We start from the raw sequence: 57,671 nt of genomic DNA on the forward strand, positions 1-57,671 counted from the left end.
CCCGCATCGACGCCCACCTCACCGACACGCCCCGGGCCCGCACCCGAACCAGCCACTTCGCAGCACTTCGCCCCGCCGACCAAGTCGGCGGGGCGAAGCAACAGGGCCCGAATTAACCAACAGCGTCCGCTCTCGGTACGGGCCCCTTCCTGCTGCCGGGGGGGCGGTGTGGGAATGGCCGGAGCCTTGCGGGATGTTCACCATTCAACTAAATTGGTCCAGAACAGTCCCCCGGAGGTGGCTTCCATGCCCGCAGTGACCGTCGAGAACCCGCTGACCCTGCCCAAGGTGGCCGCTTCGGGCGACGCCGCGGCCCGTCCCGTGCTCGCCGTGACCACGGCGCCGAGCGGGTTCGAGGGCGAGGGCTTCCCGGTCCGCCGCGCCTTCGCGGGGATCAACTACAAGCACCTGGACCCGTTCATCATGATGGACCAGATGGGTGAGGTGGAGTACGAGGCGGGGGAGCCGAAGGGCACCCCCTGGCACCCGCACCGCGGCTTCGAGACCGTGACGTACCTGATCGACGGCACCTTCGTCCACCAGGACTCCAACGGGGGCGGCGGCACCATCGGCAACGGCGACACCCAGTGGATGACCGCCGGTTCCGGGCTGCTGCACATCGAGGCGCCGCCGGAGTCCCTCGTCATGTCGGGCGGCCTCTTCCACGGCCTCCAGCTCTGGGTGAACCTGCCCAAGGCCGACAAGATGATGGCCCCGCGCTACCAGGACATCCGCGGCGGCCAGGTCCAGCTGCTCGCCTCCCCGGACGGCGGCGCGCTGCTCCGGGTGATCGCCGGTGAGCTCGACGGCCACGAGGGCCCCGGCATCACCCACACCCCGATCACGATGATCCACGCCACCGTGCGCCCCGGCGCCGAGGTGACGCTGCCCTGGCGCGAGGACTTCAACGGCCTCGCGTACGTGCTCGCCGGGCGCGGCACCGCCGGCGCCGAGCGCCGGCCCGTCCACCTGGGCCAGACCGCCGTCTTCGGCGCCGGCTCCTCGCTGACCGTCCGCGCGGACGAGAAGCAGGACGGGAACACCCCCGACCTGGAGGTCGTCCTGCTCGGCGGGCGTCCCATCCGCGAGCCGATGGCCCACTACGGGCCGTTCGTGATGAACAGCCAGGCCGAACTGAAGCAGGCCTTCGAGGACTTCCAGGCCGGGCGCCTCGGCACCGTGCCCGCGGTCCACGGCATGTGACCGGGGACCGCCCCGCCGCCGTCGTGTGACGCCCCGTCACCCGTACGGCGGCACGGGCGGGACACCGCTGCCCGGGCGTGATCGGCTGAGAGGGTGCAGACCCAGAAGCCCCTCCTGCCCGACGGCGCCCGGCGGACGGCCGCCTGGTGCGGTGTCCTCCTGCTGGTCGCCGGTGTCGCCGCCGTCGCCGTCTGGCTGTGCATCGCCCTCAAGACCGCGGTCACACCGGTGCTCCTCGCGCTGCTCGGTACGGCGCTGCTCGGCCCGGTCCACCGCCGGATGACCGCCCACGGCGTGAACCGCTCGCTGGCCGCCTTCGTCACCTGCGCGCTGCTCGTCGCCGTCGTCGGCGGGGCGGGCTACATCGTCGTGTCCTCGCTCGTGGAGACCGGCGACCAGATCGTCCGGTCGCTGAAGGACGCCGGGCAGTGGGTCATCGACCACTTCGACGTCGCGGACGGCACGAACGTGGACGACCTGGAGGCCAACGCCCGCAAGCTGGCCGAGAAGTTCGGCGCGAGCGCCGCGGGCGGGCTCCTCACCGGCATCAGCCTGGTCGGCTCCCTCGTCGCCACCAGCATCCTCGCCCTGCTGCTGACCTTCTTCTTCCTGCGCGACTCCGACCGGGCCGCGCGCCTCGCCCACACCGTCGCCCCGCGCGGCACCGGCGACATGGTCGAGGCGATGGGCCGGCGCGCCTTCGAGGCCGTCGAGGGCTTCATGCGCGGGACGACGGTCATCGCCCTGATCGACGCCGTCTGCATCACGGTCGGGCTGCTGATCCTGCGGGTGCCCGGCGCGGTGGGGCTCGGCGCGCTGGTGCTCGTCGGCGCCTACATCCCGTACCTCGGCGCATTCATCTCCGGTGCCGTCTCGGTCCTGGTGGCACTCGCGGACCGGGGGTTGGTGATCGCGCTGTGGGCGCTCGGCGTCGTCCTCGCCGTGCAGGTGCTGGAGGGCCACATCCTGCAGCCGGTGATCCAGAGCCGTACGGTCCAGATGCACCCCGCGATGATCCTGATCGCGCTGACGGCGGGGGCGAGCGTGGCGGGCATCCTCGGCATGCTGCTCGCGGTCCCGCTGTGCGCGGCGGTCTTCGGCATCCTCGGAGAACTGCGCAAGGGCGGCCACCCCGACGCCCCCGAGGAGCCCGCCCAGGGCACGTTTCCAAGCACTTCCTAGTCCAGGTCCGGCAGCGCCGGTTCCTCGTCCTCGTTCAGCTCGAACCAGATCGACTTGCCCGCCCCGCGCGGATCGACCCCCCAGCGGTGGGCGAGCATCTCCATCAGCACCAGGCCACGGCCGCTGGAGGCCATCTCCCCCGGGCGCCGCTTGTGCGGCAGCTCGTCGCTGCCGTCGGACATCTCCACGCGCAGACACCGCTCCCCCGGCACCCCGGCGGCCTCAGCGACCAACAGCGCGTCCCCGTCCGTGTGCACCAGGACGTTCGTGGCCATCTCGGAGAGCAGCAGCACGGCCGCGTCGACCTGGTCCGGGTCGGCCCAGTCGTGCAGCAGCTCCCGCAGCTGCTGCCGGGCCACCGAGATCCGCTCCGGCTCGGCCTGGGCGATGGTCAGCGCGGTCCGCCGGGGCGCGGGCTGGTGCGTGACGGAGCCCTCGCGGCGCAGCAGCAGCACCGCGACGTCGTCCTCGCGCCGGTCGGGGAGCGGCCCGGTCGTGTAGTGCGAGCCGGGCCCGTGCACGGCCTGCACCAGCGCGTCCGCGAGCTTCTCCAGATCGCCGGTGTGCTGTTCCAGGATGGGCCGCAGCCGGACCCAGCCGGTGGCGAGGTCATGGCCGCCGGTCTCGATCAGCCCGTCCGTGCAGAGCATGATCGTCTGCCCGGCCTCCAGGACGACCCTGGTCGTCGGATAGTCCGCGTCCGCCTCGATGCCGAGCGGCAGCCCGCCCTCGGTCCGACGGATGACGGCGGTCCCGTCGGCGGTCGTCACCACCGGGTCGGGGTGGCCGGCCCGCGCGATGTCCAGGACGCCGGTCTCCGGGTCGGCCTCCGCGTACAGGCAGGTCGCGAAGCGGGCGTTCGCGCCCTCGTCGTCCTCGTGGGGGTCGGTGAGCCCGGAGAGGAAGCGCGAGGCGCGGGCGAGCACCGCGTCGGGGCGGTGCCCCTCGGAGGCGTACGCGCGCAGGGCGATCCGCAGCTGGCCCATGATCCCCGCCGCCCGTACGTCGTGGCCCTGTACGTCGCCGATGACGAGGGCGATGCGGCCGCTGGGAAGCGGGATCAGGTCGTACCAGTCGCCGCCGACCTGGAGGCCGCCCCCGGTCGGCACGTAGCGCGCGGCCACGGTCATCCCCGGGATGTCGGGGCCGAGCGAGGGCATCATCGAGCGCTGGAGGCCGAGCGAGAGTTCCCGCTCGGTGTCGGCGGCGCCGGCCCGGTCCAGCGCCTGGGCGAGCATGCGGGCCACGGTCGTCAGCACGGACCGCTCGTCCGGCGAGAACGACACCTGATGCCGGAAGCCGGCCATCCAGGTGCCCATCGTGCGCCCGGACACGATCAGCGGCAGGAACGCCCAGGAGCGGTGTCCGAACCGCCGGACCAGCGGCCAGGTGGCGGGGTAGCGGCCGCGGTAGTCGTCCGGGCTGGGCAGGTAGATCGCCCGGCCCGTCCGTACGACCTCGGTGGCCGGGTAGTCCGTCTCCAGCGGCATGTCGGTGAACGGGCTCTCGTCGCCCAGGGTGTGCCCGTGCTGGCCGACGATGGTCAGCCGCTCGCCCTCGAGGCCGAAGACCGCGAGCCCGTCCGGCGAGAACCCGGGCATGGAGAGCGAGTAGGCGACCCGCAGCACCTCCGTGGTCGACCCGGCCTCGGCCAGGGCCCGGCCCGCGTCCAGCAGGAACGCCTCGCGGGACCGCCGCCAGTCACCGGTGATCGCGGCGCGCGCCCCGGCGGTGCCCGGCGGGGGCTCGACGACCCCCTGGAGGGTGCCGATGAGCACGTAGTCCTTGCGGCCCTCGCCGGCCGGGAACGGCTTGGAGCGGCTGCGCACGGTACGCAGCACCCGGCCGCTTCCGTCCACGATCCGCAGCCGCGCCTCGGCAAGGGTGCCCTCGGCGACGGCGAGACCGACCACCCCGTGGATCTCGTTCCAGTCGACGGGGTGGAAGCGGGAGCGGACCTCCGACTCGCGGAAGACACCGGGCTCGGCGGGCAACTCCAGCAGACGGGCAGCCTCCGCGTCGAGCGTGACCGTTCCGGCTCCGTTGTCCCAGCGCCACAGCCCGGTCGCGATCGCGGCCAGCACATCCTCGGTGCGCATTGCCCCACTTTAAACCGGCATGTACGCGGAGGGCAGCGGTGCGGGCCCGCGGACGATCTCGGTGCGGACAATGACAATGAAACGCGCCGGTCGCGGGCGGTAGCCTGGGAGGGCTGATTCCTCCCCAACCGCGAAGACTGGATGAACGACGATGCATCGGTACAGGTCCCACACCTGCGGCGAGCTCCGCGCCTCTGACGTCGGCACCGACGTCCGGCTGAGCGGCTGGCTGCACAATCGCCGAGACCTGGGCGGCATCCTCTTCATCGATCTGCGCGACCACTACGGTCTGGTGCAGCTCGTCGCCCGTCCCGGCACCCCCGGCAACGACGCCCTGGCGAAGCTCACCAAGGAGACCGTCGTACGGATCGACGGCAAGGTCTCCGCACGTGGCGCGGACAACGTGAACCCGGACCTGCCGACCGGTGAGATCGAGATCGAGGTCTCCGAGGTCGAGGTGCTGGGCGAGGCCGGCCCGCTGCCCTTCACGATCAACGCCGAGGACGGGGTCAACGAGGAGCGGCGCCTGGAGTACCGCTTCCTGGACCTGCGCCGCGAGCGCATGCACCGCAACATCATGCTGCGCTCCGCCGTGATCGCCTCGATCCGGTCCAAGATGGTGGCCCTCGGCTTCAACGAGATGGCGACGCCGATCCTCACCGCGACGTCCCCCGAGGGCGCCCGTGACTTCGTCGTCCCGTCCCGGCTGAACCCCGGCAAGTTCTACGCACTGCCGCAGGCCCCGCAGCAGTTCAAGCAGCTGCTGATGATCTCCGGCTTCGACCGCTACTTCCAGATCGCGCCGTGCTTCCGCGACGAGGACGCCCGCGCCGACCGCTCGCCGGGCGAGTTCTACCAGCTCGACGTCGAGATGTCCTTCGTGGAGCAGGAGGACGTCTTCCAGCCGATCGAGAAGCTGATGACCGAGCTCTTCGAGGAGTTCGGCAACGGCCGCCACGTCACCTCGCCGTTCCCGCGCATCCCGTTCCGCGAGTCGATGCTGAAGTACGGCAACGACAAGCCGGACCTGCGCGCCAAGCTGGAGCTGGTCGACATCTCCGACGTCTTCGCGGACTCGGGGTTCAAGGCGTTCGCCGGTAAGCACGTCCGCGCCCTTCCGGTGCCGGACACCGCGGGCCAGTCCCGCAAGTTCTTCGACGGCCTCGGCGAGTACGCCGTGGAGCACGGCGCCAAGGGCCTGGCCTGGGTCCGCGTCGGCGAGGACGGCACGCTGGCCGGCCCGATCGCCAAGTTCCTCACCGAGACCGACGTCAAGACGCTCACCGACCGGCTCTCCCTCGTCCCGGGCCACGCCGTCTTCTTCGGCGCCGGCGAGTTCGACGAGGTCTCCAAGATCATGTCCGCCGTCCGTGTCGAGGCCGCCAAGCGGGCCGGCCACTTCGAGGAGGGCGTCTTCCGGTTCTGCTGGGTCGTCGACTTCCCGATGTACGAGAAGGACGAGGACACCGGCAAGATCGACTTCTCGCACAACCCCTTCTCGACGCCCCAGGGCGGCCTGAAGGACCTGGAGGAGAAGGACCCGCTGGACATCCTCGCCTGGCAGTACGACATCGTCTGCAACGGCATCGAGCTGTCCTCCGGCGCCATCCGGAACCACGAGCCCGAGCTGATGATCAAGGCCTTCGAGATCGCCGGCTACGACCGCGAGACCGTGGAGCACGAGTTCGCGGGCATGCTCAAGGCGTTCCGTCTCGGTGCCCCGCCGCACGGCGGTATCGCCCCGGGCGTCGACCGCATCGTGATGCTGCTGGCCGACGAGCCGAACATCCGCGAGACGATCGCCTTCCCGCTGAACGGCAACGCCCAGGACCTGATGATGGGCGCGCCCACGGTGCTGGATGAGACCCGGCTGCGTGAGCTGAACATCCAGCTCCGCAAGCCGGCCGCGCCGGCGAAGGACGCGCAGAAGTAGCGTCGTCCGATCCGCGCGCCCCGCACGGGGTTTCACGTGAAACAGCCCCCGGCCCTCACCCGGCGGGGGCTGTTCCACGTCCCACAGGAACCCACAGCCCGCTCCCATGCCCCTGCCAGCTCGGCTCCCTGGCGTTCCCCGCATGACAGAGACTCAGGGACCAGCACACAAGAAGGACCTGAGACGCACGACGGGACGGACCTCTGACCGCGCGCACCTGACGCGGTCGCGCCGGCCGCCCCGCAGAGCCTCCTCAGGCCTCCGTCCCCCGTGGAGTCGAAGGGCCCGGAACCCGTACACGGCAGAGTTCCGGGCCTTCGTGCCGTTCCGCGCGGCGGCCGGCGCGGACGGCGATGACGCCCGGCCGGCTGCATGCGAGTACACGAATCACCTGAACGGGTACGGCCGGATGGCCTCCGGTCCGGATTGGCCGGTGCCCCGGGCGGCAATGACTGGCTGGGCCGACACCGGCGCACCGACCGCTGAGGAGCCCTCCGTGCCCGCGCCCCCTTCGCACGCACCCCTGCGCCTGCCCCACGTCGCCTGCGCCCTCGCCCTCCTCGTGCTGCTCGCCGGGTGCGGGGCGGGCGGCATCGCCGGTACGGACCTGGGCGCCGCCGCCACGCAGCACGCGCACGTCAACGGCGTACCGGGGCCGCCCGGCGCGTCGGTCTCCCCCTCCGCACCACCGCCGTCGCCGGCGCCGCAGGAGATCCCGGGGCTGGGGCCGAAGACCCGGGCGGCGATCCCGGCCGGGGCGCGGCAGGCGTTCGTCGTCACCGGTGAGTCCCCGGACTCCAACGAGTCGACCGCCGTCCTCTACACCCGCGACGGCCCCGCGGGCCCCGGCTGGCGGGCCGCACTGCCGCCCTGGCCCGCGCACAACGCGCTGGACGGCTGGACGGACGAGCACCGGGAGGGCGATCTGCGCTCACCCGTCGGCGTCTTCACCCTGACCGCGGCGGGCGGCCGCCTCGCACCCCCGGACACCGCGTTCCCGTACGACATGAGCCCCGACTTCGCCGTGACGGGCGAGGGGTTCCACGGGGAGCCGCTGGAGGGCTCCTTCGACTACGTCGTCGCCATCGACTACAACCGCGTCCCGGGCACCTCCCCGCTCGACCACACCCGGCCCCTCGGCGAGGAACGTGGCGGCGGCATCTGGATTCACGTCGACCACGGCGGCCCCACACAGGGCTGCGTCTCGGTCACCGAGGACCGGATGAGACAACTCCTCGGCGTGCTCGACCCGGCCCTCGAACCCGTCATCGTGATGGGGGACGCGCAGTCGCTGGGCCGCTGAGCCGTCGGCGGCGCGGGCCCGTACTCGAGCGGAGAGCTTTGCGAAACGTCCCTTCCCGTATCAAGGACGCATCCTGGGAGGGAGTGGACACGCATGCACGAGGCAAGGGACATCACGATGCGGGTACTGGTCGCCGAGGACGAGGAAATCCTTGCGGAGCTGGTCGCCACCGGACTGCGGCGGGCCGGCTTCGCCGTCGACACGGTGTACAGCGGTGATGCCGCCCAGGCCTACCTGGGGCTGCACGACTACGACGTCGTCGTCCTGGACCGCGACCTGCCCCGGGTGCACGGCGACGACGTGGCGCGCGGACTCGTCGCCTCGGGCTCCCGGACCAGGATTCTGATGCTGACGGCCGCCGGGACCATGGAGGACCGGGTCGCCGGGCTCGACCTGGGCGCCGACGACTACCTCGGCAAACCGTTCGAATTCCCCGAACTCGTCTCGCGGGTCCGTGCCCTGCGGCGGCGCAGCGCCCGCCCCGTACCGCCGCAGCTGGAGCGGTACGGCATCCGGCTCGACACCGTGCGCCGGGCCGCGACCCGGGACGGCCGGGACCTGGACCTGTCGCCGAAGGAGTTCACCGTGCTCCAGCTGCTGCTGGAGGCGGACGGCGGGACGGTCAGCGCCGAGGAACTGCTGGAGCGGGCCTGGGACGCCAACGCCGACCCCTTCACGGGCGCCGTCCGCGTCTGCATGAGCAAGCTGCGCGGCAAGCTCGGTGAACCGGCCCTGATCCGTACCGTGCAGGGCGTGGGGTACGCCCTGTGAAGCGTTCGGCTCTGCTGCCGCACTCCACGATCAGGACCCGGATCGCCCTCGTCTACGGCGGCGTGTTCCTGGTGCTCGGCACGGCCCTGCTCGCCACCGTCAACCTGGCCTCCCGCGCCGGCACGGACTCGCAGGCCCGCGCCATCGCCGAGACGGCCGTCGTGGTCCAGCCCGGCTACGCGGTCAACGGGCCGCTCGTCAGCCGCCACCGCCTCGGTCCGCCGACCGTCTACGACCTCACCGACCACGTCAGCGACGCGGCCGGCCATCAGCTGCTCATCTGGTCGGCGGCCGCGCTGCTCGTGATGACGGCCTGCGCGGTGGGCGTCGGCTGGTGGACGGCCGGGCGGGTCTTGCGGCCCGTCCACGCCATGACGGCCAAGGCGCGCCGACTCTCCGAGCACACGCTCCACGAGCGGATCGCCTCCAGCGGTCCCGACGACGAGCTCAAGGAGCTCGGCGACACGCTCGACGCGCTGCTCGCCCGGCTGGAGAAGGCCTTCGACAGCCAGCGGCGGTTCATCGCCAACGCCTCGCACGAGCTGCGGACCCCGCTGGCCACCCAGCGCGCCGCGATCCAGGTCGGTCTGGACGACCCGACCCCCGACGACCTCGTACGGACCCGGCAGACGCTCCTGGACAACAACCGGCGCAGCGAACGGCTCATCGAGGGCCTGCTCGTGCTGGCGCGCAGCGAACGCGGTCTGGAGAAGAACGAACGGGAGCCGGTGGACCTGGCCCAGGTGGTCGCGGAGGAGACGTCCCGGCACCCGGGCGTACGGCTCGACGCCCGGCCCTGCCCGGTGCGCGGCAACCGGCTGCTGCTGGCCCAGCTGGTGGCGAACCTGCTGGCCAACGCGGTGACGTACAACGTGCCCGGCGGGCGCGTGGAGGTGGCGGTGGTGCCGGCCGGGGGCGGGGTGCTGCTGGAGGTCCGCAACACCGGCCCGGTGGTGGCGGCGACGGACATCCCCGGCCTGTTCGAGCCGTTCCGCCGGGGCGAGGGCAGGGACCGGATGGGGCCGGGCTCGGGCCTCGGCCTGTCGATCGTGCGGTCCATCGCGATGGCCCACGACGGTACGGTCACGGCGGTGCCGGGCCCGGAGGGCGGGCTCGCCGTGACCGTACGCCTGCCGGCGTCTCAGGCGCCCGCGGCCGTCTCGCGCCCGGCGACCCACGCGGGGAGCGCGGCGAGCAGTTCGCGGTAGAACGCGGTGTCCGCGACCTCGCGGGGGGCGGGCCCGGCGTGGAAGAAGCCGGCGTTCGGGGCGTCCAGCTTCCGCAGGAAGTCGAAGCCCTTCGCGTCCTTGTCGCCGAACGCCACGAACTGGAAGAACAGCGGCAGCCGTGCCGCCGCGTCCAGCGCCTGGCGGGCGGCCTGGCGGACGTCCGGCGGCCCGTCCGTCTGGAAGACCACCAGCGCCGGTCCGGTCGCCCCGGACTCCTCGTAGTGCGAGACGACCTCCTCGACCGCGCGGTGGTAGTTCGTCCGGCCGAGCCGGCCGAGGCCCGCGTTCAGCTCGTCGATGCGGCCCTCGTGGCCGTCCAGCCCCACCGTGCCGGTGCCGTCGATCTCGGTCGAGAAGAACACGACCCGCACGGTGGCGCTCTCGTCGAGGTGCGCGGCGAGCGCGAGCGTGCGGTCGCCCAGGTGCTGGGCGCTGCCGTCCTTGTAGAACGGCCGCATCGAGCCGGAGCGGTCCAGGACCAGGTAGACGGTGGCCCGCAGCCCGGTCAGCCCGTGCGCCTTCAGCCCGGCCTGCGCCGCCTTGTACGCCCCGACGAGCTCGGGCGCCCGCGCCTTGACCTTGGCGAGGGAGAGGGCGGGCTTGCCGGCGGGCGAGGCCGGGGCCGGCGCGGCGGCCTGGAGGGGTTCCGGTTCCGGCTCCGGGTCCGGGTCCATGTCGATGGTGATCAGCGCCGGCTCGGACTCGGGCTCCGCGACGGGCTCGGGGTCCGGGGCGGGTGCGGGCTCCGCGACGGGCGCGGCGACGGGTGCGGGCTCAGGGGTCTCGGTCGTCGCGGCGATCGGCTCCGCTTCGGGGGTCTCGGTCGCGGCGGCCGGTTCGGGCGCGGTGACGGGCTCCGGGGCGACGACGGGCTCGGGCTCGGCGACGGGTGCGGGCTCGGGGGTCTCGGTCGTCGCGGCGATCGGCTCCGGCTCGGGGGTCTCGGTCGCGATGACCGGCTCCGGCTCGGTGACGGCAGCGGTCGGTTCGGGGGCCTCGGCTTCCGGTTCGGGCTCGGTGGGGGGAGCGGTCGGTTCGGGGGCCTCGGCTTCCGGTTCGGGCTCGGTGGGGGGAGCGGTCGGTTCGGGGGCCTCGGCTTCCGGTTCGGGCTCGGCGGCGGGAGCGATCGGTTCGGGGGCCTCGGCTTCCGGTTCGGGCTCGGCGGCGGGAGCGATCGGTTCGGGGGCCTCGGCTTCCGGCTCCGGCTCGGTGGGGGGAGCGACCGGATCGGCGCGGGGGCGGGTGCTCTGGGACGGGACCGTGGGCGCCGCGGGCTTGTCGAAGGCGGCTGCCACCAGGTCCGCCGCCTTCTCGCCGTCGTCCGTCGCGGCCGAGGCCGTGGACCGGGGCGCGTCCGACGAGGCGGGGGCCGGCACCGAAATCCTGACGGGCGGGGCGGGTTCGGACGCCGTCCCCTCCTCCGCGACCGGCCCGTCCACCGCCACCGACTCCGACTCCGCGGCCCGGGAGCGCTCGCCCTGGGGCGGGACCGTGGCCGTCGTCGGCTCGTCCTGTTCCGTGCGGTCACGGCCGAACACCTTGCGCAGCAAGCTCCGAATGCCCATGGGCGAGGCCTTTCGCGTGAGTTGGGTGCGATGAATGTCCGTACTGCGGGAATTGATCCCTGGCCAGGGCGGATACGTAAGGTTAGCGGCCGGAACAGGCCCTTCGGCGGCACGGCCCACCTGTGGGACAACTGAGCCGCAACCGAGCCCGGACCGAGTCCTGGGCGCCCGCGCGGACGGCACCGCACCCGCTGTTCACCTGCGTGGCAGAGGCGGCGAGTTGACGTGGGGGCGTGCCATCCGGCCCCACGCTCTACAGTCGGACCCATGGTTTCCGGTGAGGCTCCGCAGACGGCGGGCAGCGTTCGGGTCGATGTCTGGATCTGGTCGGTCCGGCTGACGAAGACCCGGGCGCAGGCCGCTGCCGCCTGCCGTGCGGGTCATGTGAAGGTCGCCGGCGAACGCGCCAAGCCCGCCCAGGCGGTGCGCGTCGGTGACGAGGTGCGGCTCCGGCACGCGGGCCGGGACCGGGTCGTCGTCGTGTCGAAGATCGTGAAGAAGCGGGTCGGCGCGCCCGTCGCCGCCGAGTGCTTCGTAGACAACAGCCCGCCCCCGCCGCCGCGTGAGGCCGCGATCCAGGTTCCGGTACGGGACAGGGGCGCGGGTCGGCCGACGAAGCGGGACCGGCGCGAGATGGACCGGCTGCGCGGGATGGGGCCCGGCCCGGCGGAGTGACCGCGGGCGGCTCAGCGGCGCCCGGGGTGGCGCAGGGCGATGACGGTCTTGCCGCGTGCCCCGCCGGCCCGGTTGCGCTCCAGGGCCCGGGGGGCCTCCTCCAGGGGGAGTTCGACGTCGATGGGCACGCGCAGGACACCGTCCGCCGCGCCCGCCGCCAGCACGTCCAGCAGGACCGGGCTCGGGTCGAGACGGAAGTCGACGCCCCGTACGCCCTCGGGGAGTTGGGCACCGGACGCGGCGCCGCGCGTCGAGAGCGCGATGCCGCCCGGGCGTACCGCGGCGGCGTGGCCGGCGAATGCCTCCGGTGTCGCGGAGGCCAGGTCGGCCAGCGCGTCGATGCCGTCCGGGCAGGCCTCCCGCAGCGCGTCGGCTGGCACGCCGTCCGTGAGGTCGATCGTGGCGGCCGCGCCCAACGACCCCATCCTGGACCGCTCGTCACCGCGCACCGCCGCGATCACGCGGACGTCCCGGGCCCGGGCGAGCTGGGTCAGGCAGCAGCCGACGCCGCCCGCAGCGCCGACGACGAGCAGGGTCTCGTGGCCGCGCAGCGCCACCGCCTCCAGGATCTGGGCGGCGGCCATCCCGGCGGACGGCAGCGCGGCGGCGGTCCGGTAGTCGAGGCCGCGCGGCACGAGCGTGATGGCGGAGTCCTGCGGCACGCACACGTACTCCCCGTACGCCCCGCACGCACCCGTCGTACCGGCCGTGCCCGTCGTACCGGTCGTGATCACGTCGCCCGTGCCCGTCGTACCGGCCGTGCCCGTCGTACCGGCGCGGCCGAGGACCGGATCGCCGACGCGGAAGCGGTTGTCCCCGCCGCCGATCATGTCGACCCGCCCCGCGTAGTCCACACCGACGACGAACGGGAAGGGCGCCGGGGCCGGGGTGGAACCGTCCGCGGCCTGCCAGTCCTGCGGGTTGAGCGAGGCGTACTCGATCCGCACCCGGACCTCACCTGGCCGGGGGTCCGGCTTGGGCAGTTCGACCAGCACCGGGTCGGCCCGCAACGCGCTGACGGCGATGGCTCGCATACGCAGACCTCCCAGTCGCCCGGCAGTCACGCCCCCACTCTTCCCCGGCCCGCGTGCCCCCGCACGTCGGCACCCGCCCCCGGCGGGCGCCGGGCCGTCACTCCCCGGCCGGCACCGGCAGCACCCGCTGGGCCCAGATCCGCGCCGCCGCCGCGCACACCGCGACGGCCAGGCCCAGGCCGAAGACGATCCACACCGTGGTCCGCAGCGAGTGCGTCAGCGCGTCGTAGACCGCCGCCGCTGCGCCGGTGTCGCTGTCCGGCACCTCGGCCAGCACCCGGTCACGGGCCAGGGCGATCACCCCGCGCAGCACCAGCGCCCCGAGCGCGAAACCGGCGCCGGTCACGGCGGTGGCGGCCAGCGCGGCCAGGGCCTGGCTCCGGCGGCCGGGTCCGCCGCGCACCCAGGCCAGGGCGATGGCGAGCAGCGCGAAGGCGAGGGTGCCGACGGCGGGCCACACACTGGCGGCCCGCAGCCACCGGAAGCTCTGCCGCAGCTGGTCCGCGCGGTCGGCGGAGACCAGCTGGATGTCGGTGTGCTGGACGGGGACCTGGTCGGCGAACGGCACCCCGTTGTCCACCAGGTTCCGCTTCACCTTCTCCGTGACGGGCGCCAGGTCGATGGTGACGCTCTCGCCGCTCTTCCCGTCCAGCGCGGCGGTGACCGTCTCGTGCGCCGTCCGGTTGGCGGCGGTCCAGGCGTCCCGGAAGGCGTCGGTGGTGGTGAACGACCGGACGGCCTGGTGCAGGAAGTCGCGGACGGTGTTCTGGAGCGGGCCGACGTCGATCTGCTTCATCGCGCTGTCGGTGATCAGGTCGGCGACGGTGCCCCGCACGTCGGAGTCGCCGGCGAGCGGCACGACGGCGGCCACGTAACGGTCCGTGTCGTCGATCTCCAGATCGACCCAGGCGGACAGCGCGCTCAACGGCACCAGGACGGCCAGCAGCACCAGCGCTACCACCGAGAGGGCCACCGAGAAGTACGTCCGCACCCCCCAAGGGAATCGCGGATGGCGGCGGGGTGCCCCGGGCCGTAGCCCATCCGAGTTGCCGGGACGCGCGACCGGGTGTGCCCTGGAGGGAAAGCGGGGGCGACGGAAGGAGCTCTCTGCCATGGCCGCACACGCTTCGGTGCAGGCGCGCGGGAGGCGGCGCGCGCCTGTCCGGCACCGCCCCGTCCTCAGCTGGGCCGTCCCCGTCACGCTCGGCGTGATCCTCGGCTGCTACGCGACGGCCATCGTCCGCGGCGGCGGGGTGCTCACCGGCCCCCGGCTCGCCCTCGGACTGGTCTCCGGCGCCGTGCTCGCGGCGCTCTGCTTTGGCCTGGGCCGGATACAGAACCGGCTGCCGCGCGAACTCAGGGCGGCCGCGTACGGGGTACTGGCCGGCGGTTCGATCGGCTTCCTCTACAGCCTGTCCGGCGCGAGCATCCTGGCGGCGTCGGGAATCGGTCTGGTCATCGGCCTGAGCACGCTGCTCGCCGCGTTCTACTACTTCTACACCCGGGAGTGACTGCCGCTCCCCGCGTCCGGGCGGCCATCATCGGTCCTTGACCTTCTCCACGGGGGAAGGCCAAGGATCGAGTGTGCCGGGGCGGGAAGGCCGCCCGGTATGAGGAGGCGTGCGGTGACGACGGACGACGGGCAGGGGCGGGGCCCCGGCGCGGCACTGGTGACGATCGGGGCGTTCGCCCGGCTGTCCCGGCTGTCCGCCAAGGCGCTGCGCCGCTACGACGAGCTCGGTCTGCTCCCGCCGGCCCTGGTCGACCCGGTGAACGGCTACCGGTACTACGACCCGGCGCAGGTGCGGGCGGCCCGGCTGGTGGCCTGGCTCCGCCGGATCGGGATGCCGCTCGCCCGGATCAGGGAGGTGATCGCGCTGGACTCCGGCGCGGCCGCCGCGGCGATCCGGGCGTACTGGGCGCAGATCGAGGCGGAGACGGCGGCCCGCCGTGACCTCGCGGTCTTCCTCATCGACCAGCTGTCGACGGAGGACGTCATGACATCGGTAGGCACGCTCGGAATCCGCTACGCGGCCCGCACCGACACGGGTGCGGTGCGGGAGACCAACCAGGACGCGGTATACGCCGGTGCCCGGCTGCTCGCGGTCGCCGACGGGTTCGGCGAGGGCGGGGCGGGTGCGAGCACCGCGGCGATCGAGGCGCTGAAGCCGGTCGCGCCGGGTGCGGTGCCGGCCGCGGAGCTGCTGAACAGCCTGCACGACGCGGCGGAACGGGTGGCGCTCGCGGTGCGGGACGCGGTCGCGGGGAGCGGTGGGAGCGGGGCGCCGGAGGAGTCCGGGACGACGCTGACCGCGATGGTGTGGACGGGCTCGCGGCTGGGCCTGGTGCACATCGGGGACTCGCGGGCGTACCTGCTGCGCGGGGGCGAGCTGTTCCGGATCACGCACGACCACAGCCTGGTCCAGTCGATGATCGACGACGGTTCGCTGACGGAGGAGGAGGCGTTCTCGCACCCGCAGCGGGCGATGCTGCTCAAGGCACTCTCCGGGAACGGCCCGCACGGCTCGGGGCCCGATCTGGACGTCCGGGACGCCCGGCCCGGCGACCGCTATCTGCTCTGCTCGGACGGGCTCTCGGCCGTGGTCGACGGCGCGGAGCTGGCCCGGGTGCTGGCCGCGGCGGACGGGCCCGGCACAGCCGTGCGCGAACTGATGGAGCTGGCGGGGGCGGCGGGCGCGCCCGACAACGTGTCCTGCGCGGTGGCGGACGTCGTGGAGCTGTGACGTACGGGAGGGGGCCCGCACCACGCGTGGTGCGGGCCCCCTCCCTGCTGTCCCGGCGCTCAGTTGCGGACGACGGTCACCGGGCACGACGCGTGCTGGGTGACGTGCAGGCTGACCGAACCGAGCAGGGTCGCCTTGAAGCCGCTGTATCCGCGTGCGCCGACGACCAGCAGGTTCGCGCCCTCGGCCCGGTCGAGCAGGGCCTGCGCCGGGTTGCCGATCACCACGACCTTGCTGACGGCGGCGGCACCCTCGGCGCCGAGCGCCTCCTCCAGCGTCTCGGTGAGCGACACGGCGGTCAGGGCCTGCGGGTCGAAGTCCTCCGGCAGGCCCGGCATCATCGAGGCCCAGCTGGTCGCGGGGTACTCCCAGCTGTTCACGGCCTCCACCGTGTCACCGGTCAGCTGTGCCTGGCGTACGGCCCAGTGCAGTGCCTTGACCGACGACTCGGAGCCGTCGACGCCCACCACGATCCTGCCCATCTCTGCCTCCAGCTGAGTTCTGCTGTTCCGTTCGGGCCGTTCGGTGCCGTTCGGTGCCGTTCGGTGCCGTTCGGGACACGTCTTCCCGTACGACTCTAGTCAAAACGGGCGAAAGGGCGATCTCCGCGGGCCGGTCAGGCCGGGCGGAGCGCGGCGAGCTGCTGCTCGAAGGGGACCACCTCGTCATCCGGCCCGGGCGCCCTGGACGCACCGGAGACCGCGCGCCCGCCCGCGACGGCGTGGGCCAGCTCGCCACCCGCGCGCCGGATACGGGCCGGCAGGCCGTCGGCGTACGCGTCGCCCGACGCGCCCCAGTCCTCCGACGCCGCGTACACCGAGGTCGGCAGCGTGACGGCCCGCAGATAGGCGAAGAGCGGGCGCATCGCGTGCTCCAGCACCAGCGAGTGCCGGGCGGTGCCGCCGGTCGCCGCGACGAGCACGGGCTTGCCGGTCAGGGCGGTGTTCTCGACCAGGTCGAAGAACGACTTGAACAGGCCGCTGTAGGAGGCGGTGAAGACCGGTGTGACGGCGATCAGCCCGTCCGCGCCCGTCACCGCGGAGAGCGCGTCCTCCAGGGCGGCCGACGGGAAGCCGGACACCAGGTGGCCCGCGATGTCCACGGCCAGGTCCCGCAGCTCGATCACCCGGACCTCGACCGGGCGGTCCTGCCCGGCCTCCAGCTGCTCCCGGGCGGCGGCGGCCAGCCGGTCGGCCAGCAGCCGGGTGGACGAGGGGGTGCTGAGCCCGGCCGACACGGCGACGATCCTCAGCGGTGCGGTGGCGAACACGGTCAGCTCTCCTTCGTGAGGGTGGCGGCGACGGCGGGGTGCGGCGGCGCGGTCTCGGGAACACCGGCCGGCCGCAGGGCGGCGAACTCCTTGCGCAGCACCGGGACGACCTCCTCGCCGAGGATGTCGAGCTGCTCCAGGACCGTCTTCAGCGGCAGCCCGGCGTGGTCCATCAGGAACAGCTGGCGCTGGTAGTCGCCCACGGCGTCCCGGAAGGTCAGCGTCCGCTCGATGACCTCCTGCGGGGAGCCGACGGTCAGCGGCGTCTGCTGGGTGAAGTCCTCCATGGACGGCCCGTGCCCGTAGACCGGGGCGTTGTCGAAGTACGGACGGAACTCGCGTACCGCGTCCTGCGAGTTCTTCCGCATGAACACCTGGCCGCCGAGGCCGACGATCGCCTGCTCGGCGGTGCCGTGGCCGTAGTGCGCGTACCGCTGCCGGTACAGGTTCACCATCTTCTTCGTGTGCTCGATGGGCCAGAAGATGTTGTTGTGGAAGAAGCCGTCGCCGTAGTACGCGGCCTGTTCGGCGATCTCCGGGGAACGGATCGAGCCGTGCCAGACGAACGGCGGTACGCCGTCCAGCGGGCGCGGGGTCGCCGTGAACGACTGCAACGGCGTCCGGAACCTGCCCTCCCAGTCGACGACGTCCTCCCGCCACAGCTTGTGCAGCAGGGCGTAGTTCTCGACCGCGAGCGGGATGCCCTGGCGGATGTCCTTGCCGAACCACGGGTACACCGGGCCGGTGTTGCCGCGCCCCATCATCAGGTCCACGCGGCCGTCCGCGAGGTGCTGGAGCGTCGCGTAGTCCTCGGCGATCTTCACCGGGTCGTTGGTGGTGATCAGCGTGGTGGACGTCGACAGGATGATGCGGTTCGTCTGCGCGGCGATGAAGCCGAGCGTGGTGGTCGGTGAGGAGGGGACGAACGGCGGGTTGTGGTGCTCGCCGGTCGCGAACACGTCCAGGCCGACCTCCTCGGCCTTCCGCGCGATGGCGACCGTGGCCTTGATCCGCTCGTGCTCGCTCGGCGTCGTGCCGGTGGTCGGGTCGGTGGTGACGTCCCCGACGGTGAAGATCCCGAACTGCATGACGTCCGCCTCCTGGCCGATTGGTAGTGGTTGAACATTGAACTATGTGTTCACACCGTACAACGGGGGGCCGGGGGGGCGGTATTCCTCGGTGCGCCTTTCCGGGGTGCGGGGGTCCGTCCTCAAGCGCCGGACGGGCGGGGCCCGGCCCTTGGGCGGGCGGCATCTTGGGCCTGCGCCCCGGTCCGGGGCGGGGGGTTCCGTCCTCAGGCGCCGGACGGGCTGGGTTTGTGCGGGTCGCTCTGCGGGGTGCGGGTCGCCTCCACCTGGTGGGTGGGGGTGGGGGCCCTCCGGGCAGACTCCTCAAAAATGGCGTGTTCACCCGGGTACGTGGAGGACCCGGGTCGTACGCCATTTTCTGCGGGGACTGCCCTGCACGCCCCCACCCGGCCGCCTTGCGTCTGCGGCCTTCGTGCCAACCGGTGTGCAGGCGCGCGACGGGTGGTCCGGGGGCGTGCAGGGGAGTCCCCGCAGGGCGAGGAACGGATACCCGGGTGCCGCTGCGTACCGGCGGAACGTTCGTCGTCCGAGGAGACGCCCCGGAGGGCCCCCGGACCCCACCCACAAGGCCGGGGCGCGCCTTTGAGCCCGTCCGGCGATTGAGGACGGAACCCTCCGCCCCGGACCGGGGAGGCGTCGAGGATGCCGCCCGCCCAAGGGCCCCGCCCGCCCAAGCGCTCCTCAGCGCCGCGTCAGCGCACGGCGGCCCAGGAGCTCCGCCAGGCCGCGGCGGGTCGCGGCGACTACCACGCGGTCCGTCGGGCGCAGGACGTAGCCGGGGTGGAGGTTCCAGACGAGGCTGCCCTGTTCCGCCGCGCCGCCGGGCGCGCCCGGTGCGTGGGGCGGGGCGACGTCCAGGGCCAGCACGCGCCACGCGCCCGCGCGGAACGCCTGCTCCACCGTGCGGCCCTCCAGTTGCGGATGGCCGGCGACCTCGATCGCGGCGAACAGCATCACCTTGCGTTCGACCGGGATCGCGCCCAGGATCTGCCGGCCCATCATGGCGACCGCGAAGGACGGGCCGGCCAGGTGGGAGACCGAGCGGGAGCGGGTCAGGGCCTGCGGGTGGGCCGTGCGCAGGGTGCGGTAGACGGCGGTGGCGAACTCGTCGTCGAACAGGCGCAGCGTCACCCGCAGGTTCGGCTTGAGCGAGCGGGCGTAGAGCGCGGCCTCCAGGTTCGTGGTGTCGACGCTGGTCAGGGCGAGGAGGCCGCGGGAGCGGGTGATCTTCGCGGCTTCCAGCACCCCTTCGTGGGTGACGTCACCGAGGACGACGGGGACGTGCAGCCGGCGGGCGACCGCGATGCCGCGCGCGTCCGGGTCGTCCTCCACGCAGACGACGGGGATGCCCAGCTCCCGCAGGTGCACCAGGACGCGGGTGCCGATCTTGCCGAGGCCGAGCAGCACCACATGGCCGGACAGGCCGCGCGGCGGACGGCGCAGGGAGGAGGCCGTACGGAGGGAGCCGAAGGCTTCCAGGACGCCGGCCACGAGGAGGGGGAGGAGCATCAGGCCGGCGATGCCGGAGAGGATCTGGATGATCTGGCGGGGGGTGGGGTCGCCGATCGCCGGGTCGCCCATGGCGAAGAGGTCGAGGAGGGTGAGGTAGGCGGCGTGCAGCGGGTGGTCGCCCGTGGTGAGCGAGGACGCCACCGCGAGGCCGAGGACGGCCAGCCCGACGCCCAGCGCGGACCACCGCAGCCGGCGGGAGAAGAACTGGCTCAGCGGGGCGCTCCGGCCGCTCATCCGGGGCTTGGAGGCGGCCGGGCCGGACTGGGTGACGGCCTCCAGGACCACCGTGCCCCGGCCGGTCGCGGCGGCCACCTGGGCCTGGTCGGGGAGGAGTTGGGGGCCCTCGGCGCCGCTGCTGTCGGAGCCCTCCGCGCCGGCCGGGTCGTGGGTGGTGGAGGAGAGCAGGGCCAGGGTGCACAGGCCGGGGTCGGCGACCTGGCCGTTCCTGGGCGGGGTGCGTTCGGCCGCCCGCAGGAACAGGCCCTCCGCGCGGATCACCCGCGTCGATCCGGCGAGCGCGGTGGCCGCGAGGGCGGGGGCGGCGGTGTCGGCGTCGGACAGGACCGTGGTGGAGGCGTCGAGCGCGGCCGGGTCGAGCCCGGGGGACGCGAGGGCGGCCGCCTGGTCGAGCAGGGTCTCCAGGTGCTGGCCGAGCTTGCGGTTGTAGAGCCGGATCACCAGCCGGACCCGGGGGTTGAGCCGGCGGGCGGTCAGCGCGGCGCGGATGTTGCGCTCGTCGTCGTCGTAGACGAGGGCCACCGCGGAGGCCGTGTCGATGCCCGCCTCCTCCAGCGTCTCGTCGGAGGGCTCCGCCGCCTGGAGGATGCGCACCGCCTCGACCCCGGCGTTGGTGTCCCCGTCCGAACCGCGGGGGAGGCCGCCCCCGTTGCGGTTCATCGCGGACGCCATCCGGCCGAACAGCGCGGTGGCCCGGCCGCGCCCGCTCAGCGGCAGCTCGGACCTGGCCGTGCCCGGGTCCGGGGGGACGACGAGGGTGACCCGCTCCCCGTAGACGTAACGCAGCTCCACGGCGAGCCGCTGGGCGAGCGCGTCGTCGCCGCAGACCACCATGTGGCCGAAGAACGGGGAGGGTTGGGGTTGCTGGGGGAATGAGGACACGGAGCCCAGCATGCCTTGCTCCCTTCCGGGGATCAGCGGGGTCAGCCGTTGTCGTCGCCCCCGGCCGGGTGCCGGGACAGGAGGTGTCGGGGGTCCGCCGCGCGGCCGATCGCCGCCTCGACCGCCGCGATCCGGTCCGCGAGCAGGCCGAGCGCGGCCACCGCGCGGGTCATCGGGTCGCCCTCGGGCCCACCGAGCGCCTGGGTGCGGACGTACGAGGAGCAGAGCGCGGCCCAGCGTTCGGCCTGTGGGGGTGTGAGCGTGGAGCGCAGGGCGGCCAGCTTCAGCAGGGCGGCCTCGGCGCCGTTGGTCAGGGTCTGCGCCTCGCCCGCGTAGTGGTCGTCCACGACGGCGGACAGTTCGGCGTCGTTCATCACGGGCGAGATCCGCTCCGCGATCCGGTTCATGTTGCGGTACGAGCCCTGGAGCCGGAACGGCGGTTCGGTGCGGGTGGCGTCGGTCTGCGCGGCCGACGCGATGTATGCGGCGTTGACCGCGAGCACCGTGTCGCGGGCCCGCACCAGATGGCGCAGCACGGCGGTGATCCGGCCCACCTCGGCCGGGGCGTAGGGGTGTTCGAGCCGTTCGGGCCGGGCCGTGGGGTCGCCGGCGGCGAGCCGCAGCAGCAGCGTCAGGTCGTCCCGGGAGCGCCCGGCGAGCGGGGCGAGGACCGGGTTGGCGGTCAGCGCGTTCTCGATGAAGCTCAGCGCGAAGACGTCCTCGCGGCCGCTCAGCACCTCGCCCAGGTTCCACACGTCCGCCCGGTTGGCGAGCATGTCGGGGACCTGGAAGCGCTCGCCGGACTCGGTGTACGGGTTGCCCGCCATGCACACGGCGAACCGCTTGCCCCGCAGGTCGTAGCTGCGCGGCTCGCCGTCCCGTACGCCCTCGATCCGGCGGGTGGCGTCGCACAGCGGGATGAACTTCTGGAGGAGTTCCGGCGAGGTGTGCTGGATGTCGTCCAGGTAGAGCAGGGTGTTGTTGCCCGCCTCCAGCGCGAAGTTGACCTTCTCGATCTCCTGGCGCGCGGTGGCGCTGCCCGCCTGCGCCGGGTCGAGCGAGGTCACGTCGTGGCCGAGGTTGGGCCCGCTGATCTTGACGAGGACCAGGCCGAGCCGGTCGGCGACGTACTCCATCAGCGTCGTCTTGCCGTAGCCGGGCGGGGAGACGAGCAGCAGCAGGCCCTGCGAGTCGGTGCGGCGGTCGGCGTCTGCGGTGCCCAGCTGCTTGGCGAGGCTGTCGCCGATCAGCGGCAGGTACACCTCGTCCAGCAGCCGGTTGCGTACGAACGCGGACATCACACGGGGGCGGTGGTCCTCCAGCCGCAGCCGGGTCCGTTCGGCGGCGACCAGGGCGGTCCGCCGGCGCTGGTAGGCGCGGAAGCCCGGGACGGTGGTGGTGCGGAACTCCTCGGTGCGGGAGAGGAGTTCGTCGACGCGTACGGTGAGCCGGCCGCGGTCGATGCGCGGGTGGACGCCGAGGAGCCCGTCCACGGTCTCGGTGAGCGGCGCGTCGGCCTCGTACCGGGCGAGCAGCGGCTCGGGGCAGAGCTCCACGGCGACGGCCTCCGCGAGGTCGCCCGGGTCGATGTCCGTGCCGCACGCCTCGGCGTACGAGGTGAGCCAGCCCTCCACGAGCTGGCGGCGGGCCGGCAGGTCGTCCGCGAGGGCGGTGAGGTCGTCGTCGTACGCCGAAGTGCCGGTGGCGCGGCGGAACTTGTCCAGGAAGGTGCGGACGGCGGCGCCCGTCACGAAGCCCTCGGGCCCGCCGGTCAGCTCCTCGAAGAGGTACGCGGCGACGGCCCGGGAGCCCTCGCCGGGGATCACCGACGCCCACTCCTCCTGGAGCGCGGCGACGGCCGGGGCCAGCCCGAAGGTCTCCCGGGCGCGGGCCAGCGAGCGGGCCCGGCGCGTCCAGGAGGTGCGGCGGGCCTCGTCCGCCCCATGGGTCCAGAAGAGCTGGGCGGAGGCCCGGACGGCGGGCGTGAAGCGGAGCAGGCCCGCGCCCGCGTGCAGCCGCAGCAGCGCGGCCAGGATCGCGGTCGCGTCCTCGTCGTGGACGCCGCGCTGGTACCCCTCGTCGTACGCGGCTGCCGCCGACTCCCGCACCAGCGCCGCGAGTTCGGCGTCGCCCAGGGCGGCGAGCCGGTCCGCTCCCTGCTCGGCGAGGAGGCGGGCGGCCAGGTGCTCGCCCCGGTAGACGGACGGCGACTCGGAGGGCAGCGACTGCTCCCAGTACGGGCGGGTCGCGGCGAACTCCGGGTCGGCGACCGGCATCCGGTAGTCGGTCCCGGTGACGGCGAACGCGAGCCCGTCGTCCTGGGGCACCAGCGTCAGCTCGAACGGCTGGGTGTTCACCGCGAACCGGTGCCGGCCCAGCCGGATCACGGCCCCGCCGTCCGCGTACAGCTCGCTGCGGTCGCGCAGGGCGCGGCCCGCCTCCTGGCGGGCGGCGAGCAGCTGCCCGTCCAGCTCCTCGGCCCGCACGGAGTCGCCGAGTTCTCGCAGCTCGTCGGCGGTGCGGCGGATCTTGGCGACCATCGGGTCGGACGCGAAGTAGGTGTGGACGGCGTCCGTGTCGGGCAGGGCGGCGCTGCGGCGGGCGACCGTCTCCAGGACGCGCGCGGCGGAATCCGCGAGGCGTTCGGTGCGGCGGGCCAGAGCGTCCTGAAGGCTCTGCCTGCGGGCCGAGAACGCCTCGTACACCTCCGTCCGGCGCTCGCCCAGCTCCGCCAGGAAGTCGTCGAACTCCGCGAACCGCGCCTCCAGATTCTCCAGCTGGAGCAGCAGCCGGGCCAGCTGCTCGTCGCAGGATTCCGGGGTGACGGCGGCGGCCAGCCCGGCCGTGACGGCCTGCCCGAGCAGCGCGGACTCGGCGGCGAACTCGGCCCGGCCCTCGTGGTCCAGCAGGGTGCGGCGGCGGGCGTCGAGCGTGGCACGGGCCCGGTTGACACCGCCGAGCACCTCCGCGATCCGCTCCAGGATCGACGTACGGACCACACCGTCGCCGATGTCGAGCCCGGCGACGACGTCCGTGACCGTGCTCAGGCCGTCGGTCATACCGGCCAGCCGGTCCCCGAGCGCGGAGGCGTCGGTGACCGAGGCCAGTTCGCCGGCCTCCTCGGTGAGCCGGGCGATGTCCTCGTGGTAGCCGGCGAACGCGTCGTCCCTGGCCAGGAACGCGACCGCGCGCCGGCCGGCCGCTTCGAGGTCGTCGGCGGTGGCCGCGGTGAGTTCCGCGATGCGCTCGGTGTCCGCGTACCGCATCTCGGTGAGCGTCGCCAAGCGGCCGTGCGCGCCGCGCAGTTCGGTCAGCCGGTCGACCCACTCGGCGGCCGTGCGCGGGGCCTCGCCGCGCACCCGGCGGACCAGGGTGGTGATGCGGTCGGCCGTCTCGGTGAGCGCGTCGGCGGCCTGCCGGGTCAGCTCCTGGACGGCCTCGAACTCCGCCACGACCTGGCGCGCGGTCTCCCGCAGCTCGTCCAACGGGCCGGCCAGGTCACCGAGTTCGGTGTCGCCCAGCCAGTGGTAGCGGTCGCCCGCCCGGACGCAGTCGGTGACCAGCCGGTCGTACACGGCGGCCGTCGGCGTCGTCTCGGACGCGGAGTGCGCGAGGGCCAGGCAGTCCGAGATGCCACGCACCAGATCCGCGTTGCCGACCCGGGCGAGCGGGCCGTCCCCGACGGGGCGGGAGGCGGCGTAGGTGTCGGAGACGTACGGGGTCTGCCAGCGCTGCAACGGGTGAACCCGGGCCGCGCCGCCGTCGCCGCCCTCCACCGGGTCGCGCAGGACGACGAGCGTGCCGTCGTCCAGCAGGGCGTGGCCCCGGCCCTGGAGCGGGGTCGCGACCTCCTGGCGGATCACGTTGTACGGCAGCAGCAGGCTCCGCCCGTCCTGGCGGGACCGGAAGACGTAGAGCACGTCCTCGCCGTTGGGGGAGCGGACGGCGTCCTCGAAGACGGGGTCGGTGAGCGGCTGCGCGATGTCGAAGGTCCTGGCCTCGCCGGTGGTCAGGTAGAAACCGCCGGGGAAGATGATCCCCTGGTCCTCCGGGAGCCGCCGGCAGGCCGGGCCGATCCCGTCCAGCCGGGTGACGGTGCCGAGCAGCGCGTTGAAGACGAGGTAGCGCCTCGCCTCCTCCTTGTACGGGCGGACGCGGAGCAGGACCAGCGGACCGAGTTCCGCGTACTCGACCTCGGCGTCGGCGAGCGACTGGAGCGGTTCGGTGACCGGCTCGTCGTAGATCCCGTCCGGGGTGTCCGTGTCGTCGACGGTCTTGACGGTGAGGCTGCCGCCGAGCGTGTCGACGTACAGCTCCGCCTCGCAGCCGATCGCGATGTGCGGGTGGCGGCCCGTGACGTGGGACTCGCGCCCGGCGGTGGTCCAGGTGAAGTCGTGCGACGGCGGGAACACGTGGTCGCGCTCGCCGCGCGCGTCGAGGAACGCGCCGGGCGAGCCGTCGGCGTTCAGCGCCCAGCGCAGGACGCGGATGTCGTCGGCGGTCTCGCCGGTACGGAACACCGCGAGCAGCCGGCCCTCGGTCCGGCGCAGCCGCAGCAGGCGGGCGTCCCGGAAGTAGCGGTGCAGCCCGTCGAACTCGCGGACGAAGGCGGTCTCGGAGAGCAGGTCGCCGGTGCCGGGCGCGAGGTCGGAGCCGTACAGCGCGAGTACGTCGTCCACGGCCGGCTCCCCGCGGTGGCCCGGGCCGCGCTCGAAGCCGAACAGGAGCTGTCCGCCGACCGCGACGAGGTCGCGGGGGACGGAGGGGCGCTGGGTGCGGATCTGCTCGCTGCCCAGCAGCCGCAGGCCCGTGGAGCCGAACTCCTCGGTGCGGCGGGCGTTCAGTGCCTCGGCCCTGCGGGCGAGTTCGGCGGCGTGGGTGCCGAGGCGGCGCCGCAGGACGTCGTAGTCCCCGGCGGTGGGTGGGGTCACGGTGTCCATGGGGGGCTCCCTTGCGGTGATGTCCTCGATCGCCGGACCGGCTTGGACTTGCCGTCCGGGCGTCCTCGATCGCCGGACGGGCTTGAGGGGGCGGGCGGGTTTCAGCTTGCCGTCCGGGCGTCCTCGACCGCCGGACGGGCTCGGGTGGCTGCCGGGCGGGCTCGGGGTGGCCGTTGACCGAGGGCGGGTGGGGCCCACTCCAGCCCGTCCGGCGATCGAGGACGGACGGGGCTGGAGCGGGCGGTCGGCTCGCGGTGTCGGTTACGCGACCGGCGTGCCGTTGTGGGGCGCGCCCGCGACCCCGTTCGCGACCTCGGCCACCGGGACATCCGCGAGCCCCAGCGAGCGCGCGTGCTCCAGCAGCTGGCGGACCTGGTCCGCGCCCACCCCGGCGGCCCCCGGCGCGGCCATCAGCCGCATCAGGAGCGCCGACACCGTCAGGTTCTGCACGTCACCCGTGGACACCGACGACAGCACCCGAGTCAGGTCCTGGGTGAACGAGGACTCGCCGCTCAGCCACGGACCGGCCAGCGCCTTCGCCGTGTCGGAGCTGCCGACGAAACCGTCCAGGCTCTTGCCCATCGAGATGGACGAGACGAGGCGGTCGAAGAAGACCGACTCGCCGCCGACGATGTCGATGTCGGCGTTCTCCAGTCCGGTGGCCAGCACCGTCGCCTGCGCCTCGGCCACCTGCCGCTGCACGTCGAGTCCGGCGAGCCGGATCTCCTTCTCGGCGGCCAGCCGCAGCCGGTACTCCTCGTGGCCGCGCGAGGCGTCGTCCAGCGCCGCCATCGCGGCCGCCTTCTCCGTGAGGCCCGCCGCCTCCGCCTTCAGCTTCTCGCCGATCATCGCCGCGTCGGCCACGGCCTGGGCCTGCGTGCCCTCCGCCTCCGCGAGGGCCTTGAGGCGCGCACCCTCCGCCTCGGCCCTGAGCCGTGCGGACGTCGCCTCGGCCTCGGCGAGACCGGTCTTCTCGATGACCTCCGCCGCCGCGTCCCGCACCTGCACGTCCGCCAGGCCGGCCGCCGCCGACTCCGCCTGCACACCCTCGGCGAGCCGCAGCTTCGCCTGGGCGTCCAGGTCCGCGGTCTTGAGCCGGGCCTCGGCGAGCGTCAGCTGCTCGGCGGCGCGGTGGGTGGCGGCGGCCTCGGCCGCCTCCGCGGCCTTGATGTCCTTGACCAGCTGCTCCTGCGCCTCCGCCTCGGCGGCGATGATGACCGACTTGCGGGTGCGCTCGGACTCCTCGACCGACCGCAGCGTCTTGATGGACTCCTCCTGCTCGGCGACCGTACGGTCCACCGCGATGCGCTCGCGGATGACGTCGGCGACATCGCGGCGCTCGGCCTCGACCTCCTTCGTCGCGGCGATCCGGTTCAGCTCGGTCTCGCGCTCGCGCCCGATGACCTCCAGCATCCGGTCCTTCTCGATGCGCTCGTTCTCCACGGCGATGACCCGCTCGCGGTTCTTCTGCGCGACGGCGATCTCACGCGCCTGGTTCTCCCGCTGGATGCCGAGCTGCTCCTCGGTCCTGATGAACGCGGCCTGGGCGCCCAGGCGCTCCTCCTCCTGGACCCGGGCGGTCACGGACTCCTCGCGGGCCCGCAGCGTCTCGACCTCGCGGCGCTGCTTGATCTCGGCCTCGGCCTGCCGGCGCTCCAGCTCCAGGATGGTCTCCCGGGCGTCGACGTCCTGCCGGGTGATCTCCTTCTGCTCGGTGCGCTGGAACTCGTTGGTCCGCACGTGCTCGATCGCGGTCAGCTCGGTGATCTTGCGGATGCCCTGCGCGTCCAGGATGTTGGCGCCGTCGAGCTGCGCCATCGGCGTCTGCTCCAGGAAGTCGATCGCCGCGTCGTCCAGGTGGTAGCCGTTGAGGTCGGTGCCGATGACCCGGATGATCCGGTCCCGGAACTCCTCGCGCTTGGTGTAGAGGTCGACGAAGTCGAGCTGCTTGCCGACGGTCTTCAGCGCCTCGGAGAACTTCGCCGCGAAGAACTCCTGGATGGCGGCCTTGTCGCTGGCCCGCTCGGTGCCGATCGCCTGGGCGACCTTGATGACGTCCTCGACGGTCTTGTTGACCCGGACGAAGAACGTGATGTGGATGTCGGCGCGGATGTTGTCCTGGCAGATCAGGCCCTCGCGCCCGGTGCGGCGGATCTCGATGGTCTTCACCGAGATGTCCATGGACTCGGCCTTGTGCAGCACCGGCAGGACGACGGCCCCGGTGAAGGTCACGTCGACCTTCTTGGTCTTGGAGATGATCAGTGCCTTGCCCTGCTCCACCTTGCGGAAGAGCCGGGTGACGATCAGAAGCACGGCTACGGCGATGAGCAGGACCACGGCGATGAGGAGGCCGAGGCCCAAGGAGATGGCGTCCATGACAGTCCTTGGCGGCTGGTGGTACGGAAAATGAGCGGTTTCGGGGGTGTGGTGGCGCGGTGGCGCACGGCCCGGGTACGCCGGGCGGGCACATCGCGCCGGTGAGAAGGACGGCTCAGGCGGTGGGGCCGGGAGCCGTACGGCCGTGACGGGGCAGCTCGGCGGGGGGTGGACCCGGGTCGAGCGCCTTGTCGTAGGACGAGACCCAGAAGAACTCCCCGGCCTCGTCGTACGCGTACAGCAGGCCCGCGCTTCCGGCGGTGAGCTCCGCGTCGGCGGGCGGCAGCTGCCGCACCTGGACGATGGCGGTCGACCCGTCGGCCGCGGCGACCTCGGCCTGGCCGAAGTCGGGACCGACCGAGCCGGTGCGGACCGTGCAGACCCGGCCCAGGAAGTCCTGGCGCGATGGCGGGGGCTGGTCCGGGAAGAAGCGGCGGAAGTGGTGGACGAGGAGCCGCACCGCACCCCAGGCGAGCAGCAGCGCCCCGGCGAGCACCCCGAAGGCGAGCACGGCCCGGACGGTGCCGGTGGCTCCCGAGCGGTGGATGAGGACGGAGCCGGTCAGGGCGGTGAACCAGCCGACGGCGACCATCAGGGACACCGAGACGGTGACCGGTACGCCGCCGACGCCCGCGAGATCGGTGTCGACGTCCGCGTCGAAGGAGTGGTGGTCGGCCGCGCCGACCAGGACGAGCAACCAGAAGGCGATGACGACGACCAGCGCCGCGGCGAAGAGTACGGCCGGGAAGGACAGTGTCGCGTCCAGGAATTCCCGCATCGGTTTCCCACCCCCTGCCGTCCCGCCGGCAGCACTGCCGGCGCTTGCGCGGGGCGGGCGGTGACCCCGGTGCCGCAGCGCCGCCATGGGCGCCGCCGCGGCGACCGGGTCCTTCCCCCGTCCCCCGTGCACCCCCGTGTTTCCCCCGTGGTCCCCCGGTTGGTGCTGACAGGATCGTGTCATCCCGGGACGCCCGGTCGCATTGCCGGATCACGGCAATGTTTTCCGTTCTCCGGTGCCGGGCACCGGCACCGCTTCCCGTGCGTTGGGCAGATGTCGATGGCACAGCAGAACGGAGGCGGATGCGTGGCGGAACCTGAGATTCCCGACGGCTTTCTGGAGGGTTACGCCCAGATACTGGGTGAGGCGGCCGCTTCGGGGCGACGGCCCACCCGCGAGGAGCTGGACGCCCGCCGGGATCTCGGCCGGCAGGCCGCCGAGGCCGGGCACCAGCTCCGCGCCCTGGTCCGCATGCACCTCGCCGAGACCCGGGCCGCCTGGCCGGACGCCGCCCACGGCGCCACCCCGGCCTCCGTAGCCGCGTCCACCGACAGCGTGCTGGCCGCGGTCGAGCAGGCGGTCGATGCCTTCGCCGACGGCTTCGAGCGGGCGCAGCGCCTCACCGTGCGCCGGGAGGAGGCCGCCCGGCGGGAGTTCATCGACGACCTCCTGTACGGGCGCAGCAACCTGGGCCGGCTCGCCGAGCGGGCCACGCGGTTCGGGCTGCGGCTCTCGCGCGCCCACGCCGTCGCGGTGGCGGCGGGCCCGGAGGCGTACACCGAGACGGACGCCGTGCCGCGGCAGGTGGAGGCGGCGCTGCTGGCCCGGTTCGGCGGGCGCAAGATCCTGCTCACGACGAAGGACGGGCGGATGGTCTGCATCGCGCCCGGCAGCCAGCCCGACGTCCTGCGGTACTTCGCGAAGCAGGCGCACGCGGCGACGGACGGCGGCCGGGTGGCGGTCGGCCGCGCCCACCGGGGCCCCGGCGGGGTGGTCCAGTCGTACGACGAGGCGCTGGACGCCCTGGACCTGGCGGACCGGATGGATCTGGACGACCCCGTGCTGTACGCCGGCGACCTGCTGGTCTACCCGGTGCTGACCCGGGACCGGCAGGCGATGGCCGATCTCGTACGCAGTGAGCTGGGCCCGCTCCAGAAGGCCAGGGGAGGCGCCGAGCCGCTGCTCAGGACGCTCTCGGTGTACTTCGACGCGGGCTGTGTCGCCGCCGAGACGGCCCGCCGGCTGTCGCTGAGCGTGCGCGCCCTCACCTACCGGCTCGAACGCATCCACCAGCTGACCGGCTCCGACCCGACCGACCCCATGCACCGCTACACCCTCCAGACCGCGGTGATCGGGGCCCGGCTGCTCGACTGGCCGGCCAAGGAGGTCTGAGCGGGTTCCGCCCGGCCGTCCCCGCCCGCTCTCCACATGCGGGGAAGGTGGCCTCCGCCTAGCGTGATCAGCCGGGGGCCGAGGCGATGTGCGCAGCGAGGGAGATCCGCCCCATGGCCCGTGAAGCAGGTCCGTCCCACCGGTGGTGGGTGCTCGGGGTGATCGGTCTGGCCCAGCTGATGGTGGTGCTCGACGCGACGATCGTGAACATCGCCCTTCCCTCCGCCCAGCAGGACCTCGGCTTCAGCGACGGCAACCGGCAGTGGATCGTGACGGCGTACGCCCTCGCCTTCGGCTCGCTGCTGCTGCTCGGCGGCCGTGTCGCGGACCTGGTGGGCCGGCGGGTGGTGTTCCTGACCGGTCTGGTCGGCTTCGCGGTCGCCTCCGCGATCGGCGGTGCCGCCCCCAGCTTCGAGGTCCTGGTGCTGGCCCGGGCGTTGCAGGGGCTGTTCGGCGCGCTGCTGGCCCCGGCGGCGCTCTCCCTGCTGACCACCACGTTCACCGTGCCGAAGGAGCGGGCCAAGGCCTTCGGGATCTACGGCGCCATCGCCGGGGCTGGCGGCGCGGTGGGGCTGCTGCTCGGCGGGGTGCTCACCGAGTACCTGGACTGGCGCTGGTGCCTCTACGTCAACCTGATCTTCGCGTTCGTGGCGTTCACCGGGGGCTGGCGGCTGCTGACCGCCGGTGCGCCGACCGACCGGCCGAGGCTCGACATCCCGGGGACCGTGCTCGTCTCGTCCGGACTCTTCTGCATCGTGTACGGCTTCTCCAACGCCGAGTCGCACGCCTGGGGTTCGCCGCTGACCTGGGGGTTCCTGGCGGCGGGCGGGCTGCTCCTGGCGGCCTTCGCGTGGTGGCAGACCAGGGCGCCGCACCCGCTGCTGCCGATGCGGGTGGTGCTGGACCGCAACCGGGCGGCGTCGTACCTCGCGATGTTCATCTCCGGCGGCGGCATGTTCGGCGTCTTCCTGTTCCTCACGTACTACCTGCAGAAGAGCCTGTTCTACTCGCCGGTCTCCACGGGTCTGGCCTTCCTGCCGATGGTCGCCGTCATGATCGTGTCGTCCGTGACGACGACGAACGTGCTCGTGCCGCGGCTCGGCGCCAAACCGGTGGTGCCGCTCGGCATGGGCATCGCGGCGGCGTCCATGGTGTGGCTGACCGCCCTGGACCTGACCAGCAGCTACGCCGCGCACGTGCTGCCGCCGACGCTCTGCCTGGGCCTCGGCCTCGGCATGGTCTTCGCCACCGCGATGAACCTGGCCACGGCGGGCGTGGGGGCGCGGGACGCCGGGGTGGCCTCGGCGATGGTCAACACCAGCCAGCAGGTCGGCGGTTCCATCGGTACGGCGCTGCTGAACACCCTCGCCACCAGCGCGGCCACCAACTACCTGGTGGGCCGCAGGCCGACCCGGCCGGTCGTCGCCCAGGCGCAGCTGGAGAGCTACGCCACCGCGTACTGGTGGTCGGCGGGCTTCTTCGCCCTCGGCCTGCTCGTCACGTTGATCCTCTACCGGCGCGGGGTGCCCCGCCCGCACCTCACGGAGGAGCCCGAACCGGCGCGGGCATGAGTGGCGGCCGTCAGCGGCCGGGCCGGGAAGTGGGCGCGGGGCCTTCGGCCAGCCGGACGAACGGGATGGACTCGCCCACCCGCCGGTAGTCCTCCGCGCTGCCGTCCACCGTGAACCCCAGGTACGCGCAGAGCCTGCGGGCGGCCCCGGGGTGGCGGGGCGCGTACCGCGTCATCAGCTCGCCGCCCTCCTCGGCGGTCAGGAACTGCGCGGTCACCGCGTGGAACCGGCGCCCGGCCTGCACGGTGGCGTGCGGGGTCCGTTCCAGGTTGCGGTACCAGTCGGCGCCGGGGCCGAAGCCGGAGGCGACGGTCCAGCTCGGCCGGCCCTCGTGCGGGGCGGCCTCGACGACCTCGACGGCGGTCCGGTGGGAGAGGCCCGAGACGCGGCCGGTGTGGACGAGCAGCAGCAGCCGTCCCCCGAAGAGCGGCCCGAGCCCCATGCGGAACATGTGGACGGGAAGCCGGAAGGCGGTGCGCCGCCAGCCGGTCGGCGGGGCCGGGCGCCGGGGAGCGGGCGAAGCCGCGGGTTCGTGCGTCACTATGCAAACGTTGCACGATCCAAAGGTCGGTGCCACCGTTGCGGGCCGTCGGTCCGATACCGGTTGGGCACCGTTTCGGCATCGACCTGCCGCGGGTTCGAGTAAGCAGCCCGCGCGCGGTAAAAAGGGGCATGGCCGCGCACGGACAGGCACCCGATGACCCACCGACCGCCCCGGACCGGGACGACGTCGACGCGGTGACCCGCGCGGTGCTGACCGCGTCGAGACTGCTGGTGGCCGTCTCGGCCCGGTCCCTCGCGGCGGTCGAGGACCGGGTGACGCTGCCCCAGTTCCGGCTGCTCGTGGTGCTCTCCACACACGGGGACGCCAAGCTTGTCTCGCTCGCCGAGCGGCTCGGCGTCAACCCGTCGACCGCGATGCGCATGCTGGACCGGCTGATCGCGGCGGGCCTCGCGGAGCGCCAGGTCAACCAGGCCAACCGCCGCGAGACGGTGCTGCGGCTGACCCCCGACGGGCACCGGCTCGTCGAGGAGGTCACGGCCGGCCGCCGCCGGGAGGTCGCCTCGATCGTCCAGCGCCTCGCCCCCGGGCAGCGCGCCGCGCTGATCGACGCGCTGCGGGCGTTCACGGAGGCGGGCGGCGAGGCGGCGGCCCCCGCCGAGGGCACCGACATCTACCCACTGGGCTGGGCCCCCGACCTCCCGGCCCCGCACGGCACCTGAGCCGGAGCACGGCGGCCGGTCACTCCGCAGAAACGTTCCCTCAGAAGAGGCCGCCACTCGGGGAAGGCCGTCACTCGGGGAAGCCGTCACGCCGGGGAAGCTGTCGCTCCGGGGAAGCCGTCACGCCGGGGAAGCCGACACGCAGGGAATCCCGTCACACCGAGGCCGCCGGCCCGCCGGGGAAGGGGAAGCCGTCACTCCGAGGAGGCCGAGACTTCCTCGTGCTCGGACGCGGACGGCACCCGCGTCGCGAGAACCGCGGCACCGCTTCCGGCGGCCGGTTGCTCCTCCTTGCCGCGCCACTTCTGGACGCGTGCGACGACCGGCTGCGTCCAGCGCGCGGTGAGCGGGCCGACGATGACCAGGATCATGACGTACGCGGTGGCGAGGGGCCCGATCCGGGGCTCGGTCGCCACGGCCAGCCCGGCGATGACGATGGAGAACTCGCCGCGCGCCACGAGCGTGCCGCCCGCCCGCCAGCGGCCACGCTCACCGATGCCGGCGCGCCGGGCCGCGTACCAGCCGGTGCCGATCTTGGTGAAGACGGTGACGACGGCCAGCAGCGCGGCCGGAAGCAGCACCGGCGGGATGTCCGAGGGAATCGTGGAGAGCCCGAAGAACACGAAGAAGACGGCGGCGAACAGGTCCCGCAGCGGGGACAGCAGCTTGCGCGCGCCCTCCGCGACCTCACCCGAGAGCGCGATGCCGACGAGGAAGGCACCGACGGCGGCCGACACCTGGAGCTGCTGGGCCACCCCGGCGACCAGGACGGTCAGCCCGAGCACGACGAGCAGCAGCATCTCCGGATTGTCGGAGGACACCGCGCGGCTGATCAGCCGGCCGTGCCGCAGCGCGAGGTAGAGCACCAGACCGACCGTGCCGAGCGCGATCAGCAGCGCGATGCTGCCGCCGGCGAGGCCGACGCCCGCGAGCATCGCGGTGAGCAGCGGCAGGTAGACGGCCATCGACAGGTCCTCGATGACCAGCACCCCGAGGATGACGGGGGTTTCGCGGTTGCCGAGGCGTCCCAGGTCCGCGAGGACTTTGGCGATCACGCCGGACGAGGAGATCCAGGTGACGCCGGCCAGGGCGACGGCCCCGACCGGGCCCCAGCCGAGCAGCAGGGCCGCGACGGCGCCGGGGGTCGCGTTGAGCACGAAGTCCACGGCGCCGGACGGGTACTGCGTCTTGAGGCTGGTGACGAGTTCGGACGCGCTGTATTCGAGCCCGAGCAGGAGCAGCAGCAGGATGACGCCGATCTCGGCGCCGACGGCGGTGAACTCCTCACTGGCCCCGAGCGGCAGCAGCCCGCCCTTGCCGAAGGCCAGCCCGGCCAGCAGGTACAGGGGGATCGGCGAGAGTCCTATCCGGCCGGCGAACCGTCCGATGATGCCGAGCCCCAGGATGACGGAGCCCAGCTCCACCAGTAGTGCGGTCATGTCGTGCACTGTCAGCCCTCCGCGATGATCTCGGAGAGCGTGTCGACGCCCTCGCGTGTTCCGACGACGACGAGCGTGTCGCCGATGGCCAGCCGGAAGTCCGGCCCGGGTGACGGATGCGCGCTGTGGGTACGCAGCACCGCCACGATCGAGGCGCCGGTCCGGGTCCGGGCCTTGGTGTCGCCGAGCAGCCGGCCGCCGTAGGGCGAGCGGCTGCCGAGCGGGATGTGCTCGGTGACCAGATCGATGCCCTCGGTCCGTACGGCGTCGATCGGCGCCGAGTCGATGAGGTGCGCGAGCCCGGTGGCCTCCTGTGGTGTCAGGGGGACGGAGAGCCGGCACGAATCAGGGTCGTCCTGGTCGTAGAAGCCGATGAACCGGCGCCCGTCGTGGTGGACGACCACGGAGATGTGCTGTCCCGACTCGGTCGTGTAGTCGTACTGGACGCCGACTCCGGGCAGCGTGGTGCGGTGGGTTCCCATGGCTTCCTCCCGAGGGGCGCGGTGCGCGCGACACACTTGGTGATTTCTTTAGACTTGCATTACCTTATCCGGAGCCGTCGGCCGACCGGGAGCGAAGACTTTCGGCCACCCCTCCCGGGCTGTTCCGGCCCCGGACACAAGCGTGCCCGGCCGGTTGCGCAACCGGCCGGGCACGCGGGGTCTCGCTGGAGATCAGTCGCTGATCTCGATCTTTCCGTTCGGTTCCGCGGTGGTCTCGGCGGCGGCCTCGGCCGCCACCGGCTTCGGGCCCGCTCCCTTGAGGTTCTTCAGCAGGGCGGCGAGGTCGACCCCGGTGGTGGAGCTGAGCAGTTCCATGCCCTGGGCGACGTTGTCCGTGACCGTGCGGGAGAGCTGGCTCGCCCCGTCCGTCGAGATGACCGTCATCTTGTCGATCGCGCTCATCGGCTCGGCCGCCTTGGCGACGACCTGCGGCAGCACCTCGACGAGCATCTGCAGGACGGCCGCGTCGCCGTACTGCGCGAAGGCGTCGGCCTTCTTCTGCATGGCCTCGGCCTCGGCCGAACCGCGGGCGGCGATGGCGTCGGCCTCCGCCTCACCCTCGATGCGCACGGCCTCGGCGAGCGCGGAACGGTGCAGCTTCTCACCCTCACCGGTCAGCCGGGAGCGCTCGGCGTCCGCCTCGGCCTCCTTGACCTGGGCGATACGCCGGGCCTCGGCCTCCTGCTCGGCCTGGTACCGGGCGGCGTCGGCGGGCTTGCGGACCTTGGTGTCGAGCTCGCGGTCGGTCAGCGCGGCCTGGCGCTCGGCGACCTTCTCCTGCTCGCTGAGGACCTCCTGCTGACGGGCGGCCTCGGCGAGCGGACCGGCGGCGTTGGCCTTGGCGGCGGCCGCTTCCGTCTCGGCCTTGATCTCGGCCTGCTTCAGGTAGAAGGTCCGCTCGGCGATGGCGATCTCCTCGGCGGCCTTCAGCCGGGCCTGCTCCGAGGCGCGGCGGGCGATCGCCTCCGCGATGTCCGCCTCCTGCTTGGCGCGCGCGGCCTCGGGGCGGCCGAGGTCCTCCAGGTACGAGCCCTCGGTGGTGATGTCCTGGATCTGGAAGGCGTCCAGGATCAGGCCCTGACCGGACAGACTCGCCTCGGCCTCCTCCGCCACCTGGCCGGCGAACGCGGCGCGGTCGCGGATGATGTCCTCGACCGACATCCGGCCGACGATGGCGCGCAGCGCACCGGAGAGCACTTCCTGGGTGAAGCCGACGATGCCGTCCTGCTGGCGCAGGAAGCGCTGGGCGGCGGCCCGGATGGCGTCCTCGCTGCCGCCGACCTTGACGATCGCGACGCCTTCGAGGTTCGACTTGACGCCGCGCAGGGTGACGGCGCCGCGCACCGCGACCGGGATGTGCCGGCTGGACAGGTCCAGGGTGAACTTCTGCTGGACGAACGGGACGACGAAGACACCGCCGCCGACGACGACCTTCTGGCCGCTGTTGTCGATGCTGGCCCGGCCGGTCACCGGGTCGACGGACTTCTTGCCGCGGCGGCCGGTGATGATGAACGCCTGGCTGGGGCCGGCCACCTTGTAGCGGGTGATGACGGCGAGGGCGAGCAGGACCAGGAGTACGACGACTCCGACGATGGCGATCATTACTGGACTCATAGGGTGTTCCCCCTCTGCCTCCAGGTGGGGGCAGTTGTGTGGCGTGCGGTGATGGAGCGGCAGGCGTACCGGGTCAGCGTTCGACCGGACGGACCGAGACCGCGGTGCTGGAGAGGGCCGCCTCGACCCAGACCTCGGCGCCGCGCGCGACCGGCACCCGGCTCTTCGCCGACAGCTTCACGAGCTGTCCCCCGAGCCGCAGCAGGACCTCGCCGTACCCGTCGGCCGGAATGGCCGTGACCACCGAGCCGGAGGTGCCGACGAGATCCTCGTTGCGCGGGGTCGCGTCGGTCTGGTCCCGCATCAGGGCGCGGCTGAGCTTCCAGGTCAGCGCGGCGGCGACCAGCCCGGCCAGGACGCCCGCCACGGTGGCGGCGAGCGTGCCGGCGCCGGTCGTGCCGAGCACGATGGCGCCGCCGAAGCCGAGCATCGAGAGGAATCCGGCGATCACCGGAAGGGAGACCAGCCCGCCCAGACCCTCCAGCAGGCCCCCGAAGAGACCTTCGAGAATCCCGTCGAAGACGAGGGACAGTGCGAGCAGCACGACCCCCGCGATGCCGAGACCGAGAAACAAGTTCATGTGATCGTCACCCCTCCCGGCTCCGGCATCCCCCGAACATTTCTGTCGAACTGGCTGGATGGTCCCATACGCGCCCCCCGGTGCACACTGCCGGAACCCGGCAATCTTCTACCTGGCCTTGATGCCGGACAAGTGGTCGGCCAGGGTGTCCGTCGACTGGAACGTCGCCCCCAGCAGTGCCACGTGCTTCCACCGCAGCACCCCGTCCGCGTCGATCAGGAAGACGGCACGCCGCACCCCGATCCCGGGCGCCGCGACGCCGAAGGCCCGGGCGGTCTCCCGGCCCGGGTCCGCCAGCAGCGGCATGCGCAGCCCATGGGCGCGGGCGAACGACTCGTGGCTGTCCACACCCTGTGGACTGATCCCCCATACCTCGGCGTCCAGCGCGTCGAAGGTCTCCAGGCCCGAGGAGTACGAGCACAGCTGCTTGGTGCACACGGCCGTGTTGTCGCCCGGGTAGAAGGCGAGCACCAGGGCCCGGCCGCGCGCGTCGGCGAGTGTGTAGTCGCGCCGCTCGAAGGCGTCTCCGTCGAGCACGCCTCCCGCGAGGGTGAACTCCGGTACGCGCGAACCGGGTCTCGGTGACGATCCCATGGCGTGGCCCTTCGGTTTCCGGCGCCCCGGCGGTACCGGCGCCCGTGTCCGTACAGCATGCCTCCGACAGGGGGGACGGTCAGCCACCCGGTGACGGTTCCGGCTCCGTCAGGAACAGTCCGAGCACCAGGGCGAGTACGGGGACGGCGCACAGGATGGTGAACACGCCCTGCGGCCCGTACGCCTCGGCCGCCGCGCCGAGCGCCGGGGCGATCAGGCCGCCGATGCTGACGGCGAGGCCGAGCGTGACACCGGCCGCCGTGCCGGGGCGCCCCGGCAGGTAGTCCTGGCCGAGCTTGACCAGGACGGCGAACGGGATGTTCAGCGCGAGGCCCGCCAGGACCGCGAAGAGCAGCGGCAGCAGGGTGCCGGGGGTCAGCCGCAGGGCGATCAGGGCCGGTACGGCGGCGAGGCCGCCCAGCTGGACCGTACGGACCATGCCGACGCGGTCGGCGATCCGGCCGCCGAGCAGGGTGCCGGCCACCCCGCCGACGAGGAAGCAGGCGAGCGCCACGCCCGCGATGCCCCGGCCGGAGTGCAGATGGCGAATCCAGAACAGCTCGATGAAGGTGATGGCGCCGAAGAACGCCACCGAGCGCACCACCTCGATGCCGGTGAGGAAGAGGAACGGCCGCCACCGGTCCCGCCCCGCCCGTGCGGCCTTGCGGGTGTGGCCCGCCGCCGGTCGGTGCCTGAGCAGGACGAACGCCATCAGGACCGCGGGCGGAATGAAGAGGGCCGTCGCGCCCACCCCCATCGCGACCAGCGCCGGGGTCGCGAGCACCGGGGCCAGGAAGAAGCCGACGCTGCCGCCCGCCGCGAAGACGCTCATCGCGGACGCGCTGTCCCCGGCGGCCTCCCGGGCCGCCTTGCCCGCCGCCGGGTGGAACATCGCGACGCCGAGCCCGGACAGCAGGATCAGCAGCCACACGGCGGCGTACGGCTGGACCAGACCGGACAGGCCGAGTCCGATACCGGCGACGGCGAGCCCGGCGGGGGCCAGCCGGGGCAGCCGGTAGCGGTCCACCGCGAGGCCGATGAACGGCTGCGGCACCGAACTGCCGAGGGCCGCCGCGAGGGTGAGCCCGGAGGCGGCGACATAGCTGTAGCCCCGGTCCAGCACGAAGTACGGGACACAGGCGGGCACCAGGCCCTGGTAGAGGTCGTCCACGGCGTGCGCGGCACCCCACATCCGCATCCGGCGCCAGGCGGAGGGGCCTGCGGCGGGCGGGGAGGCGGACGGGCTCCCGGCGGACGGCGTCTCGGTGGCCGGGCTCTCGGTGGCCGGGCTCCCGGCGGACGGCGTCTCGGTGGATGGGGTGTCGGTGGCCGGGCTCCCGGCGGACGGCGTCTCGGTGGATGGGGTGTCAGCGGACGGGGTGTCGGCGGGCGGGGTCGGCCGGGCGGCTGGACCGGTCATGAGGGCGGCTCCTTGCTGAGGTCCCTTCGAGGATTCCGGCCGCGCCCGGCAGCGGGCTAGCGATAATCTGCCGACTTATGTCGCCAACCTGCCGCACCCTGCACGGCCCGGCCCGGGTGCCGCTCGCGCACCAGGAGCGCATCGAGAGCCACCACCACCTGGAGCACCAGCTCGTCTGCCCCTCGCGCGGGGTCCTCGAGGTGGCCACCCCGCTCGGGGTGTGGGCCGTACCGCCGCACCGGGCGGCGTGGATTCCGGCCGGTGTGGTCCACGCCCACCTGGCGTACGGGCCGACCGAGCTGCGGGCGCTGAGCTTCGCGCCGGCGGACAACCCGCTCCGGCTCGACCGGCCGACCGTCCTGGCCGTCACCCCGCTGCTGAGGGAGGTGGTGGCCTGCCTGACCGACGACACGGAGCTGATCGGCGACCAGCGCCAGCGGCGGAACCTGGAGCGGGTCGCGCTCGACCAGCTGCGCCGGGTCGAACCGCTCGGCGTCTGCCTGCCCTCCCCGTCCGACGCCCGGCTGCGGGACATCGCCCGCATCCTTCAGGAGGACCCGGCGGACGGGCGGACCCTGACCGAGCTCGGAGCGGCCGTCGGCGCTTCGGCGCGCACCCTGAGCCGGCTGTTCCGCGCCGAGACCGGGATGTCGTTCCCGCAGTGGCGCACCCAGCTCCGGCTGCACCACGCGCTGACCCTGCTGGCGTCCGGCGGCTCGGTCACCGCGGTGGCCGCCGCCTGCGGCTACGGCGGGCCGAGCGCGTTCATCCAGTCGTTCCGGCACGCCTTCGGCACCACCCCGGGGTCCTACGCGGCGGGCGGCACGGGCGGGGCGTAGGACCCGAGGAGCATGTCGGCGTCGCGGTCGTCTCCACGGTGGCGGCGGCCGGGATCGAGGGCGCCCCCGGGGGCGCCCGGCGGATTCGCCGAGGGCGCGCCCGGGACGTCCGGCGGATTCGCGGACGCGTTCCCGGTGTGCGAGGTGGCGGCGGCCGGGTGCGTCGTGCTCTCCGCGGTGCCGGCGCCCCGGGGGAGGCCGGAGACCGCGGGGGAGATGCCGCCGCACTGGGCGACACCGGTCGGCGGTGCTGCGGATGCGGGAGCGGGCCGGGCGTCCGAGGATGAAGGGCCGGGCAGTGTGGCGGCCCGTGCCCTGCCCCAGGAGGTTTGCCTTGCCGGTGCACGCCGACCATCCGCCGTCGATCGATGTCGCGGCGCTCGCCGCCGTGCTCGACGGCACGACGGCGGGCGTGGCCGTGTTCGACACCGAGCTGCGCTACCTGTACGTGAACCCGGCGCTCGTACGCCACAACGGCCTCGCGCCCGCCGCCCACCTGGGCCGCCGCCCCAGCGAGGTCATGCCCGACATCGACGCCCGCGAGGACCTGATGCGCGCCGTGCTCGCCGACGGCCGGGCGCGCGAGATCACCTCCAGCGGCCGGCTCCCCGCAGCCTCCGGCACCGCCCGCTGCTACTGGCACGGGGCCTACCACCGCCTGGAGGAGGCCGGCCGGGTCGTCGGCGTCGTCGGGATCGTGCTGGAGGTCGTGGCATCCGACGACGAACAGCGCCGGCTCGCCCAGGCCCAGCGCCACCTGAGCCTCCTGGACAGCGCCAACACCCGCATCGGCACCACCCTCGACATGGACACCACCTGCGCCGAGCTGGCCGACCTCGTCGTCCCCGGGCTCGCCGACGTCGCCATCGTGGAGGTCTTCCCGAGGGACGTCGCCCCACCGGTCCGCCCGGCACCGCCCGGTGTCATCCGGCTGCGGCGCGCGGCGATGTCGGTGGTACGGGGGCTGAGCCCGTGCGCCGCCCGGTTCGGCGTGGCCGGCGACTACGTCGACCACCGGGAGGACGCCGTCGTACCGCGCTGCCTGGCCACCGACCAGCCCATCGTCGAGAACCTCACCGACGACGAGCAGCTGAACCGCTCCGCCCCCAGCCCCGAGTGGGCCGAGGCCTACCGGGACCTCGGCCTGCACTCGTCGGTCGTCGTGCCCGTCTCGGTGCGCGGCGCCCCGATCGGCGTCCTCGGCCTGATGAGGGCCGGCGGCTCACCCGTCTTCTCGGACGACGACGTGGTGGTGGCCAGGGAGCTCGCCGGGCGGGCCGCCGTCCACCTCGACCACGCGCGCCGCTTCACCCACGAGCACACCATCGCCCTGGAGCTGCAGCGCTCCCTGCTCTCCGAGCCCCGGCCGCCCCACCCGCACATCGAGGTCGCCACCCGCTATCTGCCGGCCGACCGCAGCGTGCTGGTGGGCGGCGACTGGTTCGACGTCATCCCGCTGCCCGACGGGCGGCACCTCAAGGCGATGGGGGACGTCATGGGACACGGCGTCGAGGCGGCCGTCGCGATGAGCCACTACCGCTCGCTGCTGCGGTTGCTGGCCGACGAGGAGCTGCCCCCGCACCGCATCCTCCAGCAGCTGGACCGGATGGTGGAGCGGTCCGGGATCGACCGGGCCGCGACCTGCCTGCTCGCCGTGGTGGACCGGTCCGGCGGGATGTGCGAGGTGGCGAGCGCCGGCCATCTGCCGCCGGTGTTCATCGACCCGGGCCCGGCCGGCACCCGGATCTGCGAGGTACCGGCGGGCCCGCCGCTCGGCACCGGGTTCGGCGGCTACCGGTCGACCAGGATGGAGTGCGGGCCCGGGACGGTGCTGTTCATGTACACCGACGGCCTGGTGGAGCGGCGCGACGAGGACATCGACGCGTGCGTCGCCCGGCTCAAGGAGCTGACCCTGCCGGAGAACGGCGACCTGGAGACGCTGTTGGACCGGGTGCTCGAACGCTTCGGGCCGGGCGCCGAGGACGACATCGCGGTGCTGGCCTCCCGGACCCGCGTGGACACCGCCTAGCGCGCCGGCCCGCTCGTCACCCCAGTTCGAGGCTGGTGATGCCGAAGAGGCCGGTGAGGTCGATGTCCGGGACCGGGCCCGTGTACATGCGGGCCGTCTCGAACGACGGGGTCAGCCCGAGGCGTTCGGCGAGCCGTACCGCCGCCGGGTTGGCGTCGGGCACGTCCACGGCGACCGGGGTCGCCGGCTCGGTGGCCGCGAGCGCGCTCACCAGCGCCTCCGCGATCTCCGGCGTGGCCGCGTACAGCGGTCCGACGCGCGAGGACGTACGGCCGGCGCGCAGCACGCCGAGCCCCCGCACCTCGCCCTCGCACAGCGCGGCGAACGCGGTGCGTCCCGGGGTGGTGGTCCAGGCGGCCAGGAAGCCGTCGCGCTCCGCCGGGAAGAAGCGGCGGTCGTAGGCGGACACCAGGCCGAACGGCAGCGACCGTACGTCCACGAGCGTGACGCCCGGCGGCGGCGCCACGCCCAGCGGTGCCAGGCCCTCGTGGCGCAGGTTCGTCCAGGCCGGACGGAAGCCGGACTTCCGGTAGTTGGGCTGCTGCTCCACCACCCCGTCGAGCCCCGTGTTGCGCCCGGCGAGCCGGGCCGTCCCGGCGGCCCACAGCCGGCTCCCGTATCCCCGGCCGCGCAGCTGCGGGCGGGTCAGGTAGAAGCCGAGGAAGCCGAAGTCGGAGCCGTAGCGGACCACGGAGACGCAGGAGACGGGCGTGGAGTCGAGCCTGCCGATCAGGAAGCCGCACGGGTCGGCGGCGAAGAACGCCTGGCCGTCGGTCAGGCCCGGGTTCCAGTTCGCGGCGTGGGCCCAGTCCGCCATCATCCGGATGTCGTCCGCGCTCGCTGTGGTGATCTCGAAGTTCGGCACGCACCCACGATGGACCGCTCGCCCGGTCCGTTCAACGACACGCCCGGCCCCGCTCACACGAACAGGAACGCGGCTCGACCGGTCCGTTCAACGACACGCCCGGCCCCGCTCACACGAACAGGAACGCGGCTCGACCGGTCCGTTCAACGACGCCCGGCCCCGCTCACACGAACAGGAACGCGCACGCCGTGGTCGCTCCGAGCGCCGTCCCGGCCGTCACCTGGCCGACCGTGTGGTAGCCGAGCGCCACCCGCGACCAGGCCACGGCGGCCGTCATCGCGTACCCGAACAGCCACCACGGCGAGTGGACGGCGGCGAGCAGGGCGACCACGGCCGAGGCCACGGAGGCGTCCACCGAGATCTTCCAGACCGTGTTGACCGCCAGCAGCACGACCGTCATCGCCCACAGCGCGAGCATCGCGGCCAGGATGCCGGTGGGTGCCCCGCCCAGCACCATGACCGCCGAACCGACGCCGATGGAACCGAGGATGACGAAGAAGATCGGCGCCCGCTTGGTCCGGTCGACCACATGGCGGTCGCCCCAGGTGCCGCGCCCGCGCTCCCACTCGATGTACCCGGCCGGCACGATCCCCGCGCACAGCGCGCCCAGGAGCCCCCAGAGCAGACCGGTCCAGTGCCCGGCCGCCGCGAGGCCGATGGAGACCATGCCGACCAGCAGCAGGTTGCGCGGCTGGAGTACGTCGGTCACCGTGCGCGCGACGCGGTGGTCGGGTGCGGCGTCCGAGGCGGGGCCCGTGGTGTCGGTGGTGGTCATGCCGGCTGCTCCTTGCCCGTTGCGGAAGAGGATTCCAGGATCTGACGGGCCCGTTCCGGGGTGACCGTGCGGTACGCCGCCGCGACCCGGGCCAGCCAGGCGACCTCACCGTCCTGGTCGGTGGCGTGCTGGGTTCCGACGGCCGCCGCGTCGCCCGCGCTCGCCCCGGCGTCCCGGGCGAGGAGGGCCGCCCTGATCCAGTACGCGTCGGCGAGCGGCCCGGCCCCGGCCGCCTCCTCCGCGGCGGGGAACAGGGCGTCGGGCACGTAGTGGCGCAGCTTCTCCACCGCGTCCGCGATGTCCGCGGCCCAGCGGTCGACGCGCAGGTCGGCCGGGGTGTCGAAGCGGGTCAGCTCGCGCAGCAGCGGGGCCGGGGGCTCGAAGGGCTGGTCGGGGAAGGCCGTCATCAGCTCGTACCAGAGGCCGTGCAGCCGCACCTGCGCCCGCCAGAGCTTGGCGCGGCGGCGGACGTTGCTCAGGGCGGGGACGGAGGCGCCGACCGCGAAGAAGGCGAACAGGACGATTTGTGCGGCCTCGGTGATCTCGTCGAAGTCCAGCGCGAAGGACTCGCTCGGCCGGTCGATGACGCTGACCCAGAGGAACAGCGTCCGGCTGACGGTGTAGCCGACGCCGATGAACATCGCGAACGTCATCATCCCGAGCCCCACCCGCAGATGACGCGTCCCGGCGCTCGCGGTGGCCAGCGCCCACTGGTACGCGCATACGGCGGAGGCCGCGCCGAGGTAGAGGTAGAACACGCTCATGTACAGCGTCGCGCCCCACTGCCCGGCGTGGTCGGCCACGAAGCGGTCCGAGGGGACGGAACGGTCGACGACGGTGAAGAACAGCACGGTCAGCAGCGCGAGGGTGGCGACGGACGCCTTGGCCGCCACCTGCTGGATGAGCCGTGCGAACCGTACGTGCCGGGGGATGTCTCCCTCGTCGGCGTACTGGCCGTAGATGGCCACGATGTAGCTGAGAATGGCCAGAATCGCGATGGTCGCCGTGTAGTGCTTGATGAGGACGGAGAGGTCGGTGACCGGGCTGTCGTTGAGCCCGACGCGCACGATCCGGGTCTTGGTCCACAGCGCGACGGCGAATCCCGCGTAACAGCCCCACAGGGCCCGGCGCCGCCGGTCCTCCTCGTCGCCCCACAGGGCGGCCGGCATGCGCCACAGGGCGACGGCTGTCATCAGGCCCGCTATCAGGTAGCCGGCGAGGTCGAGCGGGGTCACGGCAGAAGTCCTCGGGGATGGGGGGACGCAGGGTCGGGCGGTACGGGCGCTACGTACGGCGGAACAGTCCCCCGCGGCGATGCGCGACCGGGCGCGAGAGCGAGTTGGCGAGCCGCCCCACCATGTCATCGCTCGTCACGTCGCGGGCCATCCGGGGGATGAGCGAAGCACCGAATTCGGCCATGCGTTCGTCGTGGGTGTCGTACTGCGCGCGCGCCTGTACGGCGTCCGGGGTCAGCGTCCCGCCGGGGCCGACGACCCGCGCGATCAGGGAGGTGTCGAAGACGGGCAGCAGCCGCTGGAGCTGTTCCGCGTCCAGCGAGGTGCCGTGGTCGAACCACTCGTGGCACAGCTCGTGCAGGATGACGTGCTGGGTCTGGTACTCGGTGGGGCGCCGGCGGTAGAGCACGAAGCTGGTCCCGCCGGTCTTCAGCCGCAGCCCGCAGGCGGCGTTGACGCGGGCCAGCCGGTCGGGCATCGCGTGCAGCACGATGGTGCGGCCGCGGGCCGCCTCCATGTTCGCCACCAGGCCGGGTATGGAGAACGGCGAGGGCAGCGGAAGCTCCGCGAGGCCTTCCTCGCACTCCCGGCGCAACTTCCGCATGGACATGGGTCAGCCCCGCTGTCCGCCGTCGGCCGTGGGCTCGCGGTCCTCGGCGTCCCGGAGCAGGGCCAGCGCGAACCGCAGCAGCTCCGGCGGGAGCCCGTCCTCGTCGAGCCCGCGTCCGGCCAGCCCGCTGATCTCGCCGGTCCGCCGCTTGGCCAGGAACTGAAGCCCGGCCACGACGTCGTCCACGACCTCGGACTCCTCCTTGAAGAAGCGCCAGTCCACGCCGAAGCCCAGCCCGAGCGCCTTCAGGATCTCCTCGGACGGCTGGGTGACCTTGCCGGCCAGGATGTTGGAGAAGTAGCTGTGGGAGAGGGAGCCGCCCCGCTCCTTGACCAGGTCGGCGAAGACCCGTCCCGAGATCTTGCGGCCGGGGAAGGTCTTCTCGACCATGTACTCGACCTTCTGGCGCAGCGTCCGCAGCTCCGGCGCGCGCTCCTCGCCGTTGTCCATCCGGCCCCCACGTTCACGTCCGCCGCAGGCCCCTGTCCGGTCCCGGGCGGCGCTCGATTCGGTCAACGGGCTCGTACTGTAACCAACCCCCGCGTCCCGTCCCGGGGGCGGGACACCGGTGGCGGCGCGATGGGGAGCATTCTGATCCGGTGTTCGGAGCGGGCTTGCGCAAACACTCTACGTCACTGTTAACTCGAAAAAACATGGGCAGGGGGCCACGAGGGGAGTCCCTTGCCCGTGAAGACACCGGTGCGCGCCCGGCCGCGAGAACGCCGGTGCGCCGCCCGTGAGAACGTCGGTGCGCCGCCCGTGAAGATGCCGGTGCGCCGCCCGTGAAGACGCCCGCCGGGTGCGTCGCGCGCGGGTCGCGTGCGCACTGCCGTGGTGAGCGCAAAGCCGTGGTGACCACAAAGGGGTGTAGCCCTTCACGACGGGGGATGCGTGAAGGGCTACCCGTCCATTATGGACCCTGCCCCGGCAGTCATCAACTGACCGGCCGGTCAGTGTCCTTGCCGTCCTCGCGCCGGTACGCCGCTCCTTGCCGGTTCCCAGCAGCCGCCCACCGCCGGGTGCTCCCCCGAGCCCCCTGGTCAGCTCGGTCCGGCGTCCTCGCGTGCCTTCGTCGTGCTGCCCCGTTCGATGAGCCGGGGCAGCGGCACCCGCACGGTGCGGGCCGGTCCGCCGTCGAGCAGGGCGGTCAGCTCCCGCGCCGCGAGCCGGCCGAACGCGACCGTGTCCCGGGACAGCGCGGTCAGCCACGGAGCGGTCAGCCGGCACAGCGCGGAGTCCTCCCACGACACGACCGACACATCGTCCGGCACCTGGACGTCCAGGCCCGCCGCCACGGCCACTCCGGCCGCCGCCATCACGTCGTTGTCGTAGATCAGCGCGGTCGGCGGATCGTCCCGCTCCAGGACCCGGCGGGTCACCGCGGCGCCCTCGGTGTCGGAGTAGTCCGTGGCCACCGAATGCGCCCCGGTCAGGCCGCGCCGGTCGGCCTCCACGCGCAGGGAGCGGATGCGGCGGTCGGTGTGGGCGAGCGAGGGCAGGCCGGCGATGTGGACGATGCGTCGGTGCCCCAGCTCGTGCAGCCGGCCCACGATGGCGGCCATCGCGCCCGCGTCGTCGGCTCGGACCTGGGAGAGGCCCGGGTGGGGGCCGGTGTCCGTGCCGGGCAGGGCGCCGATGACGACGCCGGGCAGGCCCAGTTCGTCGAGGAGGGCGACGCGGGGGTCGTCGGTGCGCGGGTCCACGACGAGCACGCCGTCGACCCGGTGCTCGGCCCACCAGCGCCGGTAGACGCCGCACTCGGCCGCCACGTCGTCCACCACCTGGAAGAGCAGCCCGAGGTGACGTTCGGCCAGCACCTCCTGGATGCCGGAGATCAGCTGGAGGAAGAACGAGTCCACGCCCAGATTCGCCGCCGGGCGCGCCACGACGAGGCCGACGGTGGCCGAGCCCTCGCCGGACAGGGCGCGGGCGGCGGTGCTCGGGCGCCAGCCCAGCTGTTCGGCGACGCGCCGCACCCGGGCGCGGGTGACCTCCGAGACGCCCGGCCGGTCGTTGAGCGCGAACGAGACCGCGCTCTCCGAGACCCCGGCCCGCTGGGCGATGTCCTTCATGGTCGGCCGCTTCGGTGCCACCCGTGCCTCATCTCCTGCGTTCCCTGTGGTGCTGACGGGTCGTCGGGTCCGCTTGCCCCCGGGGCATCGTAAAGCGTCCCCCGCACTTTGGTCGAGCTAGGTGGGCCGGACAACTAAAGCGCTTGAGCTGACCCCACCTAAAGCGCATTAGTAGTGGCGCGTCAATACGATCTCACACGGCTCTGACCTGCGCTTATGTGGTAACCGAAGATTACGTTCCGGTGAATGTATTGACTTTTGGCCCGCGTGCATTGCAGGGTCTGTCGGGCGAACGCGGCCCACCGGGTCAGGGACCCCGGGCCACCGTCCGCACGCCTGGTCCGAGCAAAGGAGCCGTTCACCGTGCGCATCTCCCGCAGGGCAGTCGCCACTGCCGCCGTCCTCGCCACCGTCCTGCCGTTGAGCGCGTGCGGCGGTGGGTCCGGCTCGGACTCGTCCGACGCCTCCGGCAAGGTCGAAGGGAAGATCACCTTCCAGACCTGGAACCTCCAGGCGAACTTCAAGGACTACTTCACCGGCGTGATCGCGGACTTCGAGAAGAAGTACCCGGGCGCCGAGGTCAAGTGGGTCGACCGCCCCGGCGAGGGCTACGCGGACAAGATCAGCGCGGACGCGGCCGGCGGCACCCTGCCCGACGTCGTCAACGTCTCGCCCGACCTGGTGGCCCCGCTGGCCAAGGCGGGCATCGCGCTCGACCTCGACAAGGCGGCGCCGCAGTACCGCAAGGAGTACCTGGACGGCGCCTGGAAGAGCCACCAGATTCCGGGCACGCAGGGCACGTACGCCTTCCCCTGGTACCTCAACACCGGCCCGATGTTCTACAACAAGCGCCTGTTCAAGGACGCCGGGCTCGACCCGCAGAAGCCGCCGGCCACGTACGACGAGGTCTTCGCGGACGGTCTGAAGCTGGCCGAGAAGAGTCACGGCAAGGTCGCCACCCTCGCCAACGTCCCCACCATCGAGGACTTCGGCCGCTACGGCGGGCAGCTGATGAACAAGGAGGGCACCGGCTTCACCTTCAACGACGCCAAGGGTGTCGAACTCCTCACGCACTACAAGGAGCTGTACGACGCCAAGGCGCTCGACTCGCAGGCGCTGACCGCGACCCCCGAGTCGTCCGGCCACAAGTTCCTCACCGAGTCCGTGGCGATGAACCCCGGCAGCGCGCTGGACCTGGCCAACTTCAAGAAGCAGGCCCCGAGCCTCTACAAGAACATCGGGATCACCGACCAGGTCAGCAGCACCGGCAAGGCCAACATGTACGTCATGGGCGTCATGGTGAACGCGCAGACCAAGCGCAAGCCCGCCGCCGTGGCCTTCGCCCACTACGTGACCGACGCGACCCGGCAGATGGAGTTCGCCAAGCAGGTCGCCATCTTCCCGAGCACCGAGGGCTCGCTGGACGACCCGTACTTCACCAAGGAGGACGGCACGGACGAGACCCGGGTCCGGGTCGCCGCCGCCAAGTCCCTGAAGACGGCGGTCAACTACACGCCGGTGCTGTTCAGCGAGCAGATGAAGACCGAGCTGCGCAACCAGATCGCCAAGGCCCTGCAAGGAAAGCAGAGCCCCAAGGAAGCTCTTGACAACGCTGTCAAGGCCTGTGACCGGCTGCTGCAGCAGAGCTGAGCCCCCTCGTGAACTCCCCCACCCCCAACGGCACGGCGACCCGGAGCACCCGCTCCGGCCGCCGGCCCGGCGGCCGGATCAGCCGCCATCTGCCCCTCAGCCCCTGGCTGTTCGCCGCCCCCGGCCTGATCGTGGTCGGCGCCTTCAGCCTCTTCCCGTTCTTCAGCACGCTGGTCAACTCCTTCACCGACCGGCGCACCCTGGTCCCGGGCTCGTACGTCGGCCTGGCGAACTTCCGCGAGCTGCTGCACGACGAGATGTTCTGGACCGGCCTGCGCAACAGCGTGCTGTACGTGCTCGGCGTCGTCCCCGCGCTCGTCATCCTGCCGCTGCTGCTGGCGATGCTCGTCCAGCGCCACATCCCCGGCATCTCGTTCTTCCGCTCGGCCTTCTACACCCCGGTCGTCGCCTCCATCGTGGTCGTCGGCCTCATCTGGGTCTGGATGCTGGACGACCGCGGACTGATCAACTCGCTCCTGGAGGCCGTCGGCATCGGCAAGGTCGGCTTCCTGAGCGACCAGTGGCTGCTGCTGGGCAGCGCGATGACGGTCACGGTCTGGAAGGGCCTCGGCTACTACATGATCATCTACCTGGCCGCCCTCGCGAACGTGCCGAGGGAGTTGCACGAGGCCGCGTCCGTGGACGGCGCCGGAGTCGTACGCCGCTTCTTCACGGTCACCGTGCCCGCCATCCGCTCCACGATGGTGCTGGTCGCGGCCCTGTCCTCGGTCTCCGCCTTCAAGGTGTTCTCCGAGGTCTACCTGATGGCCGGCCCCTCCGGCGGACCGGCCGGCGAGGACACCACCCTGGTGATGCTCGTCCAGCGGGTCGGCACCGGGCTGAGCGGGCGGGTGGGCTACGCCTCCGCCATCTCGGTCGTCATCTTCGTCGTCACCGTCGGCCTGATGCTCCTGGTGCTGCGCGCCGACCGCAAGGAGGACGCGTGAGCTTCCTGAAGACCACCGACGCCGAGGGCCGGCGCGTCCCGGCCTGGCAGCTCGTCCTGCGTTACGTGCTGCTGCTCGCCGTCCTGGCGCTGACCGTCGGGCCCTTCCTGTGGCAGCTGTCGACCTCGCTGAAGGGCCCGAACGAGGACATCTTCAGCTCGCCGCCGAAGTTCTTCCCCAGCGATCCGACCCTGGACAACTACAGCCGGGTCGCCGACACGATCCCGGTCTGGGACTACGCGCTGAACTCCCTCAAGGTCGCCTCCGCCAACGTGGTCACCAACTGCGTCGGCTCGGCGCTGGCCGGGTACGCCCTGGCCCGGCTGCGCTACCGGGGGCGCAGGGCCGCGACGCTGGCGTTCATCCTCGCCATGCTGGTACCCGTGGAGGGCATCATCATCGCCCAGTTCACCACCATGCGTGACCTGGGGCTGAACAACACCCTGCTCGGCGTGCTGCTGCCCGGGTCGATCGGCGCGATGAACGTCCTGCTGATGCGCAACGCGTTCCTCAACCTCCCCGTGGAGATCGAGGAGGCGGCGTTCGTGGACGGGGCCAACGTGTGGCAGCGCTTCCTGCGGATCGCGCTGCCCTCGGTCAAGGGCACCCTCGCCGTCGTCGCGATCTTCGCTTTCATGGGCTCCTGGGACGACTTCCTGTGGCCGCTGATCGTCCTCAGCGACCCGGAGAACTTCACCCTGACCATCGGCCTGAACTACCTGCACGGCACCTTCGCCAACGACGAACGGCTCGTCGCGGCGGGCACGATCATCGCCGTGCTCCCGCTCATCGTCCTCTTCGCCGGGTTGCAGCGCTTCTTCTTCCGGGGCGTCGGCGAAGGCGCCGTCAAGGGCTGACCCCCACCGCCCACCCCGCACCACAGAACCAGGACCCCTGTTCCGTATGACCACCTCCCCCTTGCGTTTCGGCGCCAACTACACGCCCAGCCAGGGCTGGTTCCACCACTGGCTGGACTTCGACCTCGACGCCGTACGCGCCGACCTGGACTCGATCGCCGGCCTCGGCCTCGACCACATCCGGGTCTTCCCGCTCTGGCCGCTCTTCCAGCCCAACCGCACCCTGATCCGCCCCCGCGCCGTCGAACAGCTCGTCCAGCTCGCCGACGCCGCCGCCGAACGCGGACTCGACACCTGCGTGGACGGGCTCCAGGGCCATCTGTCGAGCTTCGACTTCCTGCCCGCCTGGACCGGCACCTGGCACCGGCGCAACCTCTTCACCGACCCGGACGTGCTCTCCGGGCAGGCCGAGTACCTGCGCACCCTGGCCGCCGCCCTCGCCGACCGGCCGCACTTCATCGGGATGACACTCGGCAACGAGATCAACCAGTTCTCCGGCGACCCGCACCCCGACCCCGACCGCATCACACCCGAGCAGGCGGGCGCCTGGCTGACCCGGATGCTCGACGCCTGCGAGGAGGGGGCACCCGGCAAGCTCCACCTGCACGCCGAGTACGACGCCGCCTGGTACCAGGACGACCACGCCTTCACCCCGGCGCACGCGGCGCGCAAGGGCGCCGTCACCGCCGTGCACTCCTGGGTCTTCAACGGCACCGCCCAGCGCCACGGCCGTACCGCCACCGCCACCGAGCACCACGCCGCCTACCTGATCGAGCTGTCCAAGGCCTGGGCGCTCGACCCGCACCGGCCGGTGTGGCTCCAGGAGGTCGGAGCGCCCGCCCCGCTGATCCCCGCCGAGCACGCCGCCGCGTTCACCGAGGCGACCGTGGCCAACGCCCTGGACTGCGAGGACGTGTGGGGCGTCACCTGGTGGTGCTCCCACGACGTGTCCCGCTCGCTGGCCGACTTCCCCGAGCTGGAGTACAGCCTCGGGCTGCTGACCAACGACCGCCAGGTCAAGCCGGCCGGCCGGGCCATCGCCCGGATCGTGGAGGAGCAGCGCGCCCGGACCCGCAGGCCCGCCCCCCGGACCACGGCCCTCGTGGTCGACACCGGTGACGACGCGACCGCGCCCCGCCGCTCCGTCTGCGCCCCCGGCGGCGCGGTCTTCGAAGCGTTCGCCCGGCTCACCGCGGACGGCGTCCGCCCCACCACCGTCCTCGCGAGCAGGGCATCCGACCCGCAGCACCTCGCCGCGCGGGGTATCACCGACGTACTGACACCGGAACAGGTCCGCTGACCCCGTACCCGCACCCCCGGTAACCCCGCCCCCACTCACAACGGAGCCACCCTCATGCACGACGACCGCAGCCTGGTCGAAGGCCGACTCAAGCGCGTCCTGGACGAGCGCATCCGGCCGGCCGTATACCCGCAGTCCGTCCCGCTGGACGTCGCCGTCTGGAACGCGCCGGGTGAGCCCGTCCCGGTCGCCGAGGGCCTGGCCGGGCCCACCGAACCGATCGCCGTCGGCGACCGGTGGGGCGCTCCGTGGGGCACCTCCTGGTTCAAGGTCTCCGGCACGGTCCCGGATGCCTGGGCGGGCCGGACCGTCGAGGCGCTGCTCGACCTCGGCTTCGACGAGAACATGCCGGGCTTCCAGTGCGAGGGCCTCGTCTACCGCCCCGACGGCACCCCGGTGAAGGGCCTCAACCCGCGCAACCAGTGGGTGCGCGTCGGCGCCCCGGTCGCGGGCGGCGAGGAGGTGGCGCTGCACATCGAGGCCGCGTCCAACCCGGTCATCCTCGACTACCACCCCTTCCTGCCGACGCGGCTGGGCGACAAGGAGACGGCCGGCGGCGAACCGCAGTACACGCTGGCCCGGATGGACCTCGCCGTGTTCGACGAGGACGTGTGGAACCTGGTCCAGGACCTGGAGGTGCTGGGCGAGCTGATGCAGGAGCTGCCCGTCGAGGGCGCCCGCCGCTGGGACATCCTGCGCGCCGTCGGCCGGGCGCTGGACGCGGTCGACCTCCAGGACGTGGGCGGGACGGCGGCCGCCGCGCGCGGGGAGCTGGCCGGTGTCCTCGCGACGCCCGCCGCGCCCTCCGCGCACCGCATCAGCGCGGTCGGCCACGCGCACATCGACTCCGCCTGGCTGTGGCCGCTGCGGGAGACGGTCCGCAAGGTCGCCCGTACGACGTCCAACATGACCGCGCTTCTGGAGGACGAGCCGGACTTCGTCTTCGCGATGTCGCAGGCCCAGCAGTTCGCCTGGATCAAGGAGCACCGCCCCGAGGTGTACGCCAAGGTCAAGGCGGCCGTCGCGGAGGGCCGGTTCGTCCCGTCCGGCGGCATGTGGGTCGAGTCCGACACCAACATGCCCGGCTCGGAGGCGATGGCCCGCCAGTTCGTGCACGGCAAGCGGTTCTTCCTGGACGAGTTCGGCATCGAGAACGACGAGGCGTGGCTGCCCGACACGTTCGGCTTCGCGGCCGGGCTGCCGCAGATCATCAAGGCGGCCGGCTCCAAGTGGCTGCTCACGCAGAAGATCTCCTGGAGCCAGACCAACAAGTTCCCGCACCACACCTTCCAGTGGGAGGGCATCGACGGCACCCGGATCTTCACGCACTTCCCGCCCGTCGACACGTACAACTGTTCGATGAAGGGCAGCGAGATCGCCCACGCGGCGACGAACTTCAAGGACAAGGGCGTCGCCCAGCACTCGCTGGCGCCGACCGGCTGGGGCGACGGGGGCGGCGGCACCACCCGCGAGATGATCGCCAAGGCGGCCCGGATGCGGAGCCTGGAGGGCTCGGCGACGGTGACGTGGGAGACCCCCACCGACTTCTTCACCAAGGCCGAGGCCGAGTACCCGAACGCCCCGGTCTGGGTCGGCGAGCTCTATCTGGAGCTGCACCGCGCGACCCTGACCAGCCAGGCGAAGACGAAGCAGGGCAACCGCCGCAGCGAGCACCTGCTGCGCGAGGCCGAGCTGTGGGCCGCCACCGCCGCCGTACGGACCGGCTTCGCCTACCCGTACGAGCAGCTGGACCGGATCTGGAAGACGGTGCTGCTGCACCAGTTCCACGACATCCTGCCCGGCTCCTCGATCGCCTGGGTGCACCGCGAGGCGGAGAAGACGTACGCGGCCGTCGCCGAGGAGCTGACCGGCATCGTGGACGCCGCCCAGCGCGCCCTGGCCGGTGACCCCGCCGGCGGCCGGGCCCTCGTCTTCAACGCCGCGCCGCACGCGCGCGGCGGTGTCCCCGCCGGTGCGGCGGCAGCCGTCGCGGCGGCCGACGCCACCCGGCCCGCCCCGCGCGAGGGCGGCGGCTACGTACTGGACAACGGCCTGCTCCGGGTGGAGATCGACGGCCGGGGCCTGGTCGTCTCCGCGTACGACATCGCCGCCGGACGCGAGACCGTCGCCCCGGGCGCGGCGGCGAACCTGCTCCAGATCCACCCCGACTTCCCGAACATGTGGGACGCCTGGGACGTCGACGAGTTCTACCGCAACACCGTCACCGACCTGACCGACCTGGACGAGCTGACCCCGGTCGCGGACGGGGTGCGGGTCGTCCGCGGTTTCGGCGACTCGAAGGTCACCCAGCTGCTCACCCTGGAGCCGGGCGCCAAGCGGCTCGACATCGACACCGAGGTCGACTGGCACGAGACGGAGAAGTTCCTCAAGGCCGCGTTCCCGCTGGACGTACACGCCGAGCGGTACGCCTCCGAGACGCAGTTCGGGCACTTCTACCGGGCCACCCACACCAACACCAGCTGGGAGGCGGCCAAGTTCGAGGCGTGCAACCACCGCTTCGTCCACCTGGAGGAGCCGGGCTGGGGCGTCGCACTCGTCAACGACTCGACGTACGGGCACGACGTGACGCGCACCGTCCGGGACGCGGACGCGGGGACGACCACCACCGTCCGGGTCTCGCTGCTGCGCGCCCCGCGCTTCCCCGACCCGGAGACCGACCAGGGCGTGCACCGCTTCCGGCACGCGCTCGTCCCCGGCGCCGCGATCGGCGACGCGGTCTGCGAGGGCTTCCGCGTCAACCTGCCGGAGCGCCGGATCACCGGTGAGCGGGAGGTGGCCCCGCTGGTGGGCGTCGACAACGACGCGGTCGTGGTGAGCGCCGTCAAGCTGGCGGACGACGGGAGCGGCGACCTCGTCGTACGGCTCTACGAGTCGACGGGCGGCCGGGCGAAGGTCCGCCTGGCCACGGGCTTCCCGGCCACCGGTGTCGTGGCGACGGACCTGCTGGAGCGGCCGCTGGCCGGTGCGGCGGTGCCCGAGCGCGACGAGGAGGGCGTGCGGCTGTCGCTGCGGCCCTTCGAACTGGTGACGCTGCGGCTCTCGCGCGGCTGATGCCGGGCTGTCGCGCGGCTCTCCCGCGGCTGACCGGCGGGGGTGCGGCGCGTCCCGGGCCGAGGCGTATTCCTAGCCGAAGGCACAGAATTTTGCACAATGCACAGCGAGTGTTTGTGTGAGGGTTTGCGTAAGTTTTTATGGCGCGCCGGGCGCGAGGAATTACTTCTCGCGCCCGGCCGCTTTCATTGTGCTACGCTGGTTACCAGTTGCAGTTGTGGTTCCCGAAGACTCCAAGTGCTCTCATCGGCTAAATGGTCGGTGAGTGCGCTGACGTATTTTCCGGCTTGCATATCCGGATGGGGTAATCATCGCGGCGACGCGGGACTGGCACAGTGCGAGTCCCCGGGCTCAGCCCCAGAAGGAGAAAAACATGGCTACTGGCACCGTGAAGTGGTTCAACTCGGAAAAGGGTTTCGGCTTCATCGAGCAGGACGGTGGCGGCGCTGACGTCTTCGCCCACTACTCGAACATCGCCGCCTCCGGCTTCCGCGAGCTGCAGGAGGGCCAGAAGGTGAGCTTCGACGTCACGCAGGGCCAGAAGGGCCCGCAGGCGGAGAACATCACCCCCGCGTGAACCTGATCACGTCGGCGCACAGCCGCTGACCGTGCATCCACAGCTGGGGCCCGCACCTTGGGTGCGGGCCCCAGCTCGTTGCTTTTCCGGGCCCGCCCCCGCGCACGCCGTGCCGTACCATCGCCACGAGCCGCCGGGAGCACAGGACCCACCGTCTACACCGTGCGGCGGACGATCCGCCATGGCCCCCGGACCGACCGGTCCCACGGGCCCCGTGACGTGACCCGCAGGCCCTCAACGGGCCGGCCGGCCCCGTCCCTCGCGAAGCACCGGACCGGCCCAGGCCGGACCCGTATCGGCTCAAGACCGGCCGCCGGCTTCGTTCACGTATGCCAAACGGCCCGTTCTTGCGATTCCTGCGCCGCGCACCGGTGCATTGAATTCCTCGATACGCGCCCCGTCGAGGAAAGGTTCCGCATGAACCGCGACCGCACACCCCGCTCCAACGACCGTTATTCCCGTACCCGTGGCGGCGGCCCCGCAGCTTCCGGCTCCCGCTCGGGCGGCGGATTCCGTTCCCAGGGCTCGGGCCGCCCGGGCGGCCAGGGACGCTTCGGCGCCCCCGCCGGGCGCTCCGGCGGCTACGGCCGCAGGCCCGCCGCGAAGCAGGGCGAATTCGCCCTGCCGACGACCATCACGCCCGCGCTGCCCCCCATCGAGGCCTTCGCCGACCTGGACATGCCCGCGCCCCTGCTGTCGGCGCTCGCCGCCGAGGGTGTCACGGTGCCGTTCCCGATCCAGGCCGCCACGCTGCCGAACTCGCTGGCCGGCCGTGACGTGCTGGGCCGGGGCCGCACCGGCTCGGGCAAGACGCTCGCTTTCGGCCTGGCGCTGCTGGCCCGTACGGAGGGCCGCCGCGCCGACGCCCGGCGCCCGCTCGCCCTGGTCCTCGTGCCCACCCGCGAGCTGGCGCAGCAGGTGACCGACGCGCTGACCCCGTACGCCCGGTCGCTGAGGCTGCGGCTGGCCACCGTCGTCGGCGGCATGTCGATCGGCCGCCAGGCGGCGGCCCTGCGCGGCGGCTCCGAGATCGTCGTCGCGACGCCGGGCCGCCTCAAGGACCTCATCGAGCGCGGCGACTGCTCCCTCGACCGGGTCTCGATCACGGTCCTGGACGAGGCGGACCAGATGGCCGACATGGGCTTCATGCCCCAGGTCACCGAACTGCTGAACCAGGTCCAGCCGGAGGGCCAGCGCATGCTGTTCTCGGCGACCCTGGACCGTAACGTCGACCTCCTGGTCCGCCGCTACCTGCACGACCCGGTCGTCCACTCGGTGGACCCGGCCGCGGGTGCGGTGACGACGATGGAGCACCACGTCCTCTACGTGCGCGGCGCCGACAAGTACGCCACCACGACGGAGATCGCGGCCCGCGACGGCCGGGTGATCATGTTCCTCGACACCAAGCACGCCGTGGACAAGCTCACCGACCACCTGCTCAGCAGCGGGGTCCGGGCGGCGGCGCTGCACGGCGGGAAGTCGCAGCCGCAGCGCACCCGCACCCTGACCCGGTTCAAGACCGGGCACGTCACGGTCCTGGTCGCCACCAACGTCGCGGCGCGCGGCATCCACGTCGACAACCTCGACCTGGTCGTCAACGTCGACCCGCCGAGCGACCACAAGGACTACCTGCACCGCGGCGGCCGCACCGCCCGGGCCGGCGAGTCCGGCAGCGTCGTCACCCT

45 protein-coding genes (1 of these 45 running past the window's edge) are annotated in these 57,671 nt (G+C 72.8%); 21 read left to right on the forward strand and 24 right to left on the reverse strand.

Annotation, left to right across the window (positions count from 1 at the left end; translation table 11 throughout):
• The first annotated feature begins 246 nt into the window (after positions 1 to 246).
• Together E6P78_RS26795 and E6P78_RS26800 are read left to right on the forward strand one after the other, a co-directional pair.
• The gene (locus E6P78_RS26795; protein WP_136206230.1) at positions 247 to 1,203 is read left to right on the forward strand and encodes a pirin family protein; all 957 of its coding nucleotides are present in this window, start codon (positions 247 to 249) and stop codon (positions 1,201 to 1,203) included.
• Between the two features lie 93 nt (positions 1,204 to 1,296).
• Positions 1,297 to 2,385 (forward strand): AI-2E family transporter, encoded by a 1,089-nt coding sequence (locus E6P78_RS26800; RefSeq protein WP_136206231.1) that lies wholly within the window; start codon positions 1,297 to 1,299, stop codon positions 2,383 to 2,385.
• Here E6P78_RS26800 and E6P78_RS26805 read toward each other — a convergent pair.
• Positions 2,382 to 4,484 (reverse strand): SpoIIE family protein phosphatase, encoded by a 2,103-nt coding sequence (locus E6P78_RS26805; RefSeq protein ID WP_136206232.1) that lies wholly within the window; start codon positions 4,482 to 4,484, stop codon positions 2,382 to 2,384. The two genes, E6P78_RS26800 and E6P78_RS26805, sit on opposite strands and share 4 nt — an antisense overlap.
• A gap of 151 nt (positions 4,485 to 4,635) precedes the next feature.
• On the opposite strand from E6P78_RS26805, the gene aspS reads away from it, so the two are divergent.
• The 4 genes from aspS to E6P78_RS26825 all read left to right on the forward strand — a co-directional run bounded on the left by aspS (position 4,636) and on the right by E6P78_RS26825 (position 9,699).
• A complete protein-coding gene (aspS, locus tag E6P78_RS26810) occupies positions 4,636 to 6,417 on the forward strand; it encodes an aspartate--tRNA ligase (RefSeq protein ID WP_136206233.1) in 1,782 nt (593 codons plus the stop codon).
• A gap of 496 nt (positions 6,418 to 6,913) precedes the next feature.
• Positions 6,914 to 7,720, forward strand: a complete 807-nt coding sequence (locus E6P78_RS26815) for a L,D-transpeptidase family protein (protein WP_136206234.1) — start codon at positions 6,914 to 6,916, stop codon at positions 7,718 to 7,720.
• A gap of 117 nt (positions 7,721 to 7,837) precedes the next feature.
• On the forward strand, positions 7,838 to 8,491 hold the full coding sequence (locus E6P78_RS26820; protein WP_206307926.1) for a response regulator transcription factor: 654 nt from the start codon (positions 7,838 to 7,840) through the stop codon (positions 8,489 to 8,491).
• Positions 8,488 to 9,699: a HAMP domain-containing sensor histidine kinase gene (locus E6P78_RS26825; protein WP_136206236.1), complete on the forward strand. Its 1,212-nt coding sequence runs from the start codon at positions 8,488 to 8,490 to the stop codon at positions 9,697 to 9,699. Before E6P78_RS26820 ends, E6P78_RS26825 begins: the two co-directional genes overlap by 4 nt.
• Here the strand turns inward: E6P78_RS26825 and E6P78_RS26830 are convergent.
• A complete protein-coding gene (locus E6P78_RS26830) occupies positions 9,633 to 11,285 on the reverse strand; it encodes a VWA domain-containing protein (RefSeq protein WP_206307924.1) in 1,653 nt (550 codons plus the stop codon). The genes E6P78_RS26825 and E6P78_RS26830 overlap by 67 nt on opposite strands.
• 267 nt (positions 11,286 to 11,552) lie before the next feature.
• Here E6P78_RS26830 and E6P78_RS26835 point away from each other — a divergent pair, with 267 nt between their 5' ends.
• Positions 11,553 to 11,960, forward strand: coding sequence for a S4 domain-containing protein (locus E6P78_RS26835; RefSeq protein ID WP_136206237.1), 408 nt, complete (start codon positions 11,553 to 11,555; stop codon positions 11,958 to 11,960).
• Positions 11,961 to 11,971: 11 nt separating this feature from the next.
• Here the strand turns inward: E6P78_RS26835 and E6P78_RS26840 are convergent, their stop codons facing one another.
• Positions 11,972 to 12,994: an NADP-dependent oxidoreductase gene (locus E6P78_RS26840; protein WP_136206238.1), complete on the reverse strand. Its 1,023-nt coding sequence runs from the start codon at positions 12,992 to 12,994 to the stop codon at positions 11,972 to 11,974.
• A gap of 97 nt (positions 12,995 to 13,091) precedes the next feature.
• Entirely contained in the window at positions 13,092 to 13,985 is an 894-nt protein-coding gene (locus E6P78_RS26845; protein ID WP_136206239.1) for a hypothetical protein, read from the reverse strand.
• 121 nt (positions 13,986 to 14,106) lie between these two features.
• Between E6P78_RS26845 and E6P78_RS26850 the strand changes: the two genes are divergently transcribed.
• Complete coding sequence (locus tag E6P78_RS26850; RefSeq protein WP_136206240.1) at positions 14,107 to 14,505, forward strand: hypothetical protein; 399 nt, start codon at positions 14,107 to 14,109, stop codon at positions 14,503 to 14,505.
• Positions 14,506 to 14,604: 99 nt separating this feature from the next.
• Positions 14,605 to 15,738 carry a MerR family transcriptional regulator gene (locus tag E6P78_RS26855; RefSeq protein ID WP_136206241.1) on the forward strand — a complete coding sequence of 378 codons (1,134 nt, stop codon included), beginning with the start codon at positions 14,605 to 14,607 and terminating at the stop codon, positions 15,736 to 15,738.
• 59 nt (positions 15,739 to 15,797) lie between these two features.
• Here the strand turns inward: E6P78_RS26855 and E6P78_RS26860 are convergent, their stop codons facing one another.
• From E6P78_RS26860 to E6P78_RS26890, 7 genes are all read right to left on the reverse strand, one after another.
• Positions 15,798 to 16,220: a universal stress protein gene (locus E6P78_RS26860; protein ID WP_136206242.1), complete on the reverse strand. Its 423-nt coding sequence runs from the start codon at positions 16,218 to 16,220 to the stop codon at positions 15,798 to 15,800.
• 134 nt (positions 16,221 to 16,354) lie between these two features.
• Positions 16,355 to 17,008 carry a CE1759 family FMN reductase gene (locus E6P78_RS26865; RefSeq protein WP_136206243.1) on the reverse strand — a complete coding sequence of 218 codons (654 nt, stop codon included), beginning with the start codon at positions 17,006 to 17,008 and terminating at the stop codon, positions 16,355 to 16,357.
• 2 nt (positions 17,009 to 17,010) lie between these two features.
• Positions 17,011 to 18,096 carry an LLM class flavin-dependent oxidoreductase gene (locus tag E6P78_RS26870; protein ID WP_136206244.1) on the reverse strand — a complete coding sequence of 362 codons (1,086 nt, stop codon included), beginning with the start codon at positions 18,094 to 18,096 and terminating at the stop codon, positions 17,011 to 17,013.
• Between the two features lie 681 nt (positions 18,097 to 18,777).
• Complete coding sequence (locus tag E6P78_RS26875; protein ID WP_136206245.1) at positions 18,778 to 20,739, reverse strand: NAD(P)-binding protein; 1,962 nt, start codon at positions 20,737 to 20,739, stop codon at positions 18,778 to 18,780.
• A 29-nt stretch (positions 20,740 to 20,768) separates the two neighbouring features.
• A complete protein-coding gene (locus E6P78_RS26880) occupies positions 20,769 to 25,667 on the reverse strand; it encodes a DNA repair ATPase (protein ID WP_136206246.1) in 4,899 nt (1,632 codons plus the stop codon).
• Positions 25,668 to 25,928: 261 nt separating this feature from the next.
• Positions 25,929 to 28,043 (reverse strand): flotillin family protein, encoded by a 2,115-nt coding sequence (locus tag E6P78_RS26885; protein WP_136206247.1) that lies wholly within the window; start codon positions 28,041 to 28,043, stop codon positions 25,929 to 25,931.
• 115 nt (positions 28,044 to 28,158) lie between these two features.
• A complete protein-coding gene (locus E6P78_RS26890) occupies positions 28,159 to 28,821 on the reverse strand; it encodes a hypothetical protein (protein WP_136206248.1) in 663 nt (220 codons plus the stop codon).
• A 306-nt stretch (positions 28,822 to 29,127) separates the two neighbouring features.
• Here E6P78_RS26890 and E6P78_RS26895 point away from each other — a divergent pair, with 306 nt between their 5' ends.
• The gene (locus E6P78_RS26895) at positions 29,128 to 30,213 is read left to right on the forward strand and encodes a helix-turn-helix domain-containing protein (protein WP_136206249.1); all 1,086 of its coding nucleotides are present in this window, start codon (positions 29,128 to 29,130) and stop codon (positions 30,211 to 30,213) included.
• 113 nt (positions 30,214 to 30,326) lie between these two features.
• Positions 30,327 to 31,784, forward strand: coding sequence for an MFS transporter (locus tag E6P78_RS26900; protein ID WP_136206250.1), 1,458 nt, complete (start codon positions 30,327 to 30,329; stop codon positions 31,782 to 31,784).
• A gap of 10 nt (positions 31,785 to 31,794) precedes the next feature.
• On the opposite strand, the gene E6P78_RS26905 is transcribed toward E6P78_RS26900, so the two are convergent.
• Positions 31,795 to 32,325 carry a nitroreductase family deazaflavin-dependent oxidoreductase gene (locus tag E6P78_RS26905; RefSeq protein WP_136206251.1) on the reverse strand — a complete coding sequence of 177 codons (531 nt, stop codon included), beginning with the start codon at positions 32,323 to 32,325 and terminating at the stop codon, positions 31,795 to 31,797.
• Positions 32,326 to 32,456: 131 nt separating this feature from the next.
• On the opposite strand from E6P78_RS26905, the gene E6P78_RS26910 reads away from it, so the two are divergent.
• Complete coding sequence (locus E6P78_RS26910; protein ID WP_136206252.1) at positions 32,457 to 33,008, forward strand: MarR family transcriptional regulator; 552 nt, start codon at positions 32,457 to 32,459, stop codon at positions 33,006 to 33,008.
• A 194-nt stretch (positions 33,009 to 33,202) separates the two neighbouring features.
• Here the strand turns inward: E6P78_RS26910 and E6P78_RS26915 are convergent, their stop codons facing one another.
• From E6P78_RS26915 to E6P78_RS26940, 6 genes are all read right to left on the reverse strand, one after another.
• Positions 33,203 to 34,456, reverse strand: a complete 1,254-nt coding sequence (locus E6P78_RS26915; RefSeq protein WP_136206253.1) for a cation:proton antiporter — start codon at positions 34,454 to 34,456, stop codon at positions 33,203 to 33,205.
• Positions 34,457 to 34,458: 2 nt separating this feature from the next.
• Positions 34,459 to 34,929, reverse strand: a complete 471-nt coding sequence (locus tag E6P78_RS26920) for a TrkA C-terminal domain-containing protein (RefSeq protein WP_136206254.1) — start codon at positions 34,927 to 34,929, stop codon at positions 34,459 to 34,461.
• 192 nt (positions 34,930 to 35,121) lie between these two features.
• A complete protein-coding gene (locus E6P78_RS26925) occupies positions 35,122 to 36,564 on the reverse strand; it encodes a flotillin family protein (protein WP_206307925.1) in 1,443 nt (480 codons plus the stop codon).
• A 73-nt stretch (positions 36,565 to 36,637) separates the two neighbouring features.
• Positions 36,638 to 37,144, reverse strand: a complete 507-nt coding sequence (locus E6P78_RS26930; RefSeq protein ID WP_136206255.1) for a hypothetical protein — start codon at positions 37,142 to 37,144, stop codon at positions 36,638 to 36,640.
• A gap of 108 nt (positions 37,145 to 37,252) precedes the next feature.
• Positions 37,253 to 37,738 (reverse strand): peroxiredoxin, encoded by a 486-nt coding sequence (locus E6P78_RS26935; protein WP_136206256.1) that lies wholly within the window; start codon positions 37,736 to 37,738, stop codon positions 37,253 to 37,255.
• Positions 37,739 to 37,817: 79 nt separating this feature from the next.
• Positions 37,818 to 39,158 carry an MFS transporter gene (locus tag E6P78_RS26940; protein ID WP_346765624.1) on the reverse strand — a complete coding sequence of 447 codons (1,341 nt, stop codon included), beginning with the start codon at positions 39,156 to 39,158 and terminating at the stop codon, positions 37,818 to 37,820.
• Between the two features lie 77 nt (positions 39,159 to 39,235).
• On the opposite strand from E6P78_RS26940, the gene E6P78_RS26950 reads away from it, so the two are divergent.
• Both E6P78_RS26950 and E6P78_RS26955 read left to right on the forward strand, forming a co-directional pair.
• Positions 39,236 to 39,997: a helix-turn-helix transcriptional regulator gene (locus E6P78_RS26950; protein WP_136206257.1), complete on the forward strand. Its 762-nt coding sequence runs from the start codon at positions 39,236 to 39,238 to the stop codon at positions 39,995 to 39,997.
• A gap of 334 nt (positions 39,998 to 40,331) precedes the next feature.
• On the forward strand, positions 40,332 to 42,026 hold the full coding sequence (locus E6P78_RS26955) for a SpoIIE family protein phosphatase (protein ID WP_136206258.1): 1,695 nt from the start codon (positions 40,332 to 40,334) through the stop codon (positions 42,024 to 42,026).
• A 16-nt stretch (positions 42,027 to 42,042) separates the two neighbouring features.
• Here the strand turns inward: E6P78_RS26955 and E6P78_RS26960 are convergent, their stop codons facing one another.
• The 6 genes from E6P78_RS26960 to E6P78_RS26990 form a co-directional block, all read right to left on the reverse strand.
• Positions 42,043 to 42,891, reverse strand: coding sequence for a GNAT family N-acetyltransferase (locus tag E6P78_RS26960; RefSeq protein WP_136206259.1), 849 nt, complete (start codon positions 42,889 to 42,891; stop codon positions 42,043 to 42,045).
• Positions 42,892 to 43,054: 163 nt separating this feature from the next.
• On the reverse strand, positions 43,055 to 43,666 hold the full coding sequence (locus E6P78_RS26965) for a hypothetical protein (protein WP_136206260.1): 612 nt from the start codon (positions 43,664 to 43,666) through the stop codon (positions 43,055 to 43,057).
• A complete protein-coding gene (locus E6P78_RS26970; RefSeq protein ID WP_136206261.1) occupies positions 43,663 to 44,901 on the reverse strand; it encodes an MAB_1171c family putative transporter in 1,239 nt (412 codons plus the stop codon). The genes E6P78_RS26965 and E6P78_RS26970 overlap by 4 nt, the downstream gene beginning before the upstream one ends.
• A gap of 49 nt (positions 44,902 to 44,950) precedes the next feature.
• Complete coding sequence (locus E6P78_RS26975) at positions 44,951 to 45,511, reverse strand: toxin (protein WP_136206262.1); 561 nt, start codon at positions 45,509 to 45,511, stop codon at positions 44,951 to 44,953.
• Positions 45,512 to 45,514: 3 nt separating this feature from the next.
• Entirely contained in the window at positions 45,515 to 45,961 is a 447-nt protein-coding gene (locus E6P78_RS26980) for a hypothetical protein (RefSeq protein ID WP_136206263.1), read from the reverse strand.
• Positions 45,962 to 46,551: 590 nt separating this feature from the next.
• A complete protein-coding gene (locus E6P78_RS26990; RefSeq protein WP_136206287.1) occupies positions 46,552 to 47,583 on the reverse strand; it encodes a LacI family DNA-binding transcriptional regulator in 1,032 nt (343 codons plus the stop codon).
• Positions 47,584 to 47,946: 363 nt separating this feature from the next.
• On the opposite strand from E6P78_RS26990, the gene E6P78_RS26995 reads away from it, so the two are divergent.
• The 7 genes from E6P78_RS26995 to E6P78_RS27025 form a co-directional block, all read left to right on the forward strand.
• Positions 47,947 to 49,233, forward strand: coding sequence for a sugar ABC transporter substrate-binding protein (locus E6P78_RS26995; RefSeq protein WP_136206265.1), 1,287 nt, complete (start codon positions 47,947 to 47,949; stop codon positions 49,231 to 49,233).
• 77 nt (positions 49,234 to 49,310) lie between these two features.
• A complete protein-coding gene (locus E6P78_RS27000; protein WP_136206288.1) occupies positions 49,311 to 50,180 on the forward strand; it encodes a sugar ABC transporter permease in 870 nt (289 codons plus the stop codon).
• Positions 50,177 to 51,037 carry a carbohydrate ABC transporter permease gene (locus tag E6P78_RS27005; protein ID WP_136206266.1) on the forward strand — a complete coding sequence of 287 codons (861 nt, stop codon included), beginning with the start codon at positions 50,177 to 50,179 and terminating at the stop codon, positions 51,035 to 51,037. The genes E6P78_RS27000 and E6P78_RS27005 overlap by 4 nt, the downstream gene beginning before the upstream one ends.
• A 46-nt stretch (positions 51,038 to 51,083) precedes the next feature.
• A complete protein-coding gene (locus E6P78_RS27010; protein WP_136206267.1) occupies positions 51,084 to 52,337 on the forward strand; it encodes a glycosyl hydrolase in 1,254 nt (417 codons plus the stop codon).
• 54 nt (positions 52,338 to 52,391) lie between these two features.
• Entirely contained in the window at positions 52,392 to 55,409 is a 3,018-nt protein-coding gene (locus tag E6P78_RS27015; RefSeq protein WP_136206268.1) for a glycoside hydrolase family 38 C-terminal domain-containing protein, read from the forward strand.
• Positions 55,410 to 55,782: 373 nt separating this feature from the next.
• Positions 55,783 to 55,986 (forward strand): cold-shock protein, encoded by a 204-nt coding sequence (locus E6P78_RS27020; protein WP_019764411.1) that lies wholly within the window; start codon positions 55,783 to 55,785, stop codon positions 55,984 to 55,986.
• A 417-nt stretch (positions 55,987 to 56,403) separates the two neighbouring features.
• Positions 56,404 to 57,671 carry the 5' portion of a DEAD/DEAH box helicase gene (locus E6P78_RS27025; RefSeq protein ID WP_136206269.1) on the forward strand. The gene runs 301 nt beyond the window's last position, so only the first 1,268 of its 1,569 coding nucleotides appear in the window; it begins with the start codon at positions 56,404 to 56,406; its stop codon lies beyond the right edge, outside the window.

This window comes from Streptomyces sp. A0958, assembly GCF_004795035.1.
Taxonomy (GTDB): domain Bacteria; phylum Actinomycetota; class Actinomycetes; order Streptomycetales; family Streptomycetaceae; genus Streptomyces.

Coding starts and splice junctions, on each gene's coding strand:
- E6P78_RS26795 (WP_136206230.1), top strand. CDS start 247: ATGCCCGCAGTGACCGTCGAGAACCCGCTGACCCTGCCCAAGGTGGCC.
- E6P78_RS26805 (WP_136206232.1), bottom strand. CDS start 4,484: ATGCGCACCGAGGATGTGCTGGCCGCGATCGCGACCGGGCTGTGGCGC.
- aspS (WP_136206233.1), top strand. CDS start 4,636: ATGCATCGGTACAGGTCCCACACCTGCGGCGAGCTCCGCGCCTCTGAC.
- E6P78_RS26820 (WP_206307926.1), top strand. CDS start 7,838: ATGCGGGTACTGGTCGCCGAGGACGAGGAAATCCTTGCGGAGCTGGTC.
- E6P78_RS26830 (WP_206307924.1), bottom strand. CDS start 11,285: ATGGGCATTCGGAGCTTGCTGCGCAAGGTGTTCGGCCGTGACCGCACG.
- E6P78_RS26835 (WP_136206237.1), top strand. CDS start 11,553: ATGGTTTCCGGTGAGGCTCCGCAGACGGCGGGCAGCGTTCGGGTCGAT.
- E6P78_RS26840 (WP_136206238.1), bottom strand. CDS start 12,994: ATGCGAGCCATCGCCGTCAGCGCGTTGCGGGCCGACCCGGTGCTGGTC.
- E6P78_RS26850 (WP_136206240.1), top strand. CDS start 14,107: ATGGCCGCACACGCTTCGGTGCAGGCGCGCGGGAGGCGGCGCGCGCCT.
- E6P78_RS26855 (WP_136206241.1), top strand. CDS start 14,605: ATGAGGAGGCGTGCGGTGACGACGGACGACGGGCAGGGGCGGGGCCCC.
- E6P78_RS26860 (WP_136206242.1), bottom strand. CDS start 16,220: ATGGGCAGGATCGTGGTGGGCGTCGACGGCTCCGAGTCGTCGGTCAAG.
- E6P78_RS26870 (WP_136206244.1), bottom strand. CDS start 18,096: ATGCAGTTCGGGATCTTCACCGTCGGGGACGTCACCACCGACCCGACC.
- E6P78_RS26875 (WP_136206245.1), bottom strand. CDS start 20,739: ATGCTGGGCTCCGTGTCCTCATTCCCCCAGCAACCCCAACCCTCCCCG.
- E6P78_RS26880 (WP_136206246.1), bottom strand. CDS start 25,667: ATGGACACCGTGACCCCACCCACCGCCGGGGACTACGACGTCCTGCGG.
- E6P78_RS26885 (WP_136206247.1), bottom strand. CDS start 28,043: ATGGACGCCATCTCCTTGGGCCTCGGCCTCCTCATCGCCGTGGTCCTG.
- E6P78_RS26890 (WP_136206248.1), bottom strand. CDS start 28,821: ATGCGGGAATTCCTGGACGCGACACTGTCCTTCCCGGCCGTACTCTTC.
- E6P78_RS26900 (WP_136206250.1), top strand. CDS start 30,327: ATGGCCCGTGAAGCAGGTCCGTCCCACCGGTGGTGGGTGCTCGGGGTG.
- E6P78_RS26910 (WP_136206252.1), top strand. CDS start 32,457: ATGGCCGCGCACGGACAGGCACCCGATGACCCACCGACCGCCCCGGAC.
- E6P78_RS26920 (WP_136206254.1), bottom strand. CDS start 34,929: ATGGGAACCCACCGCACCACGCTGCCCGGAGTCGGCGTCCAGTACGAC.
- E6P78_RS26925 (WP_206307925.1), bottom strand. CDS start 36,564: ATGAGTCCAGTAATGATCGCCATCGTCGGAGTCGTCGTACTCCTGGTC.
- E6P78_RS26930 (WP_136206255.1), bottom strand. CDS start 37,144: ATGAACTTGTTTCTCGGTCTCGGCATCGCGGGGGTCGTGCTGCTCGCA.
- E6P78_RS26935 (WP_136206256.1), bottom strand. CDS start 37,738: ATGGGATCGTCACCGAGACCCGGTTCGCGCGTACCGGAGTTCACCCTC.
- E6P78_RS26940 (WP_346765624.1), bottom strand. CDS start 39,158: ATGACCGGTCCAGCCGCCCGGCCGACCCCGCCCGCCGACACCCCGTCC.
- E6P78_RS26950 (WP_136206257.1), top strand. CDS start 39,236: ATGTCGCCAACCTGCCGCACCCTGCACGGCCCGGCCCGGGTGCCGCTC.
- E6P78_RS26965 (WP_136206260.1), bottom strand. CDS start 43,666: ATGACCACCACCGACACCACGGGCCCCGCCTCGGACGCCGCACCCGAC.
- E6P78_RS26975 (WP_136206262.1), bottom strand. CDS start 45,511: ATGTCCATGCGGAAGTTGCGCCGGGAGTGCGAGGAAGGCCTCGCGGAG.
- E6P78_RS26980 (WP_136206263.1), bottom strand. CDS start 45,961: ATGGACAACGGCGAGGAGCGCGCGCCGGAGCTGCGGACGCTGCGCCAG.
- E6P78_RS26990 (WP_136206287.1), bottom strand. CDS start 47,583: ATGAAGGACATCGCCCAGCGGGCCGGGGTCTCGGAGAGCGCGGTCTCG.
- E6P78_RS27010 (WP_136206267.1), top strand. CDS start 51,084: ATGACCACCTCCCCCTTGCGTTTCGGCGCCAACTACACGCCCAGCCAG.
- E6P78_RS27015 (WP_136206268.1), top strand. CDS start 52,392: ATGCACGACGACCGCAGCCTGGTCGAAGGCCGACTCAAGCGCGTCCTG.
- E6P78_RS27020 (WP_019764411.1), top strand. CDS start 55,783: ATGGCTACTGGCACCGTGAAGTGGTTCAACTCGGAAAAGGGTTTCGGC.